The following is a 54,060-nucleotide window of genomic DNA, read 5'->3' on the forward strand; positions in this document are numbered from 1 at the left end:
AAATTTGACTAATTTAGCTTTTAACCTTACCTGGTTTAGGTAATTAAAAATATTACTTGGTTAATATAGCAGGCTTTAGGTTATTATGGTCAGCAAAAATAAAGGAGACAGCATGAGTAACTTTAAGCATATTAGTGTGCAACAAACTGCTGATTTAATGCTACAACAAAACGTGATTATTGCTGATATCCGCGATGAACAGAGTTTTGCTGCCGGCCATATAGCTAATTCACATCATTTAACCGACGGTAGCTTGCATCGTTTTATGCAACAGGTTGAGTTTGAACAGCCGGTTATTGTGGTTTGCTATCATGGCAACTCTAGCCAAGGTGCAGCGCAATATTTAGTTAATCAGGGCTTTGAGCAAGTTTATAGTTTAGATGGCGGCTTTGAAAGCTGGCGTCAGCAGCAACCTTTTACTACAGCTAACGTTTCGGATAAAGATGACTAATTTGCAGTTAACCGTATTTTCAGTATTAAATTCAGCTAAAGCTGCTCAATTGTTTGCTGATTATTGCCAAGCCCAAAATATAGGGGTGCATGTTGAGGTTAAAGCCGCCGACTTAGCCGAGTTATATTGTACAGAGACAGATTTAGCAGCGGCAGAGCGAGAGTTAGCGCGTTTTATGCAACAACCAAAGCATAAACGTTATCAACAAGCTGCTTGGCAATTAAGTAAGCCTAGCGCAGAAAACGCCGCTATTTTACCAAGCATTAATTGGCAACAAGCTTTATTAGTAGCGCCATTAACCTCAGCAGTATTAGTATTATGTTTATTGGTTTATGGCTGGATGCAGCTAGATTGGCCCAGTGCGGCTAAATGGTTGCAGTTAAACCAGCCAAGCCAGTTATGGCGCTGGTTTACGCCTATGCTGCTGCATTTTTCACTCACCCATTTAGTATTTAATTTAGCTTGGTGGTGGTTATTAGGTCGTCAGTTTGAGCGGGTGCTAGGTATTGGCTTGCTGGTTAATTTTACTTTGTCGGTAGCCTTAATCTCTAATGCCGCACAATACTTTTTGGTTGGCCCTAACTTTGGTGGCTTATCTGGCGTAGTTTATGGCTTATTTGGCTACTTTTGGTTGGCGGGTATTATTAACCCTAAGCAAGGTTTGTCTATTAGCTCGGGTTTAGCGGGCTTTTTAGTGTTATGGCTAGTGTTAGGCTTTTTTGACTTGCTATGGGTTAGCATGGCCAATTGGGCGCACTTAGCTGGTTTAGTTACCGGTATGGCTTGGGCACTAATATTACGTAAGCAAAGTGGCCGCCATTAAGTTAATAATTTGCCATTATTACTGGTAAAGATATTTAGTAAACAATACATCGCGCACTACGTCTTTACCGGTTTCGTCTTGCATTCTTTTTTGTATTTTATATAAAACTTCTTTGCGGATTTCTTCGCGGCCAAGTAATGATTTTATGGTCGTTTCTGGCTGTTGGCTAAAGGTGTCAATAATCGTATCTAAAATTAAAGGTTCATGATGCTCAGCTAGAGGTAAATAGCTTTTATTATCTAACATTAGTTCTACTACAACACGAATAAAGCCGACAGAGCGCCGATTGGTAGAGATATAGTTAGTGACAATATCGCTGTCAAAACCGTAATAGATAATTTCTGGTTTTGTTTCATTTGCAGCCACTGCAGGTATTGAAAAACTTAGCGCAAATAATAGATAAGCTAGAAAATGTTTAGGCATAAGGTTCACTTTTAAGGGTTTAAGTTCAGCAATATTGGCTGTTACCATAACGATTTAGATGTATTTTAACAGTTTAAAGAGGAATTGCTATTAGCATAATGTATTGGCCTAATCCCAAGTTAGATAAAATACTAAGCCGTTATGATAGCTGAAAAGCTCACTGTAACTTGTTATTATATTGCCAGTATATATTTTTAGATGATAATTATTTGTGCCTACGCCTGTTATTTCTTTGCAAGCTGACTGGTCAGTTGCAAACAGTCTTGAATTACCCGCAGCAATAGCGCCTTGGCTATTGGAAGTGGCTTCACTAACCGCACGTTTAAAGCGGCATTGTCAGCACTTTAAACTTCAGGTGTTGCATGAAAGCTTGCAACCTTTGCCATCTTTTTTACAGCCATTATTAGCAACTAGTTGCTCAGCATTATTGCGAGAAGTAATTTTATACTGTGACGATTTACCTTGTGTTTATGCCCAAAGCTGGTTACCTAAAACAACCCTAGATACTTTGCAGCCCTTAGCTAGTATGGGGCAGAGACCTTTAGGTGACTATATTTTTAGGCAGGATAATTTATATCGTGGTGAGATTGAAGCTTGCCAGCTAGATATTAGCTTAGAGCAAGTTGCTAATGGTAGCAGTCAATACTGCTGGGCTAGGCGGTCGGTATTTGAATTGCAACAGCAGCCTTTTTTGGTTGCTGAGGTGTTTTTACCCGCCATTTTGCAGTTGAAACTTGCTGAACATAATTTAACGAGAGCGCAATAATGCAGTGGCAATTAACCAAACAGCATTGGTCAGATTACTTACAGTTAATGCGCTTAGACAAGCCAATAGGTACTTATTTACTGCTATGGCCGACTTGGTGGGCTTTATGGATAGCGGCTGAAGGCGTGCCGCCGTTAGGTCTTTTAATTGTTTTTACCTTAGGCGTAATATTAATGCGTGCCGCAGGTTGCGTGATTAATGATTTTGCTGATCGTAAAGTAGATGGCGCTGTAGCTAGAACAAAACATCGCCCCTTAGCTGCCAAGCGGGTTAGTAGTGTTGAAGCTATTCAATTGTTTGTTGTGTTAGTGCTAGCAGCAGCAAGCTTACTTATTTTTTTAAATTGGCAAACGGTTTTATTGTCGGTGGTGGCTTTAGGCTTGGCGGTGGCTTATCCGTTTATGAAGCGTTATACCCATTTGCCGCAACTAGTATTAGGGGCTGCTTTTAGTTGGGGCATGCCTATGGCGTTTATGGCCTTACAATTACAATTGCCGTTAATAGTGTGGCTGTTATACGCTGCCAATTTGTTTTGGACTGTGGCTTATGACACTTATTATGCGCTGGTAGATAAACCGGATGATTTAAAAACCGGTATTAAATCTACAGCTATTTTATTTGGCAAACAGGTATTTTTAATTATAGGCTTGCTGCAATTAGCTACCTTAGTTTTATTGTTGTTGGTAGGCTATTTAGCGCAATTGCATGGGATTTTTTATATTAGCTTAATAGCGGTGGCTGTCTGTTTTGGCTATCAGCATGTTATTGCCAAAAAAAGCTTAGCCGGCTGTTTTAGCGCTTTTTTACATAATCACTATGTGGGTATGCTAGTTTTTATTGGTATAGCCCTAAGTTATTTGCTGCAAGGGTAAGGTATGAATAAAAGATTACTGTTGGCATGGCTGTTGTTAATAAGCTCTGCTGCTTGTGCGTCAAAACCGACAGAACAAGAGGCTAGGCGACTGTTTTCATTACAAACCCTTAATATTGGCGATATTAATATTGTAGTGCAAGTGGCTGATACAGCTAAGAAACGAGCGCAAGGCTTAATGTTTCAGCAAACGGCTAAACCAGGCATGTTATTACTTTATCAGCAGCCTGCGGCTATTAGTTTATGGATGCGCAATACAACTATGCCATTAGATGTGGCTTTTATTGGCCCAGATTGGACTATTTTACATATTGAACAGCTAGTGCCTTTAGATGAAACCCCAGTAGCGGCAAAAACTGCGGTTATTGCTGCGTTAGAAATGCCGCAAGGTTGGTTTGCGGCAAAACAGATTAAGCCTGGTGCCCAAGTGCAATTGCTCGATTAAGCTGTTTAAGCTTATCGAGCAACTGAAATTCACTTCCTGATTATAAAAGTTACTTTATTAACTGTTAGCAACTTTTATATTGTTTGCGCTGTAATAAAAAGTACAACACAGGCAGTAATAACATCGAAATTAACGGCGCTGCTATCATGCCGCCTAACATAGGTGCGGCTATGCGTTGCATCACTTCATTACCTGCACCTGAACCGAGCATTATAGGCAATAAACTTACTATAATAGTTAGTACTGTCATGGCTTTGGGTCGCACTCTTTGCACGGCTCCTTGCATAATAGCTTGCCATAATTGTTGTTCATTACTCGGTTTTAACTCAGCGATGGCGCGTTTTAAATACAACAGCATAACAACAGCAAACTCAGCAGCGACGCCACTTAAGGCTATTAAACCCACAGCAACGGCTACCGATAATTGATAATCCAGTAAATACAATAGCCATAAGCTACCGCTTAAAGCTAAAGGTAAGGTTATAAGGACTAAGATCACATCGGTTAAGTTTTTAAAGGTGAGGTATAGCAACATCATAATAATAAGCAAAGTGACCGGAACCAGCTGTTGCAAACGTTGTTGGGCGCGTTGCATATATTCGTATTGACCACCGATAGTTACGCTGATTTGTGCCGGATAAGTATTATTGGCAATCAGTTGCTCTAGTTGGTTTAAATAGTCGCCTAAATGGGTATCGCTAGTTAAATCGACATAAATCCAGTTAGTTAGCCTTGCGTTTTCTGAGCTAATCATAACAGGGCCATTAATTAACTCTACCTTTGCGACTTGCTCCAATAAGACATAAGCGCCATCACGACTTTGCAAGGGCAGCTTACGAATTTGCTTGGGATCACTGCGTTGATCGCGGGCAAAGCGCAAACTAATATCGTAGCTTTCGCGGCCTTGGATACTGGTAGCTATAGGTGCGCCGCCTATAGCAAAACGTACATAGTCGTGTAGCTCGGCTAAGGTAATGCCATAACGACCTAACTGACTAATATTAGGCTCTATCTGTAAATACAAACCGCGCTGGGCACGTTCGGCATAAACAGAGCGGCTGCCGTCTAAAGTTTTTATTTTTTGCTCTAATTCTGTAGCAACTTGTTGAATACTAGTTAAATCTGGTCCTGTTACCTTTACGCCTATAGGCGTGCGAACCCCAGTTGATAACATATCTATGCGGGTTTTGATGGGCGGTAACCAAGCGTTAGTTAAACCAGGCACCTGCACCTTAGCATCAAGTTCAGCAATAATATCGTCTAAAGTTATGCCAGGTCGCCACTCTGTTTGCGGTTTTAGTCGAATGCTGGTTTCAAACATAGTCAAAGGTGCGGGATCGGTTGCGGTATTTGCGCGGCCACTTTTACCCAAGACGACAGCTACCTCTGGTACGGTTTTTATTAAGCGGTCAGTTTGCTGCAATAACTTAGCTGCTGTAGCTGGGCTAATACCTGGTAAGGTTGTGGGCATATACAACAAATCACCTTCGGCGAAGTCTGGCATAAACTCGCTAGATAAGTTTTGCCAAGGCATTAAGCTACTAGCAAAGGCAATAATAGACAACAGCACTAGGGTTTTAGGAAAGCGTAGACACAGTTTTAATACGGGCTGATATAAGGCGATAAGCCAGCGATTAAGTGGGTTTTTCTGCTCGCTAGGTATGTTGCCGCGCAATAAATACAGCATTAATACTGGCACTAAGGTGATTGCTAAGATAGCTGCCGCGGCCATAGCGAAGGTTTTAGTAAAAGCTAAAGGTGTAAATAGGCGCCCTTCTTGAGCTTCTAAAAAAAACACTGGCATAAAGCTGACGGTAATAACTAAAAGGGAGAAAAACAGCGCAGGGCCAACATCAGTACAGGCAGAGCTAATAACTTGACGATAAACACTAGGGCTGAGTGACGGTTGATGCTTTTTGGCTTGCTCGAGTTGTTTGTGAGCATGCTCTACCATAACAATAGCGGCATCAACTAGCGCCCCTATGGCAATAGCTATACCGCCTAAACTCATTACGTTGGCATTAATATTAAGCATGTTCATTAACAAAATACTGCTTAATAAGGCCAAGGGTAAACTAATAACAGCAACTAGCGCTGAGCGAAAATGCAATAAAAACAGCACACAAATAATTGCTACTACGACCATTTCTTCTAGCAGTTTTTCGCTAAGATTACTTACGGTAGCTTCAATTAACTCAGAGCGATCGTAGACGGTAATAATTTCAACGCCTTTAGGTAGGCCAGTGCTTAATTGTTGTAGCTTCTGTTTTACTGCGTCTATTGTATTTAGCGCGTTTTCACCATGGCGCATAACAATAATGCCTGCGACAACTTCACCCTCGCCATTTAACTCGGCAATTCCCCGCCGTGCCGCTGGCACAACTTGTACTGTACCAATATCGGCCAGAGTTAAGGCTAAATCGGCCTTATTGCGTATACCTAGCGGGACTTTAGCTAAGTCTTGGCTTGACTGGATATAGCCGCTGCTTTGAATTAACAACTCGGTTTCGGCTACTTCTATAATGCCACCACCAACTTGTTGGTTATGGCTTTTAACCGCGGCTATCACATCGGCTAGGGTTAAGTTGTAAGCGCGCATTAAGCGAGGTTGTATTTCTAATTGGTAGGTTTTAGCCATACCGCCAATACTGGCCACTTCTGAAACACCATTGACACTTTGCAGTTCAGGGCCTAAGTAAAATTTTTGCAAGCTAGTGAGCTGCTCTAAGGAATGCTGCCCCGTACGGTCAACTAAGGCATACTGAAACACCCAGCCGACACCACTGGCATCTGGGCCTAAGGTAGCAGTAGCACCTTGTGGTAGGGTGACGGTTTGTAAATATTCTAATACCCTAGAGCGCGCCCAGTAGGGGTCGGTGCCATCAGCAAAAATTACATATAAGTAACTGTCGCCTGCCATAGAGTAGCTACGTACGGCTTTGGCTTTAGGCACAGCTAATAAAGCTGTGGCCAGAGGATAACTAACTTGTTGCTCAATTAACTCTGGAGTTTGTCCTGGGTAGCTGGTTTTAATAATAACTTGGACATCAGATAAATCGGGTAAGGCATCTAACTTAATTTGTTGGCTTGCTTGCCAGCCAAATAACACTAAGGCTAAGCTACAAAGTAAAATTAATACTGGGTTTTTAAGTGACCAGCGAATAATAAAGTTAATCATGGCCACTTGCTCCATGCTGATGCGCATCAGTGGCAGTAGAGCTAGGCAATTGGCTTAAACTTGCTTCAGCATCTAGTAAAAATTGGCCAGAAATGACTACAGTTTCGCCCTCATGCAAGCCACTGCGTATTTCTACAAATTGCTGCGCGGTATGGCCAGTTTCTACTTCACGGACACTAAACTCTTGGCCAGATTGAACAATAACTCGGCTAGCTGTTGGTGAAAGCATAACCGCTTGTTGGGGTACAGTTAATACATTAGGCAAAGCACCGCCATATAACCTTACGGGTAACACCATATTGGGTTGTAATTGCAGCTGTTTATTTTCTATGGGCAGCCTAGCTTGGCTAGTACGGCTAATGCCATCTACGGCGGGGTAAATAAAAGCAACAGAGGTTTCAATGCCTTTACGTTGCAAAGCAGGCACATCAACTTCAGCAGCCATACCTAAGCGTAACCAAGTCTGCTGACTTTCAGGTACGTCGGCAATGACCCAGAGGTGTTGGCCGTTAGTGATCTCTATTAAAGTGTCGCTAGGTTTGATAAACATACCATCACGGATATTAAGTTGGGTGACTACACCATCTTGCTGTGCATAAACCGTTATAAGATATAAACTTTTTTTGCTTTGTTTTAAGCTGGCTATTTGTTGATCGGTTAAGCCTAATAGGCGTAAACGGGTTTCGGCTCGTTGTAATAAGCTGCTACCGGTATTGCTGTCGCGCTCTATAACAGATAAGGCTTGCAAGTAGTCATCTTGGGCGACTAATAAGTCTGGTGCATAATAGCTAAACAGCTTATCGCCAGCTTGTACTTTTTGGCCTAAGCTGCGCACATATAAATGTTCAATCCAGCCTTCAGCGCGGATATGGCTATGGTGGATGGCATCTTCTGCGTATTGCACTTGGCCAAAGGTTTCAATAAAGCGCCATAATTTACGTTTAGTCGCAGTGGCAGTACGAATACCTAGGGCTTGCTGCATGTCACCTGAGACAGTTACGCTGGCGCTATTGGCTGCAGAGTTAGGTTTTTTTTCCACTAAGGCCATACCACAAATTGGGCAGGTACCAGCATGGTCTTGCTGAATATGCGGGTGCATAGGGCAAGCAAATATTGGCGCAGCTTGTTGTAAGGTTACAGGGTTTAATAGATTAGAGCTGATACTGGCTTGATTTGCCGAAACAAAGAATGAGCAAATTAGCAAAAAAGTAAAAATTAAGCTGAAGAAACGCATAAGTATGATCCTGATAAATACTAAAATGGCTAGAAAATCTAGCGTAAAATTAGAATGTTAATCAGGCATTTATAGGCGGTGGCGGATCGTTAAAAAATAACCAAGTAGGTAAAGTTGCTATAGCGTTATTGCTGGCCATAGATATAGCAATATAGTTAAATAAAGTGGTATTAAGTAAGGCTGTACTTACTGCACAGTGCTGAGCACAACAGCCTTTATCACAATCGCTATCATTACAGATTTTATCTTGCATGCAGCAGTCATGGTTTTGGTCAGTGATATTGGGCGCTGTGGTTGAGGCTGCTAAGCTATGACAAGGTGTTGCTGAACTTGCTTGTTCAGTGCTAACTAGTTCGCTATGGGATAGGTGAGTGTTAATTACTTTAATTTTAGCTGGTTTGCTGTTGGTTAAGCTTAGTGCTGTTTTACCATGGGCTAAAGCCACCGATCCGGTAAAGCTGGATAGTGTTAAGCAAATTAAAATTAGATAGCTAATTAGTGTACGCATTGGCGCTTATAATAAGCGCTTAAGCAGTTATTGCAAAGACAATTTTATCCAGTTGGGATAGATACTGAATAAAAAAAACAGATGAAAATTTAATTGGCAGGGTCAAGTACGCCATTAATGTTCGCATTTTTACGAAACCAGCCAGCAATACTAAAACGCGGATCTTGTGCAGGTAAAACCTCATGAGGAAAACGTTCGCTTTCAAATAATAATAAGCTTCCAGCTGTGGGGGTAATAGTTTGGATTAGCTTGTCTGTCTCATCATATAAGGCTAGCTGGCCGCCTTTTTCTACCGTATTTAGGTAACTGACGGTGGTTAAGACTCTATTGGTCCGGCCTTTAAAGGCATCTAGATGCTTTTTATAAAAATCACCTTGCTGATAACGAGCAAAATGACATTCAAAATCAAATAGCCCTAAAAAGCACTGGCGGTTAAGCGCAAGTTGTAATTCGGCCATGAGTTGTAAATATGCTTGCTGAGCTGGTGTTGTTGCGTCAAACCATTGGGTAGCATCACGGCGAATCTGTTGGTTAAGTTGATGGGCGGTGTTACGGCCAATACCAGCTAAGGTTAAATCTGCTTCGTATTGGGCTTCATGTAATAAAGCTGCATTAAGTGAGTCAGTTAGAAACTGGGGTAATAATACCCAGCCATCTTGATAAAAGCGTTGTATTAAGAAGGCAAAAGGTGTGGCTTTATAGGTTACGGAGTCGGTACCAACAACAAAAGTAGTCATAGTAAATTAAACCTCGGAGAAAGCCCTAGCCAGCGCTGATTAATACTATCAGCCGCAGTTTCTAAACAAAGCGCTAAACTTAATGATTAGCGCTTTAGTTAGAACCGAGGTAGAGAGTTGCTTAAACTTATTTCACCGGCTGCGGATAAGTTGGATACTGTTGCATAATTAAGTTTACCACTTTATTAACGGCTTGCTGAGGATGTTGTAAATCTGACTTTTTTAAAGTGCCCTCAGATATACCTTCCCAAATTAACTGTTTTTGTTTGGCGTCAATAATATCAATATTTACTGTGCCTACTTTATAATTAATGGTATCAACTTCTGTTGTATATATTGGGAAACCGGCATAAACACCACGCCGATAATTATAGTAGCCGTAATTAAAGCTAGCACTTGGCGTAGATCGCACCTCAGTGCGGTGTTGAATATTTGAGTTGAAGTTAACTAGCAAGTCAGGGTTTTGCTCTGTATATTGATAGCCAGCTTTTTTCATTTCATTGCTAATGGCGGCTTTAAAATTTTGGGTAACGATAGTGGTGTAACCTGCTTTGTCAGTTGCAAGCTGATCTATAAAGCCAAAAGTTTTATAGCTGCTAAAATTAGTACCAAGAACCGAATCTGAGCGCACTTGCGGGCCGGATGAACAAGCTGCTAGTGTTAACAGTATTGCAGCACTAAACAGAGCAGTAATACGTTTTCGATTAATGTTCAGCATAATATTGTCCTTTAATTGTGGAGCCTAGATGCAGGTTGAGTTAAAAACATCAAGAGCATACTATACTATGTAAAGCATCATGAACCGGGGCTTAAACAAGATAATTTGCTTTATTAATGCTAGAGTATAAGCGTATAATTTAATCAAGTGCAACCTAAGTAGCTGTTTTAATTTATATTAGTGTAATTGTTTGCCAGATATATTATTAGCGTTAGCTATCAGAGGGAACTCATATTACACTAAAGCAAGGTGCTTAGTTGCCCAAGTAATAATTTAAACGTTGCTAATTGTAGCTTGTTTAAAGATAAGACAGCTAGAACAACAACGATGTATTGTTATAGCCTAAGTAAAACGAGAGCTGATGATGACTGCCGTGAATAAAAATCAAAATAAAAATAAAAATCCGCAACGTATCGCTGAGTTGTCTCAAGCTGTGCAGCAGAGTTTGCAAGCCAGTATTGAGGACTTCTCTCGTCAGCTGCTGGAGATGCAACAAGAATCTATCCAGCAGTTTGCTACTGAAGTATTAGCTGACACAGACAGTCAGTGGCAAAAGCGTTTAAATGAACAAGAACAAGCTTATCAGAAGCTGTTTAAAGAATGGCAACAAGCAAAACAGTTATTGCAGCAGCAAGGTGGCGCTCAAACTGCAGATAATGGAACTGCCGTTAAAGAGTTGCAACAAGCCAAGCAAGAGCTAACTAACCGCTTAACTGAAGTAGAATCTGAATTGACTGCTACAATGCGGCAATTAGTCGCCGAGCAGCATCAATATCAAGAGTTAGAGCAAGAACAGTTAGTGAAAATGCAGCAATTAGAGCAAAAAATAGCCGAGTTGCAGACTAAGCAAGGAGCCGCTAATCAAGCTGAAGCAGAGCAAGAGAAAGCCGTTGCCCATGATTTAAAGCTTGCATTACAACAAGCTAAAACTGAACTTAAACTGTTACAAACTCAGCAACAAAATCAACTAACTGGTCAGCAAGAGCTACATGCCCAATTTGAACAAGATATTGCCCAACTGCAGCAACAGCATGATGAAAGAGTGCATCAGTTAAAACATCAGCATGAGGTAGAGCTGCAATCTACTAAGCAACAGATTGAACAACTTGAAGCAGCAGCACAACAAGCTGGGCAACAGCATCAAAAACAACTTGAACAGTTAAAAGCGCAGCAGAGCCAGCAATTAGAGTCGACACAAGAGCAGTTAAGTCAGCTAGAAGAGTCGTTGTTAGAAGCTAAGCAGCATATTAGTGCTCAAGAACAAGCCCAGGAAGATAAGTTACATACTATTGCTAAGCTGCAACAAGAAATACAAGATCGCAGTAAAACAGTAGAGCTACAACAGGAAAAAATTCAACAGCAACATCAGTCGCTGCAAAGTGCAAACGAGGATATGGCTGCACTACAACAACAATTAGAAGAAGCTTTGTCCTTACAACAGCAATATTTAGATGAAAATGCAGAGTTGGGCTCAGAGTTAACTCAGTTACAAGCTCGCTATGTTGATGTGTTTGAACAACAAAAAACACAAGAGTCACGCCAGCAAAAGCTTGAAGCTCAACTAGAGCACGCGCAAAATAGACAATATGCTGCAGAAGAAAAGCAGCATGCTGATGCAGATAGCAGTAGAGAAATTATCCGTACTTTACGGATGGAGCTAAAAGAGCAAGAAGAGCAGCAGAAGCAAGTGGTACAAGAAATGGAAGAGCGTATCATGGAGTTTAAACTGAAGTTCGAATATGCCCAAAAACAATTACAAGTACCGAGTTAATAGCCGATACCCGTTTTACTCAGGATTTAAATGAAACCAAAAGCGAATAACTTTCAAGCAATGCGCGAGCTAAGCTTTTATCAGCAAGCGGCGATAGCCGCTACTTTACTAGAGCGGATGCTACCTAATTATCAATTGTTTTCTGAGGTAACTAAAACTGGAGATCCTGTATTACCAAGGCATATATTAACTTTAATATGGGAATGGTTAACGGTTAAAAAAGCCAAAATTAACTTTGAAAAGCTAGCCGCTGATCTAGAGCTAATAACACCTGAAGTAAACCAGTTTGATATTTTTGGGGTTTATCCAGCTGTAGACAGTTTAACGGCGTTAGATATCATGCTAAATGGTATTGCTCAGCAAGAGGGCGCTGCTTTTATAGATGTAGCCAAAATATCTCAAGCTACAGTGGCTCGTTTAATTGAGTATGAAACGGCTGAGCTGGAGATAAGTAGCGAAGCTGAACTGAAAAAGCTAGTGCGTGAACATCCGCTAATGCAATATGAAATGGATTGCTTAGCAGAACTAATTAGTTTAGTGCAGCCAATTCAGCGTTTTGACCGTGAGCAGCGTCAGCTGTTACAAGCTTGGGTAAAAGAGCAGGGTTTAACGAATTTGGGTATGGAGTTAACTGAATCCAGCCTAGAGGCTAGCTAGCGTAAAGCTAGCTATGGTTTTGCCGCTGGTATAGGCGATATGCCAGTTGGCCAGCTTGTTGGTGTTTTATTAATAACCAATTGCTGGGAATAAGCTGAATATTTAATTCTTTTTCTACTTCTAAATAAATAAAGGCATTATCTGCCAACCAGCCGTTTGTTTCTAAAGCTTGGCAGCATGCTATGGCTAAGTTTTTATGAAAGGGTGGGTCAATAAAAGCAATGTCGTACTTTTTAATAGCCGTTTTAGCTAACACTGTTAAGCAGTCTTGATTAATCACTTCAGCATTGCTACAACTTAAGCGTTGTAAGTTTTGTTTTAAATGTGCTGCTAGTTTTCTATCCCGTTCAATTAAACTGGCATAGTTTGCATGTCGCGATAAGGCCTCAATAGCTAAACTGCCACTGCCAGCAAAGCAATCTAATACTATAGCACCATCTATATGCAGCATTAACCAGTTAAATAAGGTTTCTTTAACTCTGTCAGGAGTTGGCCTTAAGCCTTCTGCATCAAAGACAGGCAGTTTACGACCACGCCACTTACCACTGATCACTCTAACATCGCCAGGTGCTTTATTTGTTGCTGTTTGTTGCTTTGCTTTTGCTTGTTTCATCGATTCCATTTTGCCTTTAACGCAAAGGTGTTAGTATAGCAGCTAAGTTTACCTTAATTTTTATTTGTATACACTTGAGCTTATGAGCAAAAAAAATAAACTGTTTTCTTGGCTAGGCCTTGGCAAAAATAAATCGACTGACGCTAGTGCACCAGAAACGCTAGCAACAGAGCAAATTAATCATTCTGAACAAGATGTTCAATCAGATGCTGTTGCAGCAACAACGGCTAACTTAGCTGTAGCAACAGAAGAGAGTAGCAGGCAAAATACTGAGCAGTTAGTTGCTCAAGATGCAGTTACTAATGAACCAGTAAAAGCCCCTGTAAGCGCTAGTGAGCCGGTTGTAACAGAGCCTGTTAGTCTAGAGCCTGAGGTTGCAGTGACTCCGCCTGAAGCCCCTGCTAAAAAAGTGGGTTTCTTTGCCCGTCTAAAACAAGGCTTAGCAAAAACTAGCCAGAATTTAGGGGCCGGTTTAGCTGGTTTGTTTACTGGCCGTAAAATTGATGAAGAGTTATACGAAGAGCTAGAAACGCAATTGCTGTTAGCGGATATAGGGGTAGAGACAACCCAAAAGCTAATTGGTCAACTAGAACAGCATGCAGATCGTAAGTCATTAAAAGATGCCACCTTATTATTTGATAAATTACAGCAAGATATGGCGGTGTTGCTGCAAGAAGTAGAACAACCTTTAGTACCAAAATGTGATACTGGCCCTTTTGTTATTTTAATGATAGGGGTAAATGGCGTGGGTAAAACTACTACTATCGGTAAAATGGCACAGCAATATAAGCAACAAGGCAAAAGTGTGATGTTAGCTGCAGGTGATACCTTTAGAGCTGCTGCCGTTGAACAATTACAAGTATGGGGCGAACGGAATAATATTCCTGTTATTGCTCAGCATACAGGGGCTGATAGTGCGTCGGTGATTTTTGATGCCTATCAAGCAGCTAAAGCACGTAAAGTAGATGTGTTGATTGCCGATACGGCAGGCCGGCTGCAAAATAAAGCCCATTTAATGGAAGAGCTAAAGAAAATTGTTAGAGTATTGCAAAAAATAGAGCCTAAGGCCCCCCATGAAGTGATGCTAACCTTAGATGCGGGTACAGGACAAAATGCATTAAGCCAAGCAAAAGTATTTAATGAAGCAGTACCTCTAACGGGCATTAGTTTAACTAAGCTAGACGGTACAGCTAAAGGCGGTGTTATTTTTGCTGTTGCGGATAAATTTAATGTACCCATTCGTTACATAGGTGTGGGTGAAGGCATTGAAGATTTGCGTGAGTTTAATAGCAAAGACTTTATTCAAGCCTTATTTAACCGAGATCTCTAATATGTTGCAGTTTGATCAGGTAAGTAAAAGTTATCCAGGTGGCTTTGTAGCCTTGGATCGCGTTAGCTTTAAATTAGAGCGAGGCGAAATGGCATTTTTAACCGGCCATTCTGGTGCAGGTAAAAGTACCTTATTAAAACTTATTAGCTTGATTGAACGACCATCAGTAGGGCAAGTATTAATTAATGATGTTGATTTAAGCCGTATTCGCCGTGCACATATTCCTTTTGTGCGCAGAGATATTGGTATTATATTTCAAAACCACCGCTTATTAATGAATCATACCGTGTTTGATAATGTAGCTTTACCATTAATAATAGAAGGTTTTAGCGGTAAAGATATGGTTAAGCGCGTTCATGCTGCTTTAGATAAAGTAGGCCTGTTAGATAAAGTACGTTGTTTACCGCAAACTTTGTCTGGTGGAGAGCAGCAACGGGTAGGTATAGCTCGTGCTGTGGTTAATAAGCCGCCATTATTATTAGCTGATGAGCCAACTGGTAATCTTGATCCTGAGTTATCTAAAGAAATTTTACGGGTGTTTGAGGCCTTTAATCAGGTTGGAGTGTCGGTATTAGTGGCTACCCATGATTTAGGGCTAGTGGCGCGAAAAAAATACCGTACTCTTACATTGAAGCAAGGCAAGATGATCAATGACGGTTTATTACATACCGAGGATGCGCCTATATGAGTATGCTGTTTACAGGGCGAGCAACTAGTGGGGCCTCATCACGAAAAGTCGGCTTAGTTCGGCGTTTTATTATGTTTTGGTTAGATCACTTTCGCCAAGCGTTATTTAGTTTAGGCGAGCTCTGGCGTACACCATCGGCATCAATTTTAACCATTGCTGTTCTAGGGGTTAGCCTAACCTTACCTACAACCTTACATTTGTTGGTTAAAAACGTACAACAAATTAGCGATAGCTTTACCGAAGCGGCAGAGATTAGCTTATTTATTAAAGAGGGCAGTACTGAAACGCAAATTGCTAGTTTGGTTCATATTTTACAAGCAGATAAAGATATAGCCCGAGTTAGTTGGATTAATAAACAACAAGCCTTGGCTGAATTTTCGCAAGTATCTGGTTTTGGCACTGCTTTATCATTATTAAGCGATAATCCACTACCCGATGTGCTATTAGTTTTACCGCAAAATACTGCCGCAGAACAGGCTAAACAACTGTTAACTCGATTACAAAATGAAGCCTTAGTAGAGACGGGTAAATTAGATATTGATTGGTTAACTAGGCTGGATGCTATTGTTAGCTTATTACGTCAAGCAGTATTAGTTATTGCCTTATTACTATTAAGTGCAGTGTTATTAATTATTGGTAATACGATTCGTTTATCTATAATGAATAAAAAAGATGAAATAGAAGTTATGAAGTTAGTAGGTGCTACTGATGCATTTATCCAAAGACCTTTTTTATATAGCGGCGTTTGGTTTGGTGTTTTTGGCGGCCTATTATCATACTTAATTGTTGAAGTTATGCTGCTGTGGCTGCAAAGTGCTATAGGTAGCCTAACATCCTTATACCAGAGTCAATTTCAATTAATGTCATTAAGTTTAAGTGAGTTTATTAGTTTAATGCTAATAGCTGTTATCTTAGGCTTGTCTGGTTCTTATATCTCAGTTCGCCGTCATATCAGTGCCATAGAGCCGACAGGCCCTTAATAACGCTTTATAATTAAAAATTTATTCTTAATAACGAGTAAATATTAAAATAATTGAAACTTATATTAGCACTCTAAGTCAAAGAGTGCTAATATAGGCTCAATTAGATTGAATAAGGACACCTTAATGAACGATACAGCTAAAATGATCCCATTTCCGGTAGCCGCTAGTAGTAGTTTAGAGGCTTATACCCATGCTGTGAGTTCAATTGCGATGCTAACGGTAGAGGAAGAGCGCGAGCTTGCTAAACGTTTATTTGAAACAGGTGATTTAGAAGCTGCTCGTAAATTAATTATTTCTCACTTACGTTTTGTAGTCCATATAGCACGTAGTTACTCAGGTTATGGTTTACCGGTAAATGATTTAATTCAAGAAGGTAACATAGGCCTGATGAAGGCAGTTAAGCGTTTTGATCCCGCCGTTGGTGTAAGACTCGTTTCTTTTGCTGTGCATTGGATTAAAGCAGAAATTCATGAATATGTATTAAAAAACTGGCGCATTGTAAAAGTGGCTACCACTAAAGCACAACGTAAATTGTTTTTTAACTTACGTCGCTCAAAAAAGCATTTAGGTTGGTTTAGTCAAGATGAAGTAAAGAATGTAGCCGAAAGTCTTGGCGTTGCAGAGCATGAAGTGCGCGAAATGGAATCGCGGATGAGTAATTACGATATGCCATTTGACGCCTCTGATGATGACGAGGAGTCAGCATTCACTGCGCCGGTATATTTCTTAAAAGACAAAAACTCAGACATAGCGTTGCAGGTTGAAGAAGAGCAAATAGACACTGCTGCAGTAGATCAGTTACAAGCCGCTATGCGCACTTTAGATGAACGTAGCCAAGATATAGTGCGCGCTCGTTGGTTAGATAATAACAAGCTAACATTACAAGAGTTGGCTGATCGTTATTCGGTATCAGCTGAGCGGATCCGCCAGTTAGAGAAGAATGCAATGAAAAAGCTGCAAGCGGCTATGATCTAGTTTGCCCTAAGCTAAATATAAAAAAAGCAGCTAAATTTAGCTGCTTTTTTTATGGCTGATAATCAGCATTCATTAATGTGGTGCGGATATAGCTGGAGCGGTATATCCAGCGGCTATAACGCTATGTTCTTGGGGTAATAGCTGTGAAATACCTACTAATTGAATGCCTTGTTGTTTAAGCAAAGGTAGATTTTTTTGTAAAAACTTATAAGTTTCCGGATAAGGGTGAGCAATAGCAATGGCATTATTGTGGGTTTTAGCAATGCGCAATAATTGATTAAATTGTTTCGCTATGGCGGCTTCTGTTTGCTCATTATCTAAAAAAACATGGCGGCTTAAACTTGTTACGCCATAAGCATTGGCATACTTATTAGCAGTACTTTTAGCTGTGGTTAGACTATCAACAAAAAATAAATGTCGACGTTGTAAGTACTCCATAGTCCATGCCATATGCTGCTCTAATTCAGTGTACAAGCTGCCCATATGATTATTAACACCTATGGCATAAGGTATATCTGCTAAGGCTGCTTGAAGGCTTTGCTGCACTTGTTGTTTATCCATGTGTTGAGACAAAGTACCTGCTTCTTCAGAAGCATTGAGGTAGCTAGCTTGCATGGGCATATGCAGCATGACGTCTTTTTGCTTAGAAAAAGCATAACGCGCGGAACTTTGGCCATAGGGCGTATAAGGCAAAACAGAAAAAGTTAGGGCATAAGGTAAATCGATCAGCTTAAAATCAGATTTGTGATAGCCAATATCGTCAATTATAATGGCAATAGTCGGTTTAGCTGTTGCATGAATAGTAAAACTCAGCAGCAGTACTGAAATAAAAAGGAAGCATCGCACGTTATTATTATTCTCATTAAGCGCTGTTAGCTATTGTTTATTAGTTTTATAAATTATAAATAAAAGCGAATGTTAATAAAGCTTTTTATTAATTTTGTTTGCTTAACCAACTGATTGGATTAACTGCTTCACCTTTATTGCGGATCTCAAAATAAAGTCCAGCTGTGGCTTGGCCGCCACTCATACCTGCAGCTGCTATGGTTTCACCTGCCGTAATACGGCTACCAGGTGTTTTTAATAGAGATTGATTATGGCCATATAAACTCATAAAGCCAGCGCCATGATCAAGTACAATAACCCAACCATAGCCTTTTAACCAATCGGCATAAATAACTTGGCCATCGGCAATAGCTTTGATAGCCGCGCCTTCGGTGGTTTGAATTAAAATACCTCTAGATGACATACCGCCTTGCCGGCGTTCACCAAAATGTTGGCTGATGCTGCCATTAATTGGCCAGTTTAGTTTACCTTTTTGCTTGGTTAACCCGACTAGCTCTTTGGCTTGATCGGCTAACTTGGCTAATTGCTCAAGGGTAGCTTGTAAACTAGCTTCGTTTTGGCGTAAATAGTCTAGCTGTTTGCCTTGCTCTTGTAAGGCATTTTGTAGCTTAGTAACAGCTTGTTGCTGTTTGAGTTTGGCTAGGTTTAATTGCTGTTGTTGTTGTTTTAGTTGGCTTAAATTTGCGGCAAGTTGCTGGGCTTGTTCTACTAATTCGGCGTCTATTTGTTCTAATTGATGTAAAGTGGCATTAATGCTAGCGAGTTGCTTTAGGCGAGCTTGATTAAAATATTGATAATACGTAAGTATACGCTCAAGCTTACCAGCATCTTGTTGGTTAAGTAACATCTGGCTGTAATCATGCTGGCCCAGCTGGTGAGCGCTTTTTACTTGGGCGGCTAATAATTCTTTTTGCTTTAATAATAGTTGCTGAGTTTGTTGTTGCTCTTGTTGCAGCTGTTGTTGCCGGTTAACAATTGCATCATGCTGCTGTTGGGTTTGGTTTAATTTAATCGAGGCTTGAGCAAGTTCACGATCTGATTGTTGCAACTTTTTTTCAACTTGTGCTAGCTGCTTTTGTTGCTGTTTAACTTGCTGCTCGGTAAGTTTAATTTGCTGCTGTAACTGGGCAAGCTCTTGTTGCTGTTGTGCCGAAGCGGCAAAACAACAAAACAACAGCAACCATAAAGATTGCTGTAGCCAAGTTAAAAAGCCAAATTTAGCCATTTAGTCTACTTGCATTAATATTTTGCCAGTCATTTCTGGCGGTATTGGTAATTGCATCAAATGTAACATGGTTGGCGCAATATCACTTAAGACGCCACCTTGAATTGCTTTTGCAGGCCTACCAACATAAATAAGCGGAACGGGACCATTAGTATGGGCGGTATGAGCTTGGCCAGACTCGACATCACGCATTAATTCGGCGTTACCATGATCTGCAGTAATTAAACATTCGCCACCTACTTGTTGTAGCGCCTCGACCACACGACCAATGCAAGAGTCAACTGCTTCAACCGCTTTAATAGCAGCAGATAACACACCGGTATGGCCTACCATATCACCATTAGGGTAGTTACAAATAATGGTATCAAATTCACCACTATGAATAGCGGCAACTAATTTATCTGTGAGTTCGGTAGAACTCATTTCTGGCTGCAAATCATAAGTAGCAACTTTGGGGGATTCAACTAAAATGCGTTGCTCGCCCTCGAATACAGTTTCACGGCCACCGCTAAAAAAGAAAGTAACATGGGCATACTTTTCAGTTTCAGAAATTCTTAGTTGGGTTTTATTTTGCTTAGCCAGCCATTCGCCAAGAACATTATTTAAAGCAACCGGTGGGTAGGCACAAGGCGCTGCTATATCTTTGGCATATTCAGTTAACATAACAAATTGGCTTAACTTAGGCCGTTTCTGGCGGTTAAAGCCGTTAAAATTAGCATCAACAAAAGCCCGGCTAAATTGGCGAGCACGGTCGGCACGGAAATTCATAAAGATTAAAGCATCGCCATCTTCTACCTTTATGCTATCGCCTGAGCTGGTTGGGATCCGAGTGGCTTGAACAAACTCATCATTTTCATCACGCAAATAAGCTTGCTCTAGGCCTTGGCTAGCCGTAGCAGCGCTATAGTCTGCTTCTGCTAAAGTTAGTAAGTTATAGGCTTTTTCTATCCTATCCCAGCGGTTATCTCTATCCATTGCATAGTAACGGCCAATAATAGAAGCGATTTGGCCACAGCCAGTCTCTGTAAAATATTGTTGTATTGTTGCTAAAGAAGCTTTTGCACTGCGAGGCGGGGTATCGCGGCCATCTAAAAAGGCATGCAGATAGATTTTAGTTGCACCTTGCTGCTGGGCTAACTTTATCATGGCGAGAATATGGTCTTCATGGCTATGAACACCACCTGGGGAAACTAAGCCCATTAGATGTACAGCTTTATTTTGTGAGACAGCTGCTTGTACTGCTGAAGTCAGCTGCGGGTTGCTATAAAAATCACCATCAGCTATAGCTTTAGTAATACGGGTAAAGTCTTGATAAACAACGCGGCCTGAACCTAAATTAACATGACCAACTTCTGAGTTACCCATTTGGCCATCAGGTAAGCCAACATCCAATCCTGAACCTGAAATCAAGCTATGGGGATATTTTTGCCAAAGTTTATCCATAACCGGGGTATAAGCCTGAGCAATTGCATTATTGGTACTGTCTTCACGGTAACCCCAGCCATCAAGGATCAGGAGTACTAAAGGTTTTTTTTTGCCGGTCATTAAAACTCCGCTTGCATATAGTCAGTAATAAATTAGCTAATATCTTACCGAATTCTGCATAATTCGCTAGTCTTGTTCTAGTTTGCCTTGGCTAAATTGCTGCTTTATATTTGCAAACTGGGTATACTTAGCCCTGTTTATTATTAGTGAAAGCAGAAATAGGTTATGCAGCAGTATATAGAGTTTTTTAGTAATCACCCTATGTTAAGTTTAGCTTGGCTGGTTATCGCCGGCTTGTTAATCTTTGGTTGGGCTAAGCAACGTTTTAGCTCGGTAGCACAAGTTACGCCTACTGAGTTGACTTTACAGGTGAATCGTCATGATGCTGTGGTGCTAGACATCCGCGCTGAAGCAGACTATGCCAAAGGCCATATTACAGATGCTAAGCATTTAACGGCTGCAGATATTGCAGCACAAAAGTTAGCAGGCCTTGAAAAGAAAAAAGATGTGCCCATTATTGTAGTATGTCAAGCTGGTATGAGTGCACAAAAAGTAGCGGCTAACTTAGCTAAACAAGGTTTTAGTAAAGTGTCGGTATTACAAGGTGGTATGTCTAGCTGGACCAGTGCAAATTTACCTATAGTTAAAGCGAAGAAATAATTATGGCAAAAGTAGTTATGTATTCTAAAGCCTATTGCCCTTATTGCATGCAAGCTGCAATGTTATTGCAAAATAAAGGTGTAGCTTATGAAGAAATACGCATAGATCTGCAGCCTGAAAAGCGCGCAGAAATGATAGAAAAAGCCAATGGACGTACTACAGTGCCACAGATTTTCATTAATGATTTTCATGTCGGCGGCTGTGATGATTTAGTCGCGCTTGATGCTGCAGGCGACTTGGCTCCCTTATTAACAAACTAAATATTTAAAACATTAGGAATTATTATGACAGATCAACAAGTAAATGGTGCAGTAGAAGAACAAGCACAGGGCTTACAATTTGCAATTCAGCGTATCTTTGTTAAAGATGTTTCATTTGAAGCGCCAAACGCACCTGCGATCTTTCGTAAAGAATGGAAGCCAGAAGTTAAACTAGATTTAGATACTCGCAGTGAGAAGCTAGAAGAAAATACTTATCAAGTTATTTTATCTTTAACAGTTACAACAACCCTAGGTGAAGAAACAGCATTTTTATGTGAAGTGCAACAAGCAGGTATTTTTAGTATTGGTGACATTGAAGAAGCACAGTTAGCACATATGTTAGCTTCATACTGTCCAAATTTGCTGTTCCCTTATGCCCGCGAAGCGGTATCTAATTTAGTTAACCGTGGTACTTTTCCACAGTTAAACTTAGCGCCAGTAAACTTTGATGCCTTGTATGCCCAGTTCTTACAGCAACGTCAAGCTGAAGCTGAAGGCGTAGCTGTAGACGCATAATAATATGCAAGCATCTGCAATTGCAGTTTTAGGCGCGGGATCTTATGGTACCGCGCTCGCTATTTGTCTTGCCAGAAACGGTAATGTTATCAGTTTATGGGGCCGTAACTCTGCCGATATGCAACAGATGGCAGAGCAACGCTGTAATCAGCGTTATTTGCCTGATATTACACTGCCAGCATCGTTGCAACTTAGCTCAGACTTAGCTGAAACTGTGGCAACTAGCCAAAATATCTTAATTGTAGTACCCAGCCATGCGTTTGCTGAAACCTTAATGCAGTTGAAGCCATTTTTACAGCCTAAAGCCCGAGTAGCTTGGGCCACTAAAGGTTTAGAGCCAGAAACGGGCCGCTTGTTGCAAGATGTTGCTCGTGATATTTTAGGTGATGAGGTGCCTTTAGCCGTATTTTCTGGGCCTACTTTTGCTAAAGAAATGGCAGCGGGCATGCCAACTGCTATTACATTATCTTCAACTAATGCTGAATTTATTGAAGAGTTATCATCATTACTACATTGTGCAAAAAGCTTTAGGGTTTATACCAATCCTGATTTTATTGGCGTGCAACTAGGTGGTGCGGTAAAAAATGTGATTGCCATTGGTGCCGGTATAGCTGATGGTATTGGTTTTGGCGCTAATGCACGAACTGCACTTATCACTCGTGGCTTAACTGAAATGTGTCGCTTAGGTTGTGCTATGGGCGCCCAAAAAGATACTTTTATGGGTATGGCCGGTTTAGGGGATTTAGTGCTCACTTGCACGGATAACCAATCCAGAAATCGTCGCTTTGGCTTGTTGTTAGGCCAAGGAAAAACGGTAGAACAAGCTATGACAACAATAGGTCAAGTAGTTGAAGGCTATCGTAATGCTAAAGAAGTGTTTAATTTAGCTCAGCGCTATCAAGTAGAAATGCCTATCACCGAGCAAATATTTCAGGTTTTATATCAAGGCAAAGATGCTAAAACTGCTGCGCTTGATTTATTAGGTAGAGAAAAGCGCGACGAGTTAACTTAAGCTAACCGAAACCGTTTTAGGATATGCAGTGCTAAGTTAATTTTTTGCTCCAGCATAGTCTAACTGCCGCCAGGCCTCATACACAAATATAGAAACAGCATTAGCTAAATTCATAGAACGACTATTAGCAAGCATAGGGATTTTTAGCCAGTGCTGTTGCGGTAGTTGTTCTAGAATTGTCATAGGTAAACCACGACTTTCAGGGCCAAATATCAAAGCATCACCTGCTTGGTATTGGGCATTGCTATGTAGTTTATGGCCCTTAGTTGTGCAAGCAAATAGGCGAGGAGGCCTAACCTGCAACATAAACTGCTCAAAATTAGCATGGCGTAATACATCGGCAAATTCATGATAATCTAAACCTGCACGTTTAATCCGTTTATCATCCCAAGCAAAGCCTAACGGTTCAATTAAATGCAGCTTAAAGCCGCTGTTAGCACAGAGCCGAATAATATTTCCGGTATTGGGCGGGATCTCAGGTTCAAATAAAACAATATGTAACATCCAAAGCTCCTGTAAGTTTACTTAAGTGGCAGTTGCTGTAAAAAATCATTAATGGCATTGAAAGCTTGCTGACGGATCTGATCGCTTTCCATAAAAACCTCATGCCGTGCCTGTTTGATGAGCACTTTATTGCGATATAAGCTCGGCGGTAAGGCTTGATACCAGTTAAGCTGTGCTTGATTGTCAACCACCTTATCATTGGCAGCCTGCAGTAAGAGTACTGGTGTTTGCCAATAAACGGCTTGTTGCTGAATACGTCGCATAGCATAGATAGCCTGCTCTAACCAACGCGTAGTTACACCACCAAGTTGGCTGTCTGGTTGCTGCTGATAGCGTTGCTGTAGCCATTGATAACGCTCTAGGTTGCTAGTTAAAAGATTGCCCTTAAAAGGTTTATTGCTGTAATCGCCTTGGCCTGGGGCATACCACGGCGTTGGGCTAAGCCAGCGGTTGAGTTTTGCCAATTGTAAAGCAACAGTTTGGGCAAGAATATTGGGTACTATACTAGTATAAATACCAAACATAGGTGCCGCTAAAATAGCAGCATTAAAAGGAGATTCAGTTTGCCGGCGCAGATAATCAGCCAGAATAGCACAGCCCATTGAGTGGCCAAGTGCTATGTGAAACTGGTGCTGGCAAGGCAAAACAATTTGTTGCATAAATTGTGAAAAATCTTGCTGATACAAAGAAAAATTAGCAATATCACCTTTAAAACGGTTGCTTAAGGCTCGCTCAGATAGACCTTGGCCGCGATGGTCGAGTATAAAGACACTATAACCTGCTTGGGCTAACTCATAGCTTAACTCGGCATATTTAAGAGACATTTCCATTCTGCCAGCGCTGATGACTATGGCGCAGTTAGCCGTTACGGCTTTATGGTATTGATAATATAGCTTGCTACCATCGGCGCTGATTAGCTCACCACTTACCATAGTTTGCCAAAATGGCTGAATTAATTGCTGCCATTGTGTAGAAAGTTGCTCAGCCAGACTTATAGCTTTAATAGCTGGAAAAGAAAAAATATCTTGGTTCAAACTAACGCTCATTAACCTTTTAATAGCGTTAGTTTACTGGGATCTGTATTGTGATACAAAGCCCAGAGTCAGTTATTTTAGATGCAGATACGCGGCCAGTATGTTGACGGACAATTTTAGCTACTATGGCTAAACCTAAACCTGTGCCGCCGGTATTACTGTTGCGGCTATCTGAGATTCGATAAAAGGGTTCAAATATTTCGGTCAATAGGTGGCTTTCTATGCCAGGTCCTTGATCCATTATTTGTATCTGAATTGTGCTAGCTAACAGCGTTAGCTGACAACGAATGGTGCTAGCAATAGGGCTATACTTAATTGCATTACGTAATACATTCTCTATTGCTCGGCCTAACATTTGACTGTCAGCATTAACTTCAATATTGGCTTCTGCTTCTAATACTATAGTTTGTTGTTTGGCATCGGCTTCTACTTGGTTTACGGTGATTATTTCTGCCATTAACTCTGTTAAATCAAAAGGATGTTTTTGTAACTGATATTGACCAGCATCAAGTTTACTGTAGGTCAGCAGCTCATCTAGCATAGTGTCTAAGCGGTCAAGCTCTTGTTTTAATCTGGGTATTTGCTGTAAATCTTGCTGGCGCTCAGTTAAGCCCAAGGCTAATTGGGCTCTAGCTAAGGGCGAGCGCAGTTCGTGAGAAATATCGCGCAACAACCGCTGCTGATTGGTTAATAAGGCACTGATGCGTTCTGCCATGGTATTAAAGCTATGGCCTAATTGGCCAAGTTCATCCTTGCGTTTAATTAAATGATTAACTCGGACATCTAGCTTTCCTGTTGCAAACTCTAAGTTCCGCTGTAGTAATTCACGCAGAGGCCGTGAAATAGAAATGGCTAAAATAAAACTAGCTGCGGCAGAAATAAATAACATAAATAATAAAACTATATGTTGCGGTGCATCATTGATATGCCACCAAGGCCGCTTTGGTCGCTGACGTTTTTGATATAAAGCTAAAGACTCATTACCGAGTTGGAGTAAAAATGGACCAGCCACAGTTATATTGCGATGTTTTAACCAGCCTGGACGGGATAATTGCGATAATTCAGTTAGCCAGTTTTGATCAAAGTCATCGGGTAGGGGCGAGTCAGAGCTGATTTCATTGGTAGCCGTATTTACCACTAGCCAACGATTAGGTTGCTGTTGTTGTAATTCTTGTATTAGTGCTTGGCTAGAGCCTATTTGCTGGTAACGATCAACTTGATGTTGCAGTTGATTGGCAATGTTGTGCGATAATCGCCGGATCTCTGTTGGCTCAGTTAAGCTGCGAGATAGCATGACAGCGCTGATAACTGCACTAAGCAGTACCAACCAAAACCAAATAAAAATTCGGCCAGCAAGATAATGAAAAGGGTTTAGTGATTTCAATACAGCACTCTCTTTATAAAGGCTTTAATAAAGCAGGAATATGCTTGGTATTATTCAGCCTGTACTAATAGGTAACCGGCACCGCGTATAGTTTTAATTTTTTCATCAGAACTAAATTGGCTTATTTTTTTACGAATATTACTAATATGCATATCTAAACTGCGATCATACATTTGTAAGCGTTTTCCTAGCACTTTTTTGCTAAGTTCATCTTTGCTATGCAGAATACCAGGTTGCTGCATTAATATTTCTAATAATTGAAACTCAGTTACTGTTAAATTTAATAGCTGGTCGTGGCAGTGTGCTTGCCGATTTTGCGGATTAAGCACTATACCATTAACCGTTAGGGTGTGATTAGCGTTAGCAGGTGTTTGCATTAGCTCAACACGGCGTAATATGGCTTTAATCCGTGCGACTAGTTCACGCGGATTAAAAGGTTTGGCTAAGTAATCATCTGCGCCAAGCTCTAAACCTACTATACGATCGACATCATCACCACGAGCCGTTAGCATTAATACAGGGCAGTAGCTATCATTGCGTAATGCTCTTAATACGCTTAAACCGTCCATACCGGGTAACATAACGTCTAATAAAATTAATTGATATTGGCCGGTTTTGGCTTCAGCTAAACCGCTAGGACCAGTATGCTCGGCATGAAAACTTAAACCATCAAGCGCTAGATACTCTGCAACTAACTGACATAGCTCAATATCATCATCAATCATTAATATGGCTGACATAGCACCTCCTTTTGTCTTAGTTTACGCAATATAGGTGGCAATGGGTTATCTTTACAGGATCTTTACTTGTTGTTTGCGTTGCTTTGCATCTTATATCTTATGCTGTGAGGGTTGATGAAACAATATTAGTTCTCATAACGCAACGGAGTAATGAAAATGAAACTATCTTCCTTAATTGCTGCAACCTTAGCAGTAGCAAGTATCGGTATGGCCACTAGTGTTGTTGCCCACCAAGAACCAAGTGCTCAACCGCAGATGTATATGCAGCATCCTACTAGAATGCATGTACAGCAATCTAAATTTAGTCGTATGCTTAAATCATTAGATTTAACGTCAACTCAACAACAACAGATTAAAGAATTAATGCAGCAGTATAAAGCAGAACGTAATAATAAAAATGTTAACCAGCAGCAATATGGGGCTAATAAAGAGGCTATGCAGCAATTAATGCAGGCCGAATACTTTGACCAAGCGCTAGCTGAACAGCTAATCCAGCAACGGCAGACGCTGCAACTACAACGCCAAGTACAAAGGTTAAAGTTGCAACATGAGGTGCTTCAGCTTCTAACGCCAGAACAACGGTTACAGTTAAGCCAAACAGCAGCGCATAAAAGGCAGTCAAAGCGCAAATAAAGACTTACTTTAAGCCTAGCTGAGTTAATTTACGAGTTAACGTATTGCGGCCCCAACCAAGGCGTTTAGCGGCGCCTTGTTTATGGCCTTGGCTAAAGTTTAAAGCTTGTTGCACTAAAATCTTTTCTATCATTAGCTGAGTGTCAAGGGCAATGCTATTGGTATCCTGTGCCAGTTGTTCATTCACCCAAGCGGTAAATAATGCTTGCCAATTATCCTTAGTATTAGGCTGTGAATGGTCAACTATGGGATTGTCCTTACTGCTGAGTAGTTCGCTAGGTAAGTCTGCTTTATTAATATTTTTACCGCTAGCCATGACTGTTAACCAACGGCAGGTATTTTCTAATTGCCTTACATTACCTGGCCAATCAAGTTGGCTAAGTATTTGTTCAACTTCAGGGCTAAGCTTTTTCTTTTCTACCTTTAGTTCTAGTGCAGCTTGGTGTAAAAAATGTTGTGCTAACTGTGGGATATCTTGTTTGCGCTCTTTTAGCGGCGGTAGTTGGATGCGAATGACATTTAAACGATGAAATAAATCTTCTCGAAAGCTGCCAGAATTTACCAGCTGCTCTAAGTATTGATGCGTTGCCGCTATAATGCGGACGTCGACATTAATAGCCTGATGACCACCAACACGATAAAATTGGCCTTCCGCTAATACTCTAAGTAAACGTGTTTGCACATCTAGCGGCATATCGCCAATTTCATCTAAGAACAAACTGCCGCCGTCAGCTTGTTCAAAGCGGCCTTTGCGTAGGTTTGCTGCCCCAGTAAAGGCGCCTTTTTCATGGCCAAATAATTCAGACTCTATCAATTCCGTAGGTATTGCTGCCATATTTAAGGCAATAAATGGCATAGCATGACGTGGACTGTGTTTATGTAAGGCTCTGGCTACTAGCTCTTTGCCGGTGCCTGACTGGCCATTAATTAAGACGCTGATGCTGGAGCGAGATAAGCGGCCTATAGCACGAAACACATCTTGCATGGCGGGTGCGGCACCAATAATTTCTGAAGCTAAGGTATTACTAACAATCTCATCATGGCTATGATTGGCTGTAGCATGTTCTAAAGCACGGTTGATTAATGCTACTGCCTCGTTAATGTCAAAAGGTTTAGGCAGATACTCAAAAGCGCCACGACTAAAGGCATTTACCGCGCTATCGAGATCTGAATGCGCTGTCATAATAATAACCGGTAAATTGGGTAGTTGCTGCTGTAATTTATTCAGTAACTGCATGCCATTGCAACCGGGCATACGAATATCGGAGATGACGACGCTAGGTTGCTGATAGGCTAAACGTTGTAACATTAAATCTGCTGAAGCAAAGCTTTCGGTTGCAATATTGGCTCTAGCAAGGGCTTTTTCTAATACCCAACGAATTGAGTTATCGTCGTCAACAATCCAAACACTTGGTGCCATGGTTTAATCCTCGCTATTTACAATAGGTAAATACAGGCTAAATTCAGTATGGCCAGGCCAGCTGTCACAATCGATCCAGCCACCGTGTTGATGCAGCAGAGTTTGCGCAATGGATAGCCCTAAGCCATTGCCTTGAGGCTGAGTACTGACCATAGGATAAAATAAAGTATCTTTTATTTCTTCGGCGATACCTGGGCCGTTATCTATCACTTTTATCACTGCAACTAGCTTATATCTTTTGCCTTGCAAGGTATGTTGAAACAGTACGCGAGTTTGTAAGATGATCCTGCCATTGTTAACCAATATTTGTTGAGCATTACGGATAATATTCAATAAAGCTTGTTGTAATAAGTCAGTATCAAAGGGGAAATCAGGAATACTGGGATCATAGTCTAATGTAAATTGAATTTGATGAGGATTATCCATTAAGGCTAATTGCCGTACTTGCTCAATCATTTGGTGTAGATTATTTTGTACTAACTTGGGTGGACGGTAAGGCCCTAATAGCCGGTCGACTAAGTTGGTTAACCTATCTACTTGGGCAATAATAAGTTGGGTATATTCAGTTTGTTCAGCATCAAGTGATAATTCAAGCAATTGTGCTGCACCACGTAAACCGCCTAGTGGGTTTTTAACTTCATGGGCTAAATTGCGAATTAAATCACGTGCGGCTAAATGTTGGTGCTGTTGTAAGCTTTCTAAGCTAATTTTGCGTTGTTGATCAATTTGCCGAATTTCTAGCAATAAATGCTGTGCTGGGCTATCACAGTAAGTCACTATAATATCGAGCAGTAAATACCTACTATCTAAACTTATAGCTTTAACATCAGGAATGTTTAGGTTTTGTTGCTCAGTTACAGCCTTATATAAACGTTGAATATTAATATCATTGTATTGAAATAACTGGCAAAAAGGTTGATTAAGTAGGCGTTTCTCACCTAAGCCTAATAAAGCACTGCTGGCGGTATTAAAATAACAAACGGTTAATTGACTATCTAGCAATAATACTGCTGTAGTCAGTTGCTTGCTAATAAGAGCATCTATTTGGGTTGAGAGTGTGTGCACTGCCATTCCTTTTGCACCACTTTGGTGCGTCAAGTTGGCAGTGTAATGCAGCTAATAATAAATTGCACTAATAAGTGTATTGTAGGCTCACAAAATTAATTAGCTTTAACTTGGGAAGCACGATGCAAATAAAAGGTAGTGATAGGGCTAGTTGCAATTAATTTACCACTTTGGTCTAACAACTCTAGCTGTAACTTATGCTCGCCCCGTTCAATATCACGTAAAATAAAGACGGTATTATTTTGTGGTTCAGATTGCGATTGACCATCAACTAATAACCTTACTCGTAAGCCCCGCTTAAACATAGGGCTTATCTGGCCAGACACATAGACTGAACCGGTATTATCCCGCACTGTTCCTTGATCTTCAGGTTGAATAATACTAACTTCGTATTGTTCTGTTTTAGGTTCTTTAGTGTTAGGAAAATTAGGATCTGTCGCCGGCACTATATTAGGGCGAGAAGTTAAAGTGACTTCTTCGGCACCTAGTTGAGGGCTATCTGAAAACACTAGATTACCTTTAGCATCACGTGTTACAAAAATCTTTTTATCTTGCTGCTGCGCAGAGATAGGCAAAGCTATTACTACCAACATCAAGAGTAAGAATACTTTTTTCATTATCAGCCCAATCCCTTTATTGCTTTATAATCTTTAAGATATATTACTCTATCTTGAATTGTTAATTAATTCTACTAAAAAAAAAGCCCACTAATAAAGTGGGCTTAATCAAAAGTTTTGAATTTAAACGCTATAATATAGTTCAAACTCTAATGGGTGTACGGCAACGGCAACTCTAAGGGCTTCTGCACGTTTAATCTCAATGTAAGCATCAATCATGTTATCAGTCATAACACCACCTTTAGTAAAGATAGCGCGGCTCTTATCAAGCTCGTTTAAAGCTTCTTCTAGGGTTTTAGCAACTTGAGGGATATTAGCGGCTTCTTCTGCTGGAAGGTCATATAAGTCTTTATCCATAGCATCACCTGGATGGATCTTATTTTGAATGCCATCTAAACCTGCCATTAATTGGGCAGTAAAGGCTAAATATGGGTTAGCTGTTGGATCTGGGAATCGACATTCAATGCGACGCGCTTTAGCGCTTGGCACTAGCGGAATACGGATTGATGCAGAGCGATTACGGGCCGAATAAGCCAGCATAACAGGCGCTTCATAGTGAGGGACTAAACGCTTGTATGAATTGGTTGACGGATTAGTGAAAGCATTTAATGCTTTAGCATGCTTAATAATGCCGCCAATATAATATAAAGCTAATTCTGATAAACCAGCATATTTATCACCAGCAAATAAATTGACACCATCTTTTACTAAAGATTGATGACAGTGCATACCAGAGCCATTATCACCCACTAAAGGTTTTGGCATAAAGGTAACGGTTTTACCGTATAAATGAGCCACGTTTTGCACAACATATTTTAATTGCTGAGTTTCATCGGCTTTTTTAGTTAAGCTATTAAATTTAGTGGCAATTTCATTCTGACCAGCTGTTGCCACTTCATGGTGATGCGCTTCAACTGTTTGGCCCATTTCTTCTAGTACCATACACATAGCACTACGAATATCATGGCTAGAGTCCACTGGAGGTAGGGGGAAGTAACCACCTTTTACAGTTGGCCTGTGGCCTTTATTACCACCTTCATAACTAGTGCCTGAGTTCCATGCCGCTTCTGTTGAATTTATTTTAAAAAACGAACTGGCCATAGTGGTTTCAAAGCGAATATCGTCAAACATGAAAAACTCTGGCTCAGGGCCAAATAAAATTGTGTCAGCAATACCTGTAGAACGAAGGTAGGCTTCAGCACGTTTAGCGATTGAGCGTGGGTCGCGGTCATAACCTTGCATAGTACTTGGTTCGATAACATCACAAGTAATATTAAGCGTGGTTTCTTCAAAGAAGGGGTCTAAAACGGCAGTGCTTGGATCTGGCATTAAAATCATATCTGAGTCATTAATGCCTTTCCAACCAGACATAGAAGAACCATCAAACATTTTACCGTCTTCAAAGAAGTCTTCATTTATTTGATTAACTGGTAAGGTAATGTGCTGCTCTTTACCTTTAGTATCAGTGAAACGTAAATCAACAAATTTCACTTCATTTTCTTCGATTAAACTCATTACAGTTGATGCAGACATGCATTCCTCCAGTTATTCTGTTTTAAAACGACTATCACGACAGCCAATTTATTTATAACATTCGCTAGCCTTAATTAATATAAGCTAATTATATGCCAATATATTAAGCTTATGTATTTAAACAAAAATAAATTAATAATAGTCGTCAATATTTTTGTTTTGCACTATAATGGTGCAAGTTGGCGTTGTATTGGTGCAACCAAGATTGGGACTTAATCTACAGCTAAAAAATAAAAAATAAAAAAAATAGATAAATTTTAAGATGCTGTTTTTCTTTCTGAGTAAAAACAGAGTAGAATATGCGCCCTTAACGTAAAGTTAATTATTGCCTAGTGGTCATTATGGTCAACTAGTGCCACAGAGGAAATCTTTTCATGAGTGTTACCGCAACAAACTTAGACAAACTGCGCAATATTGCCATTATTGCCCACGTCAATCATTGCCTATAAGACATAGCACGACAAAGTACGACATTTCCCATCACAACACCCCATTAAACCCTTGCAAAACACCATTTTATAGCTTTCAATTACGACACGACCGGACAAAGTACGACAAATAGCGACATTCGCAATGCGTACATAGCAACGTACATAATAATAATAAAAATGCCGGTGTGTACATAATTGGAGAAAGTTATGGCTTTATCAGATAGTTGGCTTAAAGCTGCCTATGGAAAAGAAGGTGGCAAAGCTACAGAGAAATCAGACCGTGATGGGTTAAGCGTTCGCGTTAGCGCTAAAGGTAAAATTACGTTTCAATTTAGGTTTAGGTATGCCGGCAAACCCCAGCGCTGTGATATTGGGACTTACCCACTTATTACGCTAAAAGATGCTAGGGCAGAGTGCTTGAAGTATCGAGCAGCGCTTGAGCAAGGCGAGGATCCTAGAATAGTAAAAGCTTTACTGTTGGCAGAGAAAGAGCAAGCGACAACGGTTGCTGATTTATTTATTCAGTGGTTTGATTCTGATGTTAAAGGTAAAAAGGTATCTGCAAGCGAGTCTTGGCGCAGTATTGAATTACATATTTTGCCTGAGATTGGTAAGTTGCCAGCCGACCAATTAACTTTGCATCATTGGCTGCCGATTATTGAACGCATGACAAAGAAAACTCCCGCTATGGCCGTAAGAGTGCTTACTCAATGCAAGTTAATGTTGCGTTGGGCAGTGCGGCGTAAGCTGGTTATGCACAATCCGCTAGCTGATATAACTGCTAAACGTGATCTGCATGTAGCTAAGAAGCAAGGAGAACGAACGCTAACCGATCAGGAAATAGCATGGCTGTTTGAATACTTTGATAGTGACGCAAGAATGGAACCCAAGAACATGCTTTTTATGAAGCTATGCTTATTTTATGGCTGCAGGAACGGCGAACTAAGGCGTGCTAAAAAATCAGACTTTGATTTTATAAATAGTGTGTGGACCATACCACCAGAGAATAGAAAAACAGGCAAGAAAAGCGGTAGGCCAATGAAGCGGCCCATACCGGACGAATTTAAAGCTGACATTGAAATGCTAATGTGTTTATCAGCGGGGGAATATCTGGTGCCTTTGCGTGATAAAGATAGCCCTATGACGACAAGCGCATCATTAAGTTTGCCGTATCGGGTTATGGCGTGGCTGAAAAAGAATAAAGGTATTAGCATGGATCACTGGTCGCTGCATGATTTAAGGCGAACAGCACGCACTAACTTTGGACCTATAACAATGCCTAACATTCACGTTGCCGAGATTATGTTAGATCATACGATACCTGGCATGTGGCACGTTTACGACAAAGAGTATTACTTGCCAGAGCAAATGCTTGCTTATAAGGCATGGCACAGAAAGTTAATGCAAATAACGGGGCAAGTAGAGGTAAACAACATTGTTGAAATGAAGCGGATTTCAAGCGAATAAATGGCAGTTAACTAGTTAGCTGACAATAACAGGGAAAATAAAATTAATTATCTTCCCTGTTATTATGGTTCGTTCCATTTTGGAACTAGCCACTTTTAGATTATACGTTTCCTAGAACGGTATATCGTCGTCAAAGTCCACAGGTGGTGCATTGTTGATAGATGCCGGAGGACGTTGGTTGTTTGACTGGTAACCACCAGTTTGCTGCACTGGCCTTTGCTGCTGCGCCCGCTGTCCTTGACTGTTGCTTGACTGGCCATCCTGTCTGCCATCCAGCATTTGCAATTCACCTGCGATAATCTCAGTGGTGTAGCGCTCGATTCCGTCTTTGTCCTGCCACTTGCGGGTTTTTAATTTACCCTCGATATACACCTTGCTGCCTTTGCGCAGATACTCTCCGGCTATTTCACCTAAACGGTTATAGATAACAATGCGGTGCCACTCGGTTTGCTCTTTCTTTTCGTTAGTTGCTTTGTCGGTCCAGCTTTCAGACGTTGCTATTGTAAAGTTAGCTACAGCACCACCTTGTGGCATGTAACGAACTTCCGGATCTTGGCCTAAGTTGCCAATTAAAATTACTTTGTTGATGCCTCTGCTCATGTAATGTTCCTTGCTATTTATTGTTTAACAGGGTTGTGGTTTGCGTAATGATTCGCACGAATATCGGCATCGTGATTTATCATCCACGGCTCTATGTTTTCAGTGTTTTTATTTATTTCAAGCCACGCCACGCCATCTTTGAAGCCAGCTCGATAAGTAGTGATTAATAAATCGTGCAACTGCTGCTTTGTCATGGCTAATACCCCGTTGAACCAAAACCACCAGCACCGCGCTGTGTATCTTCCAGATCGTCAACAATAACCACTGGCTCTTGATACACTTGCTGCACAAGCATTTGCGCAATGCGATCACCAGGCTTAAATTCGACAACGGCATGACCGTGATTAATTAAAGCTACGCGCACCTCGCCGCGATAGTCACTATCCACAACTCCAGCCAGGCTATCTACGCCATGCTTTCCAGCCAAGCCGGAGCGAGGCCATATCAGCGCTACCATGCCGTGCGGTATTGCCATTGCGAACCCGGTGCTAACTAAGGCGCGTGCGCCTGGTATTAGCGTTATGTGTTCGTTGCAGTGAATGTCATACCCTGCAGCGTGTTCTGTTGCGCGTTTAGGTGCTTTGGCATTCTCTGCCAGTAGTTTTATTTTCATGTAGTGATTTCCCTCGTTACCATTAAGCCCGATTAGATCAATCCGGTTTTCATCCAGCCATTCTTTTCTTGTCACTGTTAACCACCTGCTCTAGCGCGTTAATCATAATGCTGTATGCCTTATCATAATCTGGATCTGCTACCGGCATCGCCACATATCCCGCATCAAAAACAGCATTACCCTTGTCTTGATCTTGATGTATCAACTTTGTGTGAACCTCATTTAAGTAGGGTATAATCGTTTCTTGCCGGTAAGGTGAAGCCATACGATGAAATTCAGTAATCATGCGCTCTTTTCCGTTTGATTCAGTGGACCAAACAACCAACAAGTAAGACCATTTAAAGGTGCAACCTGCTATGGTTCTGTCTGTTGCTTTACCAGGGATAAACACATGGCCTTTATGCGTGTTGTAGGCGATGCATTTACCCTCGGTAGCTGATAAGCTCATTACTATTGCAACGTCTTTAAGTGTTGCTTGCGCCATTGTTTGCAGGCGCTTTGCCATGTTGCGTTTCTTGCGGATCATATTCTGTAAAACTCCTGCGCTCGCAGCTCAATCATTTGCATAATTGCATTGCCTTGCGCTAGCAAAGCCTCGCGCTCGACGTACTGCATTTGCTGGCCTTTCCAAGTCTTATCGAATACGCATATCGTGACGGCAAAGCCTGCGCTGCTGGCTTCATCTTTTTTCGTTGCTGGCACAAACCACTTTGGCAAATCAAAGCTTATGCGGCCCCGAACAAACGCCAGGTGATCCGCTTCTTCCGGCCACCACACTTCGCTAGTCGCTGACTTTAATAACATAACAATGCGTGCGCCTTTTTCGCGCTCGGCCATAACCTTTTTCATTATGTTACGCATGCCTGTAATAGCTGTGCCGTCGTCGTCGTAGCTGCTGCGTGAGTAGGGCGGGTTAGCGTATGCCTTGCCGCCGTTTAAGTCTGCAGTCCAGTCTTGTAGCAATGCGTTGTTATCTGCAGTGTAAAACTTAGGGCATTTGTTGTTATCGCCATCAGTGAATAGGTCAAGAATAAATGGCCCGAACATGGCATTGATGCCCCAAAACAAAGCATCTGGTGTGCGCCACTGGTCGCCAACTTCGCCCAGCTTGTGCGCTGGCTTTGCTTTTAGTTCGGCTAAAGCGCGGGTGTAGTGGTTCATGCTAGTGGCTGCGCTGGCAGGCTCGGTAATTTCTATTCTATTGGTCATTTGCAGGCTTACTCCATTATTTATCTCTGCAGCGATTCTTTTCCCGATCCAACTCATAACAGATACGGCCATTGAGTTTCCTAAAGCTTTGTATCTGTTACTATCGGACACTTTTTTAAGCTTTGCTTTTTTATCCCCGCAACAATTTGAACATCCATACTTACCTAGTGCTTCTTTAAAAATTAACCCACAGCATTCATACCAATCTGGTATTTCGGTATGGCCATCAGGAAAGCCTTGTAATCTCTCGCACTCAATAGGGGTAAGTCTGCGAACGCTCATTGTTTCAGGGTCAAAAACTCCGTGCATGTGTGTTCTAGTAATTGTATTCTGAGGGTCTATGTCAGTTCCTATGCCGCTACCCATTCTTGGGTTTTTATCGTCACTTGGTCTGCCTTGTACTGTCATTGTGTTTATTGGCAAAACTCCGTGTCTATCTGTATCAGTTAGGCAAGGTGAAATATTAACCATCGGCTCGGTTGCGTTACCTCCGTTCTGTGGTGCTCTGCCAATCCAATTCCCCGGAATCCCGTATGCTGATTCGTTGACCACTGACGGAATTAAGTTGCAGCGCGAAACAACTAGATCCGTAGCGTCTTTGTAATCCCTTGCTTTCATTGTTGATGCAGTGTCATCATCGGAATACTCACCAAAAGCAGCCATCCTAAATGCGCCTAGATTTGAGATTGATTCTCTAGCGCAATTTTCAGTAAAGGCGGTAGTTTCTTTTCCCGCTTTTCTGCTCGGCGCAATATCCCGGCGCACGCCGTCGAACTCAAAAAGAACTTTTGCTGGATCGAACCCGCCTCTAGCGCTTGCGACAAGAAAGACACGCTTGCGTCGTTGGGCCAGTCCGAAATATTGGGCATCAAGAACCCGCCATGCAACTGCTCTTTCGGGGCCAAACACACAACCAGCGTTCGTCCATTTTCCCCCTGATGGGTGTAACTCACCACTTTCTCCGGCAAGCCCTGCAAGGAAGCAACCGAATGCGTTATCTTTTGAGCTAAGGACTCCTGGTACGTTTTCCCAAACGATGATTGATTCTGACTTTGATTGTTCTCTGCGTTTATCGTCAATAGCATTGGCTAGCCTTATATATTCTAAAGTTAATGCACCGCGACCATCAGTAAGGCCACCTCTTAAACCAGCTACACTAAATGCTTGGCAAGGTGTACCACCTACCAGCATATCGGGCGCTGCAACTTCACCTGATTGCACCTTATCTGCTATCAGTGTCATATCGCCAAGGTTAGGAATATCTGGCCAGTGGTGCGCTAACACTGCGCTTGGGAATGGCTCGATCTCTGCGAGCCATGCCGCTTTGTAGCCTAGCGGTTCCCATGCAACACTAGCCGCTTCTATGCCGCTGCATACACTGCCAAATATCATGCCACCACCTGCTGATTTTCCATGCTTTGCATTACCCAACTTGGCAAGCCGCCGTTTGCGTATATAAGGCGGTTTATTTCTAATGCCTTTTCTTTGGCGGTGATAGGGCATGTCGTAAAGCCGTAACCAGGTAAAGCCCAACCTTGCTTTCCTCTACGGCAATCTGCCTTAACTGTAGCGCTGCCTAATACAATATCGGTGCCGTGCGCTGGTTGTCCGTGGTGCTTTATAAATGCCTTTGGCGTGCGTGATGATCTGCTCATGAATTCCACCTTATAGCCGCCGTCCTTGGCTGCTTGTTAATTAACGTAAATTAAAACGACCAATAGTTACCGGGTGATCTAGCTCATTTTGCTGAAATAAGGTTTTTATTATTTCGCTAAACTGCTCTGCAAATTCTTGCTGCATTTGCTCATGCTTTACAATTCTCGCAATAAGCAATGGCTTGTCGCGTGAAGTAATAACCGAAATGCGCAACTTAAAGGCTGCAACAGGTAGCCCAGCATAAGGTGAGCATGCAAAGGTAAATTCTGCGGGTAATGAGTTTTCAGCATTAACGCTCATACTTTCTAAAGCTGAACGCTCAGAGCTAAAGTTTTTCTGTTCGCTTTCTGATTTAGCGGTGGCGGTAATTGTGATCCGCCGTATAGCTGAAACTGCTTTTGCTAATGACATTTCTTCGCCGCTGTCATTTTTGCACGCTATATTTAACGCCCAATCTTCCATAAATTCAGCAAAGTCACGCTGCTCTAATTTATCTCCGGCGAATTGCAGCAATGCTTTGTATTCTGCTGTTTTATCTAATGTAAGAGTTGCAGTGTCATCAGCATGACCAGGTATATTGGTGCAGCCAAAGTTAAACACGTTAATCGCACTCATTTTTTCTGCGTTAACAAAACAGTGCATTGTTTCCTGCTCACGAAAGCCAACATAACCTATGAACTGACTGATAATGTTTGTTGCCATGTCACCACGAAAACGCAAACGGTTGGCTTGGTGAGACTCCAAATTAACAACATTAAAGCCATCAGGAACAACGGCCAGCGGCATTAAGCACTCAGCATTAACAATGCTGTTGGTTAGCTCTTTTTGGGTTTCAGCTTGTTTTAATAATTCAATTGCACTTTTATCTAATGACATTTTTTATCTCTCTATTAGTTATCAATAACATGACCGGTTTTGCCGAAGAACTGCCCTTGATTTTCAGGGAAGAACGTAAGCTTGCCTTTTTCACCAACGTACATAGGCGTACTCATGGTTTCGTTTTCTTGCTGCTTACCGCGCAAGGTAGGGCGGGTAAACTTTAAGTCGTGCTTAACCATTACTTGCTGTGGTGAAAGCGGCTTTACAGTTAACTTAATAGTTATTTCACCACCTGACTCGTGGTCCATAACTGCACCAGCAACAATACTAATTACTTTGCTTAGCTTTTCTTCAAACTGACCGCCATCTAGGTCGGCAATGAACTTATCTACGGGTGTACTCATTTGCTTATTTCCTCTGCTAATTGTTTTACTTGGTTTACGCTGTACCGTGGTCGGTTAAAGCCTGACAGCCGATTTAATTTGTTAGCTTTTTCAAGGCGCTGGATTGTTCTAGGGTGTACGCCTACCATCTTTGCCGCTTCGGTTTGGTTTACTGTTAAATTTGATTGCATTGCTTATTACCTCTGCAATAAGCGGCGGTGTTACCCGCCGACACTGGTTAAACGTGGCTAGCTACTAGGCTGCCTTTAATGATAATGGCGTGTGGCAAATTGCCGCTTTCTCTTGTCCATATCCCGACCTTTTCAGCGTCAATACCTGATGCGATTAAGCAAGCTTCGCCAAAGCTGCAGTTATGGAACGTAGCTGTTGTTGGTGAATCTACTGGACCAATAGCGTGCTTAACTGCTTGTTCACCCATACTGATAGGTGCAACGTGTGGTTGTGGCGCACGCTTAAACTGTTCGGCTTGCTCGGCTAGCTGGGCTTGCGCTTGTTGCTTGGCTTCGGCTAATTCTGCTTCGTGGGCAAGGCGGTCTTTTTCACGCTGCTTGTCGGCTTCTGCTCTATCTGCCTCTGCCTTTGCTGCACGCTGTTCAGCTTCGGCTTTATACTTAGCTTGCTCTGCAGCTCTTTTGTCTGCTGCTTCACGCGCTCTGGCTTCGCGCTGTACTTCTGTTTCAAGTAATGACGCAAGGCGCATGCTGTATTCGTTGTCGTCAGCAAATAAAAACGGTTCAACATGGCGGCGCTCTAGTGCTACTGCTAAACCAGCTTTATAACTTTCATTTTCAAGTTTTAATAAGCGCATTTCTGTTTGCGTTTGCAGCTGTAAGTCGGCACTAATGCGCTCGTCTACTGCTGCTTTAGATTTAGCAGTCAGGTTGCCAGTAGCGGTTAACGTGCTTAATGTAACTAAGCCATCAACGGTTGCACGCTGAAACTCTGGCTGTATGCCTTTAGCTTCGCCTTGTTCGATTAAGTAAGCTTGCAGCGCATCGTGGGCAATGGCTTTTTGTTCATCTTCAAAGATCTTTACTTGTTCAACTAGCTTGGCACGCGCATCAACTAGCAAGGCTGCAAGTTGCTTAACCTGCTCTTTCGCTTCGTTAATTGGCTCGCTGGCTTCATCAATAACCACTTTGCCGCGACTTTTAACTTCGGTTGCCATTTTATTTAGCTCGGTGCATAGCTTTTTGGCATCGGCTAGTGTCTCTGCTGTTACCACTACATCATAGGCTTGTAGTTGCTCAACAAAGTACGCACGCACTTCATCAAAGTTGCCAGCAATAACGGCATGCTTTTTAATGGCTACCACTAGCTCGGTTGATTCAACCTGATCTTGCTCAACTTGGGTTAATTTTTCTGCTGCTGACATGGTTATTCTCCGCCGTTTAAATTTAATGTTTCTGCCGCTAACTCATTAAGAATGGATAGTCGCTGTTGTAATGGGGCAAGTTTTGCCTGTGCTTTTTCTATCTTGATTGTTAGCAGCTGCCTTATATCTGCATCATCAAATGCGTAACCGGACATTGCGTAGCGACTGCCAACCTCTAAAGAAGATCCGTTCGGGTTTTCAAGGGCTTTAGCTAGAGTTTTAATTTCACCCTTTAATTTTCCGGCATCATTTTTTAGCTTGTCTAGGTATTCCACGGCTTATTCTCCTTGCTTGGCTTGAGTTTCTTTAATTTGTGCTACACGGTTGTTGTAAGCTTTAACTAGCTCTGTGTATTCATGGCTGCCGTTAGTAAACAATTCGGCAACACTAGCTTTCCAGCGCTTGAAATCGTTGTTATCAATGCACATGCCTAGTTCTTCTAATAGGTTTGTGAAGTCAGGGTTATTGGCGGTAACTTCTGGTTCATCGTCAAAATTAGGCGCTACTGCGTGGCTGCTTTGCGCCTGGGCAGTAACTACTTGCTCAGCTTCTATTGCTGGCTCTTGTTTTGTTGCTGCCTTGCGTGCTTTTAAGCTAGTTTTGGCTACTGGTGCGCCGTTAGTTGCTTGTGGCGCAGGATTAATTTCACGCTCTGGCATTTCTTGCAGCTCGTCAGGCGTATAAACACCAAGGATTGCACCAGGTGCATAAGCACGGCCCCAATTCTTAACCTGCAAGTAGCCAAGCTGTTGCTTAGGGTTAGTTTTCCATAAAGGGCTGTTTTGAATTTTTACATCAGCGATACAAAGCCACTGACCAAAAACAACCTCGGTTTCGCCGCGAGGAATGGCGCCTACACGGCAAGAAAGCTTTTGCCCCTCGCCGTCATACTCATAATGAAAACGGCCAACTACCGAGCCTGACGATTGCAATACGGCGTTAACCAATTGTGCTTCGTAACCTAAAGTACCGTTAACTAAGTGCGTTTTTTGTGCTACGGCAAAAGGGTTCATGCCCCACTGTGCTGCTTGCATTGCTACTGCTAAGCAATCTGCTGTTGATTTTTGCAAGTGCTTTGGCACGGTGACGTTGCCCGACGCCATAACCTCAGCAAATTTATATAAGCTTTGCATGGTTTGCTGATTCATCAGCATGTTTGCTGTGCCGGTACTTACATCGGCATTAGCGTCTACTACTGCTAAGTTGGTCATAACTATCTCCAAGTTTATTTATTTGCCCAACGTGGGCGTTTTAATTCACGTATATGCAGCCAATCGTTGTTCTGCTTGCATTGTGCGTAAGTGGTTAGGTCGCGCCGGTACAGGTCGTAACCGTCGTTAACCCATAGATCTTCTAGTTCAACAACGTCAACACGGTAGCGGCCTGCGCTAATGGTTGAGTCGATAACTAGAAACAAGAAAGTGGGTTCTTCGCCAAAGTGGGCTTTATAGCCGTCGCAGTACATGGCGTGCTGTACGTGGTAGCGGTAATCTTCAACGTGCCGTTCTAGGCGACTAATATCAGCGCATTTTTTTACGTCGATAATTACTGGGCCTAAATCGCTGTCGGTTATGTGTCTGTCTGGACGAACGCGGCATTGCTGCCCTGTTTCTTTGTCTGTCCAAAATATACTTGCTTCGTTTTGACCAGGTGCGGCCATAAGGCGGCGAACCATTGGGTGTGCGTAAGCGCTGTCACGCATTAGCTTTAACTGGCGGTCAACTTCGCTTGCTAGCACAATTTTATTTTCTGCCTGCACTTCGACCATAAAGCTGTCTCGGCTAGCCTTGCCGTCATTAGAGCGCAAGTTAAAATCAGGCATAATGATAAAACGGTCGGAAAATTCTTCTGGCTCTAACATAGCGCAGTGCAAGGCAGTGCCAACGTCTAGCGCATCAAGCTTTTCAGTATCAACCGGTGCGTCTTTTTGCCATTGGTATGTGCTTGGGTTGCCAGCAATAAGGTCTAAGCCTGATTTGCTAATCGCTTCGGCTTTGTGGTACTGCTCGTTGGTTAAGTGCAAGTACAAGCCGTCGTCAAAGTCTGAGTTATCAATAAAGTCAAAAGGGCTTACTGCGTGAAGTGCGCTCATGCCTTAACTCCTTGCTTTGGTGAAAATGCACGCTTTAAAGCAGCTATAGCTTGTTCTACATTGCTACACTTAATTGCATAGCGTGATTTAAAAGCACGGTACTCGTCGTTAGTGATGCTGTGCTTTTTGTAAAACTCGCGTTTAGCTTCCAAAATAATAAAAGCGTCAGCTTCGGTTTCTTCGTTAATCGCATTGGCGTAAGCCATGCTTAGGTCGTGAAATTCATTAAGGATTACTGTGCGCTCGGCACTGAATTGATTAAGCATGACGGCGATCCTCTATGTTGATAGCTTCAACCAGAGCACGGCCTTTCTCGCTAATGCCGTAATACCACTCGCCAAAAACATCACCACCTAAGCGGCGCAGCAAACCTAACTGCAATAAGCGCTTAGCTAGCGCCTCTGATTGCTGCTTAGTTACCGTTATTTCATGTATTTGGAATTGAATTGATTTCCAAGATAAAGGCGTTGAATCAAAAAGGAATGCGTCGTAAAGCTCGTAAGCTACAAATACAGCTGTACGTTCCTCTAGCGTTAGCTCGTGGTAAAGCGGCGATGTGCAATACTCGCCACCGCGAACCTTTATCACTACTGGAATGATTGATTTAGCTTTTACCTGGTGCGCTTGTAAGTAAGTCATTTATTTGCTTCCTAAAGTTATTGCAGCAACGAATAGAACTAAAACAGCCGCAGATAAAACCCGTAACAAGCGGTCTTTTAGGAATTGTTTGTTTGTTGTAGTCATAGTATTTCTGCCAAATGAATATTAACTATTGTTAAGTTGAATTTAACTATAGCTAAGACAAAAAGCAAGGCAGAAAGTTAACTATAGTTAAAATAGTTAGAGCTTTTACTCTATTTGAGTTGGCTGGTTTTTATTCGTCGAGGTACTCGACTTCGTGGATAGACCAAGATTGTATCTTGTGGCCGCTTGGTAAATTAAGTGAGAATGATCTTGATCCGCTAGAGAAAGGGTTTGTTGCGGCATCTATTTTAAAGATTCTTTCAGGCAGATCGTTAGCTGTTACCTTAATAGTTATGCTTACAAGCTGCTTATTTAATGCGTTATGGAAGTTTATTTCATGGTCAACATTAAGCCTATTGAAGTAACCAGGTGCTGTTCTGCGTATGGTTGCACCGGTTAGTGCTGACGACGCTTCCCCACCAGAGAGTGTTACCGTTTTGGCTTTTTTAAATGGGAATTTTGCGCGGCACGCTCTTGCTATCTCCCTGGCTGCAACGTTACTAGATACGTTTTTCATATTGCTTGTTATGCAATCTTCGTAATTATCTGGACCAAACCAGCTAGCATTTACATTGAAGCTAAAAAGTAACGCGGTCACAATAATAACTTTCATAAATCCCCTTTTATCAAAAGTCTTGTACCACCTGCTTTACTACGCCGATAATGGTGCAATTACCGTTAATAGGCATTAACGGGTAAGCTGGGTTAAATGGTTTTAAGTATTTTTGCCCGGCATCTTCTATAAACTGTTTAAGCGTGCTTTCGCCGCTGCTTAGCCTAGCAACTACAACCTTACCAGAAACCGCCGCCATGTCTGGATCAACAATAACCACTGCGCCCTCTGGTATAGACTTGCCACCTGTGTAGCTAGTCATGCTGTCACCTATAACCCTGAGTGCAAAACCTCTAGGGCCAACTTTTGCTGTTGTTGGGTACTGCATTGCTTCTTCTTGCACATCTACGACTTCCGTTTCTAACCACTTACCGGCCTGTATCCATGATATTAAAGGCACTGTCCCGCGTAAGTCTGGGCCAGCTTCTACGTTAGATGTACTGCCGTGAAGCAGGTAATCAAGGCTAACTTTTAATGACTTAGCTAATGCTGGTAAATGTTTAGATTTAGGTTCTGAGTCGCTACTTTCCCACTTAGAAACCGAAACCCCACTAATACCAATAGCCTTGCCAAGCTGATCTTGAGTATAACCAAGGTCTGCTCTTAGCCGTTTAATTCTACTATTGATGGTTTCTTTTTTCATAAAGTCATTATAAAGCAGCTTGACTAAACTATATTTATAATCAATCATGTTAACTATAGTTAAGTTTGAGCCGTTATTTACGTTATCCATAAGGCACCGCCATGAAGAAATCAGACGTTTTAATTTACTTTGGCTGTCCGTCAGCCGTAGCTAAAAAGCTAGGCGTGACAGCAGCAGCTATCTCCAAATGGGGCGACCTAATACCTAAAGGTCGAGCTTACGAATTGGAGAAAATTACGAAAGGAAAGCTAAAGGCTAACCCTAATTTATATCTAAAACCGTTACGAGATTAGAATAATGGATTTATCAAAAAAGAACATGCGCCAACCGAGCAGGGCTTCTCAAGATCCCATGTACGCTGCAGCCAGTATTACCGACGACCACAACATATCTGCACTGGCAAAGCTAATGGGGAAGAACGAAAAGACCTTGGCAGCAAAACTTAATAATGATCACGAATACGACAACCATCATTTGCACTTTGTTGAAGTAATAGCCCTTACAGAGCTAACCGATGATGAAAGAATTTTAAAAGCCTGGGCGACTAGCCGAGGTAAAGCATTAATAAACCTACCTACAAGTAATCTTACAGACGACGAATTAAGCGACCTATTGCTTAGCGTGCAAGAAAGCGTAGGCGTGCTGTCTGGCGCCATACGCGCATCAAGAGCAAACGGCGTTATATCTGAATCTGCTTATGCCGGAGTAAATAAAGCGACATTAGTAAGCATTGAATTATTGCTGCAGCTTGACGCTGAAATTAAAGCAATGGTGCGCGATTGGGGTGATAGCCACATTTGATTTCATCCACCGCCAAGCCGGTAAGTGGCGGTAATAACACCGGCAGATAGTAACACGGAAACCTTTTAAAAAATCTCCCCGTGGGCGCTATCGGACTGATAGGAAAGACTATCACTTTAGTTTATTGGGTTGGCACCTGCGTCAAAAAAGCCTGCTCGACTCCGGACTTGCAATCCGGCAGGTGCCAACGCCAATAAATTAAACAGTTTACGCAGTAGAGATTGGACCGAGTGGCGGTTTAAATCCGCACTTCTGATTATGAAATGCTTGCCGGTTCGATTCCGGCCTGCTGCACCAATTATCAACGAGGGATTAATGGCAGATAACGCAGACGAAGCACAAACGTTAGTTGAATTACAGCTAAGCATAAGCTTGAAAAACAGAAAAGTTGGTTTACGCAACATAGGAAAATGCCATTGGTGCCAAGAAAGTATAAGCGATAACGCGCACTTCTGCGACACCGATTGCCGCGACGACTATCAGCAAGACAAAAGGCGCAGAGGTTAATTATGAAAACTAACATCGTTAGCTTTAGCGGCGGCAGAACGTCGGCCTACATGGTTCACTACATAGAGCAAATGCGCAAAAACGGCACGATGAAAGGGCCAGTTGAATATATCTTTATTGATACCGCTGCAGAGCACCCTAAAACCTATGAGTTCGTTAAGCGGTGCGCTGAGCATTTTAATATTAACCTAACGCTACTTAGGTCAGTGATTAACCCTGAACTTGGCATAGGCGTTACCTATAAAATTATTAGTTGGGAAGATTTAAAGCCTGACCTAGAGCCGTGGCGAGCAATGTTAGCGAAGCATGGAACACCGTTTAACCCTGGCGGCGGTTTTTGCACGGATAGACTGAAAAGTACCGTGTCGAATAAGTATGCAGATGAAACTTTCGGCAAAAACAACACTGTTCAATGGATTGGCTATCGCAGTGACGAGCCTAAAAGAGCCTGGGGTGATAAAGCCTATTCAATGCTAATAAAGCGCGGGTATGACACAGAATCGACCGCAGATCTGATGCGTGAATGCTTGGCTAGTGACGATTACGAGCATTATTTGGCTTCTAGGTTTCCCGCAGGTCAAGACCTCTTTGGTTCATCCGCAGGGGTATCTATCTTACCTGAGCTAGTAAAGCGAATAAAGCAAACTAAGAAAATTGGCTTTAGGTTCCTACTAGAAATATCTGATTTTGATAAGCGAGATATTTTATATTTTTGGGAGAACCAACCATTCAATTTAGAGATAGATGAATGGTCAGGTAACTGCGTTTTCTGCATAAAGAAAGGCGAAAACAAAGTGGCGTTAGCTATTAAAGATAACCCTGTTATGGCCCAAGAATTTATCGACCTTATTAATGAAGATACCGTTCGCGATATGAATAGAGTATTCCCAAAAGAAGTTATGTATCGAGGCCACCAATCACTAGAGAGCATAAGAGCAACGTATGCAGATATCAGCAGAGAAGAGCTTATCGCCAGCATTAGAGGAAGTCACAGCCTTGATACCGGAAGCTGCTCAGAGTCGTGCGAGCCGTATAGCGACCAATTAGAGTTAGGGGTTTAGCAATGAATTTCTACCCGCATCATATCGGCGATTTCAACAACGCAACGCGACATTTAACACGTGTTGAACGTTCGTTGTACAGAGACTTAATAGAACTCTATTACGACACTGAACAGCCGTTGCCTGCTGATGATTATGATCGGTTAGCACGAAGGGTTATTGCTGTTACAGAAGAAGAAAAAAGCGCTTTACAGTATGTTTTAGACGAATTTTTTACCTTAGAAGATGGCGTTTATAAGCATGAGCGATGCGACATTGAAATTGAAAAGTATCGTAATGTTAGTAGCGCCAAAGCTAGAGCAGGCAAGGCTTCTGCGGAAGCAAGGAAGAAAAAGGCAGCGCCAAAAAAGAAAAAAGCAACATCTGATAGCGAACACAATTTAACAGGTGTTGAACAGGTGTTGAACGTATGCGCAACTAACCAAGAACCAAGAACCAAGAACCAAGAACCAATTAATAAAGATATATGTGCCGCTAAAGCTGGCACGAATCAATCTGACTGCCGTGAAGTTTTTGAACACTGGCAGCAGGAAATGAATCACCCAAAGTCAAAGCTTGACCAGAAGCGCACCGGTCTAATTAAAAAAGCAATCAAACTTGGCTACTCCATTGAAGATTTGAAAAGCTGCATAACCGGTTACACCCACTCAGCATTTCACATGGGCCAGAACGAAAACGGCACTCGGTTCGATGGCTTAGATTTAATTCTGCGCGACGCTAGCAAAATAGATTTTGGATTACAGCAGTTGCAAACAGCAAATAAACCAGGAACGAAACCAAATGGCTACCAGCAAACCAATAGCAATCACAACGCAGGCAATCATGGGCGCATTGAGAACAACACAGAACGAGCCATGCGCATTGCAAGAGAAGCAGCAGAACGAATTGAAAGCGCGGGTAGCACAAGCCACTGAAAAGCTAAAAGCTGAATTGCTGCCGGTACTGGTTTTGTATTACCCAATTTTTGCAGCACAGCACTGCAGCGACGATAAAAACTTACAAGCGGTTATGGCTCAGTTTGCAGAGCGAATGATTGCTGAGGGCGTAACGCTGAAGGGGTTTATGTACGGCGTAGAGCAGCTAAAGAAACGCGCCGGATCATCTGCGTTTATTTTAAACCCGCAAGCCTTTGCTGAATTGTGTCGCGGTAACACCGGTAACAGCTTGCCAACGCTGCGCGAAGTGACCGACGAGATAATACAACGCCGTGGACGCGAGAAGCACAACGACCAATTTAAGTTCAGCCATGAGTTGACCAGGCTAATCAACGTGCGAGTGGGCGCAATGATTTACGAGCTAATCAATATGGAATTTGAGCGCACAGTTAAAAAAGAATACGAAAGCTGGGTTAAGCGACTTGAAGCAGGCGAAGAATTGCCACAGCCGCAGAAGTGTTTGGGCAACCTGACGAAACCAGACTTGCCAGCTTATTTGCAAGAAAAGCTGAAACCGACATGCAAAGCTGCAAAATTGGCCGCCGCAAACGCACGCAGAGAGGTTTAAAGGGGGTGAGCAATACCAACGCTAGGGTAAATATCAGTGATAACAGCCAGCAAGCGCAGGTTAAAGATTACAACTTATGCAACCTGAGCGAGCAAGACCGAAGAATTGCTGATATTGACAACCAAGTTTGCCGCTGGCTGTTCTTAAACCGCAACGGGAAAATAGGCAGGCCGGATATTCAAAGAGCATTGCAGCAGTTAGCAGTTGCAGATCGGGAGCTATACCGCGAGCGACTGAACATTTACGCGCCAAGATTTAAAATCGAAGCGTCAGTGCAGAAAAACGCTAGGCCGGAAGTATGGCAGAAGATGGTTAACAATTTTAAAAAAGAAATAGCCCAGCTAGGGCAGTGATAAAACTTGGAGAGTGACGCATGAAAGTTCCAGAGCAGCACCTTATCGACGAGTGCGATATCGAAGTGCAGAAATATATTGATTACCTTAGTGTTTCTAACGCATCCCTAAGAGGGGACTTGCTGCGGCTTGACGGTAAAATTCAGAGCATGGCTAACGATTACAACTTGCTTGAAAATGACTTAAAAGTTAAATCTAGTTGCTTGCTAAACGAAATAGCGGCAAGGGACGCGCTCAGTAAGTTAATTAAGTCAATGTGCAGTACGCCACTTACATCAGACGGCATTCGTAGCGCAATAGTTGGCTTGCCAGATAGGCCAGAGGATATAAACGAAAAATCTGATCATGTGCAGGAATACGTCAGGTCGGTTGAGACGCTTGTTGAGTTTTTACTTAATCACATTGAAAAGCTAGATGCGCTTGATTTGAGGAATAAGAAATCACAACTAGACCAGTTTGCTATGGCTTCAATTGCAGTGGCGCATGAGCAGGTGCAGGTGTTGCCGCAAGCAACGCTTAAGCGAATGATTGGCAAGGGAGATTCAGCATTACCTATTACCGGTAAGAACGTGCGCCAGGCTGTTGCCATCACCGCCTACATGATGGCCGAAGCCATGCAAGCAGAGTCGCATAAGCGACAAGGGGGTGCGGCATGAAACTGGACAAAATCATAGCCGGCATAAAACAAAACATAGCCATCCGTCAAAAAGGCGTTCATGCAGATCATGTGATGGTTGACCGCCGTGAATTACAGATCATTATGGCGCACTTTGAAGATATGGAAACTGAACTGCGGATTATTCACGCTCGCAAGACAGGTCTGAAAGATAACTCTACTGCAACTGAATACGCAATGTGCTGTAATGCTTTAACCCCACAACAAAACGGCGGTTTTCCCACTGAGCAATGCAACTACGTTAAGCACCAAAGCAGCCAGCCAGATATCTACCGCATGCTTACCGAACAGAACCCGGAGCAGCGAACCGAACACCGCAAGCCAGTAACCTCATTCGATTGGGAGTTGCTACAGGCAATGAACCACTTAACTGCAGCAATTAGTTGCACCGACGACGTTAGAGCAGCGCAGCTAACAGCGGCTTTAAACATTATTAAGGGGGTTAGTGCAGATGATTAATCTCGCTTTGCCCTATCCACCAACCATCAACAGCTATTGGCGCAGTGCCAGAGTAGGCAAAGGCGTTAAAGTTTACATTAGCGACAAAGGCCAGCAGTTCAGAGTCGATACAATGGTTGCTGTGCTTAGGGCTAAAGCAAATAAGAAATTAACTACCAGGTTAAGCGTAGAAGTCCATTTGCACGCAGCAGATAAGCGCAAGCGCGACATTGATAATGTTTTAAAGTCATTGCTCGATGCACTAGGGCATGCCGGTGTTTACATTGACGATAGCCAGATTGACCAATTAACCGTCCTGCGAAAAGGAAACGTCAAGGGCGGTCAGTGCCAGGTATTTATTACGGAGTGTGCGCATGATTAGCATAGAACGTTTGTACTCGCGGCAAGTTCCTAAGTCGCTTAACGCAGAGCCTACGCCAAGGGGCTTAGTTGCGCTAACGCTTGAGGACATACTCAACATCATTGGCAGAGTGCAAAGCAAGCACATGATTGGGTCGTTTATACTTGATGCACGAATAGCGTTAGACAAAAAAGCACAAAATAGAGTTGTACTAGCGCTGCAATCACAGCTGCAGCACGGCGGCATGAATGAGCACCTGGCGCTTGGCTTGGCCACAACATCAGTAGCCGAGGTCTGCGATACTAACATTTGCCCTAAGTGCAAAGGCACCACTAAAGCATACAGTAAGCGGTACGATAAACTGTTCGAGTGCAGCCGGTGTAATGGCGTTGGGCGGATTATTTTAACGCACGACCAGCTATACAAAGCAATTAACCGCTTTATGCCTGCAGACCAGAAGCTTACGCAAGTGGAGTTTCAGCGCAAGCACTACGATAACTATATGGATTGCGTAAACGAATTGCATATCGAAGCAGGTAATGCGTCGAAGTGGGCTAAAGAGTTGTTGCGGCGCATAGAAACCAATTGGTCAGGGGTGGAGTGATGAAATACGGAAAAAGCTTTCCGTCAACAATGGAACGGATATTTAGCGAACTAGCCACCTATGGCTTTACGTTCCATACTGTTAAAGGTGATGGCACTATCCGCGGTCATTCGATAAATGAAGTTTTTATTGACGAAGCGCCAAACGTTGGCACTACTGGCTGGACTGTGCAGAATCGCCTGAACTGGGCAACGCTATTACTTTGCCACCACTGCAACCTTAAGCGCGATATATTTTTCAGGAGACACAATGAGCCAGTCGATTCATACATTCAAAATGCCTGACTTTAAAGTCGATAGAGCCGACTTGCTTAACTGCGATACTGGCGACCGCATTCACGATATGGCCAAGCAGTTTGCTATGGATATCCAGAAGAAAAAAGACGATATCATTAAAGACCAGCTTAACTGTTACCTTGGCCGAACTGATTGGACGATAGAAGAACTAAAGGGGCGCTGTGAGTGTTTAATACCTATTGCTTTGCCTTACGGTAAGCGCACTGAAACATTTGTGATTGACGGCGTTAAGCTGGTGACATTTCACCCTGCAACGCAAGCTATAACGCAAGGCTATCCATTCGATAGCGGCATGACTAGTATGCGCGCTGAGTTTAAATACCAGATACACGGGCAGCCTGGTGATTGCAGGGGGATGCGGATTTATGCCAAATATTGACAAGCTAAAACTAAAAGAAGATATATTTAACTTAACGCGAAGCAATGCAACGGTTAAACATTACAATAATGCGGCTTTATCGCAGCGCGTACCATACGAACAGGCGCTTGAAATGATGGTGATAGCTTTAGCAGAGCAGAACAAAACAATGTACGACAGGCTTGTGCAGCTGGAAATGGAACGCATAGCGCCAAGCATTTTCGCAAGATGATCATGCCGACACTTGACATTAAAAACAAAAAGCTTATTCTTGCTCTAACTCTGGGAAAATGCACCTAGAGTTAAATTAAACCCGCTTAGTGCGGGTTTTTTGCTTTCTGCTATCTGCAAAAGCGCATTAGTTTTAATTTTACTACTCCAGGTAAATACTTTCGCCCCGTTCTGTTTATTCAGTCGGGGCTTTTTTATTGGTGGAAATATGAGCCAAATAGCCAAACGACTAGCCGCATTAGGTGTAGCTGGTTCGCTGGCATTATCCGGCGCCATGATTGCAGATCATGAGGGTTATGTGCCGGGTACTTATGTAGATCCAGTTGGCATTATTACTGCTTGCTTTGGTCATACAAGTAAAGATTTAAAGCTAGGTACTGCAATCAGTGAGCAGCAATGCTTAGAATTATTCGCTAAAGACCTTGTTAGTCACAACAAGCAACTACTGCGTGCTGTCACTGTTCCGCTATCAGAGCAAGAGCATGCAGCGTATTTGTCGTTTCACTACAACGTGGGTAGCGGCAACTTTCAATCCAGCACATTACTCAGGTTGCTTAACGAAAACAGCCGAGTAGAAGCGTGCAATCAATTAACGCGGTGGATTTATGCAAACGGCATTAAGCTCAACGGCTTAATTAAACGCCGAGCGCATGAGCGTGAATTATGTTTACAGGGGGCAACACATGCTTATGAGTAAATTACATTTTATTGTTATTGCTTGCATTGCAGCAGCTTTTGTATTCATGGGCCTGCAGCTTATTGGCGCAGCTAAGCATACTAAGGCTTTAATGATGCAGGTTAACCAGTTAAGTGCGCAGCTAGCAGTAACGCAAGCTGATGCAGCCAGCCTAGAAAGTGCTTTAACGCAAAGCGCCAACGACAAGCAAAAGCTACTAGACGAGCGAATAAGCATTGAGAGAATACGCGAAAAATCAGCAGCAGAGCAAGAGCGATTACGAAACGAACTTGCCAGCGTTAACTTTAAAGTGCAGCAACTAAGAGTATCAACCAATGAACACGTTAAAGATTGGGCTAATACTGTTGTGCCTGGTGATGCTATCCGCTTGCTCAAATACGCCGCAGCAAGTGATAACGCGCACAGTAACAGTAACAAAGCACGTTTATCTAACCCCACCAGCAGAACTACTAGCCAGTTGCTTACCAACAACCACTTTTAATATTTCAACAAATGCCGACGCACTTAACTACAGCAGTTGGCTTGAGTCACTTTTAGATAAGTGCGAGCTAGATAAGCAGTTAATACAGCAATGGGCTACCGAGAACGGGAGTCAGTCTAATGAATAACGATACAGCGATTAAATTTGATATGGATAAAACCACATCGAACATTAGCTATGGCACATCAGGAGCAACGGCGATAGGCGGGTTACTTTCAATGAACGAAATCGCATTAGCAATAGGTATATTTTTCACAGCGCTAACGTTTCTTGTCACGCTCTATTTTCAGCACAGACGTGATCAGCGCGAACAAAAAAGACTTAGAAATAAAGAGGAACGCGACATGCAGCTACATGCTTGGGCAAAAGAGCAGCACGAAAAGAACCTACTTAGGTTAAGCCCTTTAGATGGTTGCAATGTTGATGAAGCGAGTGGCGATTAATGTCAGAACTAAAGCCTTACGACAAATGGACAGCAAAAGAAAAGCTGTTTGCACACGAATATCTGATTGACAGCAATATGACTGCAGCAGCTATTCGTGCGGGATATAGCGAGAGAACTGCTAAGTCACAAGGCCATGAGATTTATCATAAGCCGTACATTAAGGCGTGGATAGAGCAACGTGTTAAGCAACACTTAAAGAAGCTAGATATTAGCGCCGAAGCGATACTGCAAGAAGTGGCGTTAATCGGTTTCCAGAACTTAGCCGGTGCTTACAATAAAGATGGCACGTTAATGAATATTCACGACATGCCAGAAGCAGTGCAGAGAACTATTGCATCTATTGAAGTGGACGAACTGCGCGATCCAGACGGCGACAGCATTGGCAGAACTAGCAAGCTTAGAGTAACAGACAAGTTAAAAGCACTTGAAATGCTAGGTAAGCATGAAAAGTTGTGGACAGACAAGATTGAATTGTCA

General features: G+C 42.2%; 70 protein-coding genes and 1 pseudogene (1 of these 71 running past the window's edge). 36 read left to right on the forward strand and 35 right to left on the reverse strand.

The genetic code is table 11. The features are described from left to right. Positions 1-112 precede the first annotated feature (112 nt). Together glpE and glpG are read left to right on the forward strand one after the other, a co-directional pair. Positions 113-451 (forward strand): thiosulfate sulfurtransferase GlpE, encoded by a 339-nt coding sequence (glpE, locus tag RDV63_RS05225; RefSeq protein ID WP_313908451.1) that lies wholly within the window; start codon positions 113-115, stop codon positions 449-451. Then, positions 444-1,274 (forward strand): rhomboid family intramembrane serine protease GlpG, encoded by an 831-nt coding sequence (glpG, locus tag RDV63_RS05230; RefSeq protein WP_313908452.1) that lies wholly within the window; start codon positions 444-446, stop codon positions 1,272-1,274. The genes glpE and glpG overlap by 8 nt, the downstream gene beginning before the upstream one ends. Positions 1,275-1,292: 18 nt before the next feature. On the opposite strand, the gene RDV63_RS05235 is transcribed toward glpG, so the two are convergent. After that, positions 1,293-1,697, reverse strand: coding sequence for a flagellar basal body-associated FliL family protein (locus tag RDV63_RS05235; protein ID WP_313908453.1), 405 nt, complete (start codon positions 1,695-1,697; stop codon positions 1,293-1,295). A gap of 211 nt (positions 1,698-1,908) precedes the next feature. Between RDV63_RS05235 and RDV63_RS05240 the strand changes: the two genes are divergently transcribed. The 3 genes from RDV63_RS05240 to RDV63_RS05250 are packed head-to-tail and all read left to right on the forward strand — an operon-like array spanning position 1,909 to position 3,779. Further along, positions 1,909-2,463 carry a chorismate--pyruvate lyase family protein gene (locus RDV63_RS05240; RefSeq protein WP_313908454.1) on the forward strand — a complete coding sequence of 185 codons (555 nt, stop codon included), beginning with the start codon at positions 1,909-1,911 and terminating at the stop codon, positions 2,461-2,463. After that, positions 2,463-3,335, forward strand: coding sequence for a 4-hydroxybenzoate octaprenyltransferase (ubiA, locus tag RDV63_RS05245; RefSeq protein ID WP_313908455.1), 873 nt, complete (start codon positions 2,463-2,465; stop codon positions 3,333-3,335). Before RDV63_RS05240 ends, ubiA begins: the two co-directional genes overlap by 1 nt. Before the next feature lie 3 nt (positions 3,336-3,338). Further along, the gene (locus RDV63_RS05250; RefSeq protein ID WP_313908456.1) at positions 3,339-3,779 is read left to right on the forward strand and encodes a DUF192 domain-containing protein; all 441 of its coding nucleotides are present in this window, start codon (positions 3,339-3,341) and stop codon (positions 3,777-3,779) included. 64 nt (positions 3,780-3,843) lie between these two features. Here the strand turns inward: RDV63_RS05250 and RDV63_RS05255 are convergent, their stop codons facing one another. From RDV63_RS05255 to RDV63_RS05275, 5 genes are all read right to left on the reverse strand, one after another. Continuing rightward, positions 3,844-6,957 carry a CusA/CzcA family heavy metal efflux RND transporter gene (locus RDV63_RS05255; RefSeq protein ID WP_313908457.1) on the reverse strand — a complete coding sequence of 1,038 codons (3,114 nt, stop codon included), beginning with the start codon at positions 6,955-6,957 and terminating at the stop codon, positions 3,844-3,846. Then, entirely contained in the window at positions 6,950-8,191 is a 1,242-nt protein-coding gene (locus tag RDV63_RS05260) for an efflux RND transporter periplasmic adaptor subunit (RefSeq protein ID WP_313908458.1), read from the reverse strand. Before RDV63_RS05260 ends, RDV63_RS05255 begins: the two co-directional genes overlap by 8 nt. A 61-nt stretch (positions 8,192-8,252) precedes the next feature. Beyond that, positions 8,253-8,699, reverse strand: a complete 447-nt coding sequence (locus tag RDV63_RS05265; protein WP_313908459.1) for a hypothetical protein — start codon at positions 8,697-8,699, stop codon at positions 8,253-8,255. An 89-nt stretch (positions 8,700-8,788) separates the two neighbouring features. Continuing rightward, positions 8,789-9,436 (reverse strand): 2OG-Fe(II) oxygenase, encoded by a 648-nt coding sequence (locus tag RDV63_RS05270; RefSeq protein ID WP_313908460.1) that lies wholly within the window; start codon positions 9,434-9,436, stop codon positions 8,789-8,791. Between the two features lie 127 nt (positions 9,437-9,563). Next, a complete protein-coding gene (locus RDV63_RS05275; protein WP_313908461.1) occupies positions 9,564-10,154 on the reverse strand; it encodes a DUF4136 domain-containing protein in 591 nt (196 codons plus the stop codon). A gap of 361 nt (positions 10,155-10,515) precedes the next feature. Between RDV63_RS05275 and RDV63_RS05280 the strand changes: the two genes are divergently transcribed. Both RDV63_RS05280 and RDV63_RS05285 read left to right on the forward strand, forming a co-directional pair. Beyond that, positions 10,516-11,925, forward strand: a complete 1,410-nt coding sequence (locus tag RDV63_RS05280) for a hypothetical protein (protein ID WP_313908462.1) — start codon at positions 10,516-10,518, stop codon at positions 11,923-11,925. A 30-nt stretch (positions 11,926-11,955) separates the two neighbouring features. After that, positions 11,956-12,582, forward strand: a complete 627-nt coding sequence (locus RDV63_RS05285) for a YjaG family protein (protein ID WP_313908463.1) — start codon at positions 11,956-11,958, stop codon at positions 12,580-12,582. Between the two features lie 7 nt (positions 12,583-12,589). Here RDV63_RS05285 and rsmD read toward each other — a convergent pair whose 3' ends face one another. Next, on the reverse strand, positions 12,590-13,195 hold the full coding sequence (gene rsmD, locus RDV63_RS05290; protein ID WP_313908464.1) for a 16S rRNA (guanine(966)-N(2))-methyltransferase RsmD: 606 nt from the start codon (positions 13,193-13,195) through the stop codon (positions 12,590-12,592). 82 nt (positions 13,196-13,277) lie between these two features. Between rsmD and ftsY the strand changes: the two genes are divergently transcribed. The 4 genes from ftsY to rpoH all read left to right on the forward strand — a co-directional run bounded on the left by ftsY (position 13,278) and on the right by rpoH (position 17,171). Continuing rightward, positions 13,278-14,525, forward strand: a complete 1,248-nt coding sequence (gene ftsY / locus RDV63_RS05295) for a signal recognition particle-docking protein FtsY (protein WP_313908465.1) — start codon at positions 13,278-13,280, stop codon at positions 14,523-14,525. 1 nt (position 14,526) lies between these two features. Next, positions 14,527-15,213 carry a cell division ATP-binding protein FtsE gene (gene ftsE, locus RDV63_RS05300; protein ID WP_313908466.1) on the forward strand — a complete coding sequence of 229 codons (687 nt, stop codon included), beginning with the start codon at positions 14,527-14,529 and terminating at the stop codon, positions 15,211-15,213. Next, a complete protein-coding gene (ftsX, locus tag RDV63_RS05305; protein ID WP_313908467.1) occupies positions 15,210-16,193 on the forward strand; it encodes a permease-like cell division protein FtsX in 984 nt (327 codons plus the stop codon). The genes ftsE and ftsX overlap by 4 nt, the downstream gene beginning before the upstream one ends. A 126-nt stretch (positions 16,194-16,319) precedes the next feature. After that, positions 16,320-17,171, forward strand: a complete 852-nt coding sequence (gene rpoH, locus RDV63_RS05310; protein ID WP_313908468.1) for an RNA polymerase sigma factor RpoH — start codon at positions 16,320-16,322, stop codon at positions 17,169-17,171. A gap of 72 nt (positions 17,172-17,243) precedes the next feature. On the opposite strand, the gene RDV63_RS05315 is transcribed toward rpoH, so the two are convergent. From RDV63_RS05315 to gpmM, 3 genes are all read right to left on the reverse strand, one after another. Further along, positions 17,244-18,017 carry a divergent polysaccharide deacetylase family protein gene (locus RDV63_RS05315; RefSeq protein ID WP_313908469.1) on the reverse strand — a complete coding sequence of 258 codons (774 nt, stop codon included), beginning with the start codon at positions 18,015-18,017 and terminating at the stop codon, positions 17,244-17,246. A gap of 88 nt (positions 18,018-18,105) precedes the next feature. Then, on the reverse strand, positions 18,106-19,242 hold the full coding sequence (locus RDV63_RS05320; protein WP_313908470.1) for a murein hydrolase activator EnvC family protein: 1,137 nt from the start codon (positions 19,240-19,242) through the stop codon (positions 18,106-18,108). After that, positions 19,243-20,787: a 2,3-bisphosphoglycerate-independent phosphoglycerate mutase gene (gene gpmM / locus RDV63_RS05325; RefSeq protein ID WP_313908471.1), complete on the reverse strand. Its 1,545-nt coding sequence runs from the start codon at positions 20,785-20,787 to the stop codon at positions 19,243-19,245. Between the two features lie 165 nt (positions 20,788-20,952). Between gpmM and RDV63_RS05330 the strand changes: the two genes are divergently transcribed. The 4 genes from RDV63_RS05330 to gpsA are packed head-to-tail and all read left to right on the forward strand — an operon-like array spanning position 20,953 to position 23,175. Next, positions 20,953-21,387, forward strand: coding sequence for a rhodanese-like domain-containing protein (locus RDV63_RS05330; RefSeq protein ID WP_313908472.1), 435 nt, complete (start codon positions 20,953-20,955; stop codon positions 21,385-21,387). A gap of 2 nt (positions 21,388-21,389) precedes the next feature. Further along, positions 21,390-21,647: a glutaredoxin 3 gene (gene grxC / locus RDV63_RS05335; RefSeq protein WP_313908473.1), complete on the forward strand. Its 258-nt coding sequence runs from the start codon at positions 21,390-21,392 to the stop codon at positions 21,645-21,647. A gap of 24 nt (positions 21,648-21,671) precedes the next feature. After that, positions 21,672-22,163 (forward strand): protein-export chaperone SecB, encoded by a 492-nt coding sequence (secB, locus tag RDV63_RS05340; protein ID WP_313908474.1) that lies wholly within the window; start codon positions 21,672-21,674, stop codon positions 22,161-22,163. A 4-nt stretch (positions 22,164-22,167) separates the two neighbouring features. Beyond that, positions 22,168-23,175, forward strand: coding sequence for an NAD(P)H-dependent glycerol-3-phosphate dehydrogenase (gpsA, locus tag RDV63_RS05345; RefSeq protein ID WP_313908475.1), 1,008 nt, complete (start codon positions 22,168-22,170; stop codon positions 23,173-23,175). 36 nt (positions 23,176-23,211) lie between these two features. Here gpsA and trmL read toward each other — a convergent pair whose 3' ends face one another. The 4 genes from trmL to RDV63_RS05365 are packed head-to-tail and all read right to left on the reverse strand — an operon-like array spanning position 23,212 to position 26,837. Further along, positions 23,212-23,679, reverse strand: a complete 468-nt coding sequence (gene trmL / locus RDV63_RS05350) for a tRNA (uridine(34)/cytosine(34)/5-carboxymethylaminomethyluridine(34)-2'-O)-methyltransferase TrmL (RefSeq protein ID WP_313908476.1) — start codon at positions 23,677-23,679, stop codon at positions 23,212-23,214. A gap of 17 nt (positions 23,680-23,696) precedes the next feature. Beyond that, positions 23,697-24,713 (reverse strand): alpha/beta fold hydrolase, encoded by a 1,017-nt coding sequence (locus RDV63_RS05355; protein WP_313908477.1) that lies wholly within the window; start codon positions 24,711-24,713, stop codon positions 23,697-23,699. A gap of 28 nt (positions 24,714-24,741) precedes the next feature. Further along, positions 24,742-26,097 (reverse strand): ATP-binding protein, encoded by a 1,356-nt coding sequence (locus RDV63_RS05360; protein ID WP_313908478.1) that lies wholly within the window; start codon positions 26,095-26,097, stop codon positions 24,742-24,744. A gap of 50 nt (positions 26,098-26,147) precedes the next feature. Next, positions 26,148-26,837, reverse strand: a complete 690-nt coding sequence (locus RDV63_RS05365; RefSeq protein ID WP_313908479.1) for a response regulator transcription factor — start codon at positions 26,835-26,837, stop codon at positions 26,148-26,150. A 156-nt stretch (positions 26,838-26,993) separates the two neighbouring features. Between RDV63_RS05365 and RDV63_RS05370 the strand changes: the two genes are divergently transcribed. Next, positions 26,994-27,470, forward strand: coding sequence for a Spy/CpxP family protein refolding chaperone (locus RDV63_RS05370; protein WP_313908480.1), 477 nt, complete (start codon positions 26,994-26,996; stop codon positions 27,468-27,470). A 4-nt stretch (positions 27,471-27,474) separates the two neighbouring features. Here RDV63_RS05370 and glnG read toward each other — a convergent pair whose 3' ends face one another. From glnG to glnA, 4 genes are all read right to left on the reverse strand, one after another. Continuing rightward, the gene (gene glnG, locus RDV63_RS05375; RefSeq protein WP_313908481.1) at positions 27,475-28,890 is read right to left on the reverse strand and encodes a nitrogen regulation protein NR(I); all 1,416 of its coding nucleotides are present in this window, start codon (positions 28,888-28,890) and stop codon (positions 27,475-27,477) included. Positions 28,891-28,893: 3 nt separating this feature from the next. Next, a complete protein-coding gene (glnL, locus tag RDV63_RS05380) occupies positions 28,894-29,955 on the reverse strand; it encodes a nitrogen regulation protein NR(II) (RefSeq protein WP_313908482.1) in 1,062 nt (353 codons plus the stop codon). Positions 29,956-30,050: 95 nt separating this feature from the next. Then, positions 30,051-30,572, reverse strand: a complete 522-nt coding sequence (locus RDV63_RS05385) for a DUF4124 domain-containing protein (RefSeq protein WP_313908483.1) — start codon at positions 30,570-30,572, stop codon at positions 30,051-30,053. Between the two features lie 123 nt (positions 30,573-30,695). Next, positions 30,696-32,105, reverse strand: coding sequence for a glutamate--ammonia ligase (glnA, locus tag RDV63_RS05390; RefSeq protein WP_313908484.1), 1,410 nt, complete (start codon positions 32,103-32,105; stop codon positions 30,696-30,698). A gap of 638 nt (positions 32,106-32,743) precedes the next feature. On the opposite strand from glnA, the gene RDV63_RS05395 reads away from it, so the two are divergent. Then, on the forward strand, positions 32,744-34,003 hold the full coding sequence (locus RDV63_RS05395) for an integrase family protein (RefSeq protein ID WP_313908485.1): 1,260 nt from the start codon (positions 32,744-32,746) through the stop codon (positions 34,001-34,003). 111 nt (positions 34,004-34,114) lie between these two features. Here RDV63_RS05395 and ssb read toward each other — a convergent pair whose 3' ends face one another. From ssb to RDV63_RS05485, 17 genes are all read right to left on the reverse strand, one after another. Further along, a complete protein-coding gene (ssb, locus tag RDV63_RS05400) occupies positions 34,115-34,603 on the reverse strand; it encodes a single-stranded DNA-binding protein (protein ID WP_313908486.1) in 489 nt (162 codons plus the stop codon). Between the two features lie 17 nt (positions 34,604-34,620). Then, on the reverse strand, positions 34,621-34,797 hold the full coding sequence (locus RDV63_RS05405; protein ID WP_313908487.1) for a hypothetical protein: 177 nt from the start codon (positions 34,795-34,797) through the stop codon (positions 34,621-34,623). Positions 34,798-34,799: 2 nt separating this feature from the next. After that, positions 34,800-35,216, reverse strand: a complete 417-nt coding sequence (gene dut, locus RDV63_RS05410; protein ID WP_313908488.1) for a dUTP diphosphatase — start codon at positions 35,214-35,216, stop codon at positions 34,800-34,802. 49 nt (positions 35,217-35,265) lie between these two features. After that, on the reverse strand, positions 35,266-35,721 hold the full coding sequence (locus RDV63_RS05415; RefSeq protein WP_313908489.1) for a hypothetical protein: 456 nt from the start codon (positions 35,719-35,721) through the stop codon (positions 35,266-35,268). A gap of 17 nt (positions 35,722-35,738) precedes the next feature. After that, positions 35,739-37,817, reverse strand: a complete 2,079-nt coding sequence (locus tag RDV63_RS05425) for a phage N-6-adenine-methyltransferase (RefSeq protein WP_409934819.1) — start codon at positions 37,815-37,817, stop codon at positions 35,739-35,741. Then, a complete protein-coding gene (locus tag RDV63_RS05430) occupies positions 37,814-38,080 on the reverse strand; it encodes a hypothetical protein (RefSeq protein ID WP_313908490.1) in 267 nt (88 codons plus the stop codon). The genes RDV63_RS05425 and RDV63_RS05430 overlap by 4 nt, the downstream gene beginning before the upstream one ends. Positions 38,081-38,120: 40 nt before the next feature. Next, a complete protein-coding gene (locus RDV63_RS05435; protein WP_313908491.1) occupies positions 38,121-38,957 on the reverse strand; it encodes a DUF2303 family protein in 837 nt (278 codons plus the stop codon). Between the two features lie 14 nt (positions 38,958-38,971). Beyond that, positions 38,972-39,304, reverse strand: a complete 333-nt coding sequence (locus tag RDV63_RS05440; RefSeq protein ID WP_313908492.1) for a hypothetical protein — start codon at positions 39,302-39,304, stop codon at positions 38,972-38,974. Continuing rightward, positions 39,301-39,474: a hypothetical protein gene (locus RDV63_RS05445; RefSeq protein ID WP_313908493.1), complete on the reverse strand. Its 174-nt coding sequence runs from the start codon at positions 39,472-39,474 to the stop codon at positions 39,301-39,303. Before RDV63_RS05445 ends, RDV63_RS05440 begins: the two co-directional genes overlap by 4 nt. A 47-nt stretch (positions 39,475-39,521) precedes the next feature. Beyond that, the gene (locus RDV63_RS05450) at positions 39,522-40,679 is read right to left on the reverse strand and encodes a DUF1351 domain-containing protein (protein WP_313908494.1); all 1,158 of its coding nucleotides are present in this window, start codon (positions 40,677-40,679) and stop codon (positions 39,522-39,524) included. Positions 40,680-40,681: 2 nt separating this feature from the next. After that, positions 40,682-40,954, reverse strand: coding sequence for a hypothetical protein (locus RDV63_RS05455; RefSeq protein ID WP_313908495.1), 273 nt, complete (start codon positions 40,952-40,954; stop codon positions 40,682-40,684). Between the two features lie 3 nt (positions 40,955-40,957). Continuing rightward, positions 40,958-41,890: a RecT family recombinase gene (locus tag RDV63_RS05460; RefSeq protein ID WP_313908496.1), complete on the reverse strand. Its 933-nt coding sequence runs from the start codon at positions 41,888-41,890 to the stop codon at positions 40,958-40,960. 14 nt (positions 41,891-41,904) lie between these two features. Continuing rightward, positions 41,905-42,771 (reverse strand): PD-(D/E)XK nuclease-like domain-containing protein, encoded by an 867-nt coding sequence (locus tag RDV63_RS05465; RefSeq protein WP_313908497.1) that lies wholly within the window; start codon positions 42,769-42,771, stop codon positions 41,905-41,907. Next, the gene (locus RDV63_RS05470; protein WP_313908498.1) at positions 42,768-43,037 is read right to left on the reverse strand and encodes a hypothetical protein; all 270 of its coding nucleotides are present in this window, start codon (positions 43,035-43,037) and stop codon (positions 42,768-42,770) included. The genes RDV63_RS05465 and RDV63_RS05470 overlap by 4 nt, the downstream gene beginning before the upstream one ends. Next, positions 43,030-43,410 (reverse strand): hypothetical protein, encoded by a 381-nt coding sequence (locus RDV63_RS05475; protein ID WP_313908499.1) that lies wholly within the window; start codon positions 43,408-43,410, stop codon positions 43,030-43,032. Before RDV63_RS05475 ends, RDV63_RS05470 begins: the two co-directional genes overlap by 8 nt. A gap of 235 nt (positions 43,411-43,645) precedes the next feature. Beyond that, a complete protein-coding gene (locus RDV63_RS05480) occupies positions 43,646-44,128 on the reverse strand; it encodes a hypothetical protein (RefSeq protein ID WP_313908500.1) in 483 nt (160 codons plus the stop codon). A 13-nt stretch (positions 44,129-44,141) separates the two neighbouring features. After that, positions 44,142-44,861 carry a LexA family protein gene (locus tag RDV63_RS05485; protein WP_313908501.1) on the reverse strand — a complete coding sequence of 240 codons (720 nt, stop codon included), beginning with the start codon at positions 44,859-44,861 and terminating at the stop codon, positions 44,142-44,144. Between the two features lie 11 nt (positions 44,862-44,872). On the opposite strand from RDV63_RS05485, the gene RDV63_RS05490 reads away from it, so the two are divergent. The 19 genes and pseudogenes from RDV63_RS05490 to RDV63_RS05580 form a co-directional block, all read left to right on the forward strand. Further along, entirely contained in the window at positions 44,873-45,064 is a 192-nt protein-coding gene (locus RDV63_RS05490) for a Cro/CI family transcriptional regulator (protein WP_313908502.1), read from the forward strand. A 4-nt stretch (positions 45,065-45,068) separates the two neighbouring features. Beyond that, a complete protein-coding gene (locus RDV63_RS05495; RefSeq protein ID WP_313908503.1) occupies positions 45,069-45,572 on the forward strand; it encodes a phage regulatory CII family protein in 504 nt (167 codons plus the stop codon). A 211-nt stretch (positions 45,573-45,783) separates the two neighbouring features. After that, a pseudogene (locus tag RDV63_RS05500) lies at positions 45,784-45,869 on the forward strand. Positions 45,870-45,887: 18 nt separating this feature from the next. Next, positions 45,888-46,079: a hypothetical protein gene (locus tag RDV63_RS05505; RefSeq protein WP_313908504.1), complete on the forward strand. Its 192-nt coding sequence runs from the start codon at positions 45,888-45,890 to the stop codon at positions 46,077-46,079. A 2-nt stretch (positions 46,080-46,081) separates the two neighbouring features. Continuing rightward, entirely contained in the window at positions 46,082-47,140 is a 1,059-nt protein-coding gene (locus RDV63_RS05510; RefSeq protein WP_313908505.1) for a phosphoadenosine phosphosulfate reductase family protein, read from the forward strand. A gap of 2 nt (positions 47,141-47,142) precedes the next feature. Continuing rightward, on the forward strand, positions 47,143-48,054 hold the full coding sequence (locus tag RDV63_RS05515) for a YdaU family protein (protein ID WP_313908506.1): 912 nt from the start codon (positions 47,143-47,145) through the stop codon (positions 48,052-48,054). Further along, positions 48,002-48,643, forward strand: coding sequence for a replication protein P (locus RDV63_RS05520; RefSeq protein ID WP_313908507.1), 642 nt, complete (start codon positions 48,002-48,004; stop codon positions 48,641-48,643). Before RDV63_RS05515 ends, RDV63_RS05520 begins: the two co-directional genes overlap by 53 nt. After that, complete coding sequence (locus tag RDV63_RS05525; protein ID WP_313908508.1) at positions 48,595-48,996, forward strand: hypothetical protein; 402 nt, start codon at positions 48,595-48,597, stop codon at positions 48,994-48,996. Before RDV63_RS05520 ends, RDV63_RS05525 begins: the two co-directional genes overlap by 49 nt. 20 nt (positions 48,997-49,016) lie before the next feature. Further along, entirely contained in the window at positions 49,017-49,652 is a 636-nt protein-coding gene (locus RDV63_RS05530; RefSeq protein ID WP_313908509.1) for a hypothetical protein, read from the forward strand. After that, positions 49,649-50,131: a hypothetical protein gene (locus RDV63_RS05535; protein ID WP_313908510.1), complete on the forward strand. Its 483-nt coding sequence runs from the start codon at positions 49,649-49,651 to the stop codon at positions 50,129-50,131. The genes RDV63_RS05530 and RDV63_RS05535 overlap by 4 nt, the downstream gene beginning before the upstream one ends. Continuing rightward, positions 50,124-50,492: a RusA family crossover junction endodeoxyribonuclease gene (locus tag RDV63_RS05540; RefSeq protein WP_313908511.1), complete on the forward strand. Its 369-nt coding sequence runs from the start codon at positions 50,124-50,126 to the stop codon at positions 50,490-50,492. Before RDV63_RS05535 ends, RDV63_RS05540 begins: the two co-directional genes overlap by 8 nt. Then, complete coding sequence (locus tag RDV63_RS05545) at positions 50,485-51,075, forward strand: hypothetical protein (RefSeq protein WP_313908512.1); 591 nt, start codon at positions 50,485-50,487, stop codon at positions 51,073-51,075. Before RDV63_RS05540 ends, RDV63_RS05545 begins: the two co-directional genes overlap by 8 nt. Continuing rightward, the gene (locus tag RDV63_RS05550; RefSeq protein ID WP_313908513.1) at positions 51,075-51,359 is read left to right on the forward strand and encodes a hypothetical protein; all 285 of its coding nucleotides are present in this window, start codon (positions 51,075-51,077) and stop codon (positions 51,357-51,359) included. Before RDV63_RS05545 ends, RDV63_RS05550 begins: the two co-directional genes overlap by 1 nt. Next, the gene (locus RDV63_RS05555) at positions 51,325-51,750 is read left to right on the forward strand and encodes a hypothetical protein (RefSeq protein ID WP_313908514.1); all 426 of its coding nucleotides are present in this window, start codon (positions 51,325-51,327) and stop codon (positions 51,748-51,750) included. The genes RDV63_RS05550 and RDV63_RS05555 overlap by 35 nt, the downstream gene beginning before the upstream one ends. Continuing rightward, a complete protein-coding gene (locus tag RDV63_RS05560) occupies positions 51,737-51,961 on the forward strand; it encodes a hypothetical protein (protein ID WP_313908515.1) in 225 nt (74 codons plus the stop codon). Before RDV63_RS05555 ends, RDV63_RS05560 begins: the two co-directional genes overlap by 14 nt. A gap of 207 nt (positions 51,962-52,168) precedes the next feature. After that, positions 52,169-52,657, forward strand: a complete 489-nt coding sequence (locus RDV63_RS05565) for a lysozyme (RefSeq protein WP_313908516.1) — start codon at positions 52,169-52,171, stop codon at positions 52,655-52,657. After that, positions 52,650-53,138: a hypothetical protein gene (locus tag RDV63_RS05570; protein ID WP_313908517.1), complete on the forward strand. Its 489-nt coding sequence runs from the start codon at positions 52,650-52,652 to the stop codon at positions 53,136-53,138. Before RDV63_RS05565 ends, RDV63_RS05570 begins: the two co-directional genes overlap by 8 nt. 119 nt (positions 53,139-53,257) lie before the next feature. Further along, a complete protein-coding gene (locus RDV63_RS05575) occupies positions 53,258-53,581 on the forward strand; it encodes an HP1 family phage holin (protein WP_313908518.1) in 324 nt (107 codons plus the stop codon). Beyond that, a protein-coding gene (locus RDV63_RS05580) for a terminase small subunit (RefSeq protein ID WP_313908519.1) crosses the window boundary here: on the forward strand, positions 53,581-54,060 show its 5' portion. 60 nt of this gene lie beyond the right edge of the window; only the first 480 of its 540 coding nucleotides appear in the window; its start codon is at positions 53,581-53,583; its stop codon lies beyond the right edge, outside the window. Before RDV63_RS05575 ends, RDV63_RS05580 begins: the two co-directional genes overlap by 1 nt.

It is taken from the genome of Rheinheimera sp. MMS21-TC3 (assembly GCF_032229285.1).
GTDB lineage: Bacteria > Pseudomonadota > Gammaproteobacteria > Enterobacterales > Alteromonadaceae > Alishewanella.

What these genes read in the sequence shown, in the direction of transcription:
- glpE (WP_313908451.1), top strand. Translation starts at nt 113, where the DNA reads ATGAGTAACTTTAAGCATATTAGTGTGCAACAAACTGCTGATTTAATG.
- glpG (WP_313908452.1), top strand. Translation starts at nt 444, where the DNA reads ATGACTAATTTGCAGTTAACCGTATTTTCAGTATTAAATTCAGCTAAA.
- RDV63_RS05235 (WP_313908453.1), bottom strand. Translation starts at nt 1,697, where the DNA reads ATGCCTAAACATTTTCTAGCTTATCTATTATTTGCGCTAAGTTTTTCA.
- ubiA (WP_313908455.1), top strand. Translation starts at nt 2,463, where the DNA reads ATGCAGTGGCAATTAACCAAACAGCATTGGTCAGATTACTTACAGTTA.
- RDV63_RS05250 (WP_313908456.1), top strand. Translation starts at nt 3,339, where the DNA reads ATGAATAAAAGATTACTGTTGGCATGGCTGTTGTTAATAAGCTCTGCT.
- RDV63_RS05255 (WP_313908457.1), bottom strand. Translation starts at nt 6,957, where the DNA reads ATGATTAACTTTATTATTCGCTGGTCACTTAAAAACCCAGTATTAATT.
- RDV63_RS05260 (WP_313908458.1), bottom strand. Translation starts at nt 8,191, where the DNA reads ATGCGTTTCTTCAGCTTAATTTTTACTTTTTTGCTAATTTGCTCATTC.
- RDV63_RS05265 (WP_313908459.1), bottom strand. Translation starts at nt 8,699, where the DNA reads ATGCGTACACTAATTAGCTATCTAATTTTAATTTGCTTAACACTATCC.
- RDV63_RS05270 (WP_313908460.1), bottom strand. Translation starts at nt 9,436, where the DNA reads ATGACTACTTTTGTTGTTGGTACCGACTCCGTAACCTATAAAGCCACA.
- RDV63_RS05275 (WP_313908461.1), bottom strand. Translation starts at nt 10,154, where the DNA reads ATGCTGAACATTAATCGAAAACGTATTACTGCTCTGTTTAGTGCTGCA.
- RDV63_RS05280 (WP_313908462.1), top strand. Translation starts at nt 10,516, where the DNA reads ATGATGACTGCCGTGAATAAAAATCAAAATAAAAATAAAAATCCGCAA.
- RDV63_RS05285 (WP_313908463.1), top strand. Translation starts at nt 11,956, where the DNA reads ATGAAACCAAAAGCGAATAACTTTCAAGCAATGCGCGAGCTAAGCTTT.
- rsmD (WP_313908464.1), bottom strand. Translation starts at nt 13,195, where the DNA reads ATGAAACAAGCAAAAGCAAAGCAACAAACAGCAACAAATAAAGCACCT.
- ftsY (WP_313908465.1), top strand. Translation starts at nt 13,278, where the DNA reads ATGAGCAAAAAAAATAAACTGTTTTCTTGGCTAGGCCTTGGCAAAAAT.
- ftsE (WP_313908466.1), top strand. Translation starts at nt 14,527, where the DNA reads ATGTTGCAGTTTGATCAGGTAAGTAAAAGTTATCCAGGTGGCTTTGTA.
- ftsX (WP_313908467.1), top strand. Translation starts at nt 15,210, where the DNA reads ATGAGTATGCTGTTTACAGGGCGAGCAACTAGTGGGGCCTCATCACGA.
- rpoH (WP_313908468.1), top strand. Translation starts at nt 16,320, where the DNA reads ATGAACGATACAGCTAAAATGATCCCATTTCCGGTAGCCGCTAGTAGT.
- RDV63_RS05320 (WP_313908470.1), bottom strand. Translation starts at nt 19,242, where the DNA reads ATGGCTAAATTTGGCTTTTTAACTTGGCTACAGCAATCTTTATGGTTG.
- gpmM (WP_313908471.1), bottom strand. Translation starts at nt 20,787, where the DNA reads ATGACCGGCAAAAAAAAACCTTTAGTACTCCTGATCCTTGATGGCTGG.
- RDV63_RS05330 (WP_313908472.1), top strand. Translation starts at nt 20,953, where the DNA reads ATGCAGCAGTATATAGAGTTTTTTAGTAATCACCCTATGTTAAGTTTA.
- grxC (WP_313908473.1), top strand. Translation starts at nt 21,390, where the DNA reads ATGGCAAAAGTAGTTATGTATTCTAAAGCCTATTGCCCTTATTGCATG.
- secB (WP_313908474.1), top strand. Translation starts at nt 21,672, where the DNA reads ATGACAGATCAACAAGTAAATGGTGCAGTAGAAGAACAAGCACAGGGC.
- gpsA (WP_313908475.1), top strand. Translation starts at nt 22,168, where the DNA reads ATGCAAGCATCTGCAATTGCAGTTTTAGGCGCGGGATCTTATGGTACC.
- trmL (WP_313908476.1), bottom strand. Translation starts at nt 23,679, where the DNA reads ATGTTACATATTGTTTTATTTGAACCTGAGATCCCGCCCAATACCGGA.
- RDV63_RS05365 (WP_313908479.1), bottom strand. Translation starts at nt 26,837, where the DNA reads ATGTCAGCCATATTAATGATTGATGATGATATTGAGCTATGTCAGTTA.
- RDV63_RS05370 (WP_313908480.1), top strand. Translation starts at nt 26,994, where the DNA reads ATGAAACTATCTTCCTTAATTGCTGCAACCTTAGCAGTAGCAAGTATC.
- glnG (WP_313908481.1), bottom strand. Translation starts at nt 28,890, where the DNA reads ATGGCACCAAGTGTTTGGATTGTTGACGACGATAACTCAATTCGTTGG.
- RDV63_RS05385 (WP_313908483.1), bottom strand. Translation starts at nt 30,572, where the DNA reads ATGAAAAAAGTATTCTTACTCTTGATGTTGGTAGTAATAGCTTTGCCT.
- glnA (WP_313908484.1), bottom strand. Translation starts at nt 32,105, where the DNA reads ATGTCTGCATCAACTGTAATGAGTTTAATCGAAGAAAATGAAGTGAAA.
- RDV63_RS05395 (WP_313908485.1), top strand. Translation starts at nt 32,744, where the DNA reads ATGGCTTTATCAGATAGTTGGCTTAAAGCTGCCTATGGAAAAGAAGGT.
- ssb (WP_313908486.1), bottom strand. Translation starts at nt 34,603, where the DNA reads ATGAGCAGAGGCATCAACAAAGTAATTTTAATTGGCAACTTAGGCCAA.
- RDV63_RS05405 (WP_313908487.1), bottom strand. Translation starts at nt 34,797, where the DNA reads ATGACAAAGCAGCAGTTGCACGATTTATTAATCACTACTTATCGAGCT.
- dut (WP_313908488.1), bottom strand. Translation starts at nt 35,216, where the DNA reads ATGAAAATAAAACTACTGGCAGAGAATGCCAAAGCACCTAAACGCGCA.
- RDV63_RS05415 (WP_313908489.1), bottom strand. Translation starts at nt 35,721, where the DNA reads ATGGCAAAGCGCCTGCAAACAATGGCGCAAGCAACACTTAAAGACGTT.
- RDV63_RS05425 (WP_409934819.1), bottom strand. Translation starts at nt 37,817, where the DNA reads ATGATATTTGGCAGTGTATGCAGCGGCATAGAAGCGGCTAGTGTTGCA.
- RDV63_RS05430 (WP_313908490.1), bottom strand. Translation starts at nt 38,080, where the DNA reads ATGAGCAGATCATCACGCACGCCAAAGGCATTTATAAAGCACCACGGA.
- RDV63_RS05435 (WP_313908491.1), bottom strand. Translation starts at nt 38,957, where the DNA reads ATGTCATTAGATAAAAGTGCAATTGAATTATTAAAACAAGCTGAAACC.
- RDV63_RS05440 (WP_313908492.1), bottom strand. Translation starts at nt 39,304, where the DNA reads ATGAGTACACCCGTAGATAAGTTCATTGCCGACCTAGATGGCGGTCAG.
- RDV63_RS05445 (WP_313908493.1), bottom strand. Translation starts at nt 39,474, where the DNA reads ATGCAATCAAATTTAACAGTAAACCAAACCGAAGCGGCAAAGATGGTA.
- RDV63_RS05450 (WP_313908494.1), bottom strand. Translation starts at nt 40,679, where the DNA reads ATGTCAGCAGCAGAAAAATTAACCCAAGTTGAGCAAGATCAGGTTGAA.
- RDV63_RS05460 (WP_313908496.1), bottom strand. Translation starts at nt 41,890, where the DNA reads ATGACCAACTTAGCAGTAGTAGACGCTAATGCCGATGTAAGTACCGGC.
- RDV63_RS05465 (WP_313908497.1), bottom strand. Translation starts at nt 42,771, where the DNA reads ATGAGCGCACTTCACGCAGTAAGCCCTTTTGACTTTATTGATAACTCA.
- RDV63_RS05470 (WP_313908498.1), bottom strand. Translation starts at nt 43,037, where the DNA reads ATGCTTAATCAATTCAGTGCCGAGCGCACAGTAATCCTTAATGAATTT.
- RDV63_RS05475 (WP_313908499.1), bottom strand. Translation starts at nt 43,410, where the DNA reads ATGACTTACTTACAAGCGCACCAGGTAAAAGCTAAATCAATCATTCCA.
- RDV63_RS05480 (WP_313908500.1), bottom strand. Translation starts at nt 44,128, where the DNA reads ATGAAAGTTATTATTGTGACCGCGTTACTTTTTAGCTTCAATGTAAAT.
- RDV63_RS05485 (WP_313908501.1), bottom strand. Translation starts at nt 44,861, where the DNA reads ATGGATAACGTAAATAACGGCTCAAACTTAACTATAGTTAACATGATT.
- RDV63_RS05490 (WP_313908502.1), top strand. Translation starts at nt 44,873, where the DNA reads ATGAAGAAATCAGACGTTTTAATTTACTTTGGCTGTCCGTCAGCCGTA.
- RDV63_RS05495 (WP_313908503.1), top strand. Translation starts at nt 45,069, where the DNA reads ATGGATTTATCAAAAAAGAACATGCGCCAACCGAGCAGGGCTTCTCAA.
- RDV63_RS05505 (WP_313908504.1), top strand. Translation starts at nt 45,888, where the DNA reads ATGGCAGATAACGCAGACGAAGCACAAACGTTAGTTGAATTACAGCTA.
- RDV63_RS05510 (WP_313908505.1), top strand. Translation starts at nt 46,082, where the DNA reads ATGAAAACTAACATCGTTAGCTTTAGCGGCGGCAGAACGTCGGCCTAC.
- RDV63_RS05515 (WP_313908506.1), top strand. Translation starts at nt 47,143, where the DNA reads ATGAATTTCTACCCGCATCATATCGGCGATTTCAACAACGCAACGCGA.
- RDV63_RS05525 (WP_313908508.1), top strand. Translation starts at nt 48,595, where the DNA reads ATGCAAAGCTGCAAAATTGGCCGCCGCAAACGCACGCAGAGAGGTTTA.
- RDV63_RS05530 (WP_313908509.1), top strand. Translation starts at nt 49,017, where the DNA reads ATGAAAGTTCCAGAGCAGCACCTTATCGACGAGTGCGATATCGAAGTG.
- RDV63_RS05535 (WP_313908510.1), top strand. Translation starts at nt 49,649, where the DNA reads ATGAAACTGGACAAAATCATAGCCGGCATAAAACAAAACATAGCCATC.
- RDV63_RS05540 (WP_313908511.1), top strand. Translation starts at nt 50,124, where the DNA reads ATGATTAATCTCGCTTTGCCCTATCCACCAACCATCAACAGCTATTGG.
- RDV63_RS05545 (WP_313908512.1), top strand. Translation starts at nt 50,485, where the DNA reads ATGATTAGCATAGAACGTTTGTACTCGCGGCAAGTTCCTAAGTCGCTT.
- RDV63_RS05550 (WP_313908513.1), top strand. Translation starts at nt 51,075, where the DNA reads ATGAAATACGGAAAAAGCTTTCCGTCAACAATGGAACGGATATTTAGC.
- RDV63_RS05555 (WP_313908514.1), top strand. Translation starts at nt 51,325, where the DNA reads ATGAGCCAGTCGATTCATACATTCAAAATGCCTGACTTTAAAGTCGAT.
- RDV63_RS05560 (WP_313908515.1), top strand. Translation starts at nt 51,737, where the DNA reads ATGCCAAATATTGACAAGCTAAAACTAAAAGAAGATATATTTAACTTA.
- RDV63_RS05565 (WP_313908516.1), top strand. Translation starts at nt 52,169, where the DNA reads ATGAGCCAAATAGCCAAACGACTAGCCGCATTAGGTGTAGCTGGTTCG.
- RDV63_RS05570 (WP_313908517.1), top strand. Translation starts at nt 52,650, where the DNA reads ATGAGTAAATTACATTTTATTGTTATTGCTTGCATTGCAGCAGCTTTT.
- RDV63_RS05575 (WP_313908518.1), top strand. Translation starts at nt 53,258, where the DNA reads ATGAATAACGATACAGCGATTAAATTTGATATGGATAAAACCACATCG.